Genomic DNA, 56,360 nt, shown 5'->3' on the forward strand with positions numbered 1-56,360 from the left:
CGCGGCGTCGGCCACCCGCTGCGGCTGCGCGACCTGACCCGGGGCACCCGGCACACGCTGCTGCTCTACGCCGACCGCACGGCCGACGCGGGGCAGTTGGCCGCGTTCACCGGCCTGTGCGCCGACGCGCGCCGGCTCGCCGGCGGGGAGGTCGAGGCGTACCTGCTGCTCGACCCGGACGCCGACGAACCGCGACTGCTCGACCCGCCCGTGGTGCGCGACGCCGAGCGCCGCTTCCGCGCCGCGTACGGGCTGGACGGCACCGGCCTGTACCTGATCCGCCCGGACGGGCACATCGGGTTCCGGGGCGCGCCGGTCGACCCCGACGCGCTGCGCAAGCACCTGCACCTGGTGTTCGGGAGCGCCCGGTGAGCCGGGTCCGGACCGTGCTGTCGATGCGGACCCGGGAGGGCTGCGAGGAGCGCTTCGAGGCGGAGTGGCTCACCGCCGCCGAACAGATCCGCACCCTGGACGGCTGCCTGCACCAGGACCTGGTCCGCGACGCCGACGACCCGCGCAGCTATCTGATCATCAGCGACTGGGCGGACCGCGAGCGGCTCGACGCGTTCGGGCGCAGCTCGCACCGGGACCGGCTGCTGAGCATCATCCGTGAGCTGCGGGAGTCCGCCGACCGGCACACCTACCAGGTGCTGCACAGCGTGACCGGCGAGCCGGGGGAGGGGCGATGACCGACGACGTGGTGCCGGCGAGCGAGCTCTACACCGACGCGTTCGCTGCCGACCCGTACCCCACCCTGGCCCGGCTGCGCGCCGAGCGGCCGGTCTGCCCGGTCGGCTCGCCGCGCTTCGACTCGTGGCTCATCACCCGCTTCGACGACGCCCGCACCGCGCTGACCGACCCGCGCCTGTCCAAGGACCTGTACGGACCGGAGCAGCACTACCTGAAGATCTTCGGCCCGAACTCCGAGGGTCTGAACCGCAACATGCTCAACTCCGACCCGCCGGAGCACACCCGGCTGCGCCGGGTGGTGTCGCAGGCGTTCGCGCCCCGGCGGATCGAGGCGCTGCGCCCCCGGGTGGCGTCGATCGTCGACCAGCTCATCGACAAGATGGCGCCGCACGGCGAGGCGGACCTGATGCACGACTTCGCCATCCCGCTGCCGATGACAGTCATCTGCGAACTGCTCGGCGTGCCGCCCGCCGACCACGGCCGGGTGCTCGACTGGACCCAGGTCATCCGCACCTCCGGCTCCACCAGCCGGCCCCCCGCCGAGGAGCGGGCGGCGGTGCAGGAGGCCCAGCTCCGGCTGCACCACTACCTGGCCGGGCTGGTCCGCGCCAAACGCGACGACCCGGCCGACGACATCATCGGCGCGCTGATCAAGGCGGTCGACCAGGACGGGACGCTGTCCGAGGCGGAACTGGTCACCACCACGTTCCTGCTGCTGTTCGCCGGGCACCAGACCACCGCCGACTTCCTCGGCAACGCCGTACTGGCCCTGCTGACCCACCCCGAGCAGATGGAACTGCTCCGCGCCACGCCGCGTCTGCTGCCCGCCGCGATCGAGGAGCTGTTGCGCTTCGACGGGCCGCTGCCCGTGGCCAGCCCGCGCATCGCCACCGAGGACGTCGACTACCAGGACGTACGCATCCCGCGCGGCGCGATCGTCGGGGTGGCGATCAACGCGGCCAACCACGACCCGGCGCACTTCGCCGACCCGGACCGGCTGGACCTGCGCCGGGTGCGGGGCCCGCACCTCGGGTTCGGTCACGGCGTCCACTACTGCCTGGGCGTCTCACTGGCCCGGATGGAGGCCGAACTCGCGCTCGGCGCGCTGCTGCGCCGGCTGCCCGGACTGCGTCTCGGCGTGCCGCTGGCCGAGGTGCGCCGGCTCCCCGCCGCCTCGCCGTTCCGCGGCCTGCTGGAACTGCCTGTCACCTTCACCGCGTGACGGCGCCGCCGTCCGAACCCACCCACCAAGGAGCAGTCATGGTCTTCCGCAACGTGATCGTCTGTCACATGGTCCCCGGCAGCGAGCAGATCGTCGGCGGCGTGTTCGGCCACTACGACCAGGCCACCCGGCCGCAGGACCTGGGCGTCATCGGCCGGTACCTGCTGTCGCACCACGACCTCTACATCCACGTGATCGAGCGGGAGCAGGACCCGCGGATCTCCGGGCAGACCCGCGGCCTGCCCGCCTTCCAGAAGATCGCCGAGGAGATCGGCCCGTACGTCACGCCCTACCCGCGCTACTGGAAGAACCCGTCGGACTCGGTGGCGAAGGAGTTCTACCACTGGGCGCCCGAGGGCGAGCCGCCAGCCGACACCACGCTCACCGTGATCGTCGGGCGGATCAAGCCGGGCGCCGAGCCGGACGTGGCACGGGTCTTCGCCGAGTCCGACGCCGGGTCGCTCCCGGCCGACCTCGGGGTCACCGGGCGCTGGCTCTACTCGATCGACGACGTCTACGTGCACCTGCTCGAACAGGAGTCGTCGGCGGCCGAGGCCACCCGGGACCAGCACGGCGACAAGCCCGCGTTCGGCAAGGTGATGCAGGACCTGGGCCCGTACATCGAGCCGTACCGGCCGGACCGGTGGCAGGGCCCGCAGGACTCGGTAGCCACCGTCTTCTACCGCTGGCAGGCCCAGGACTGAGCGCCCCGGACGCGACCACGAGCGGGGTTTACAACCCGGTGACCCTGTGCGCGCCTCGTGGGCGCGCTCCCACGATCGCCGGCGGTGGCACGTCTCCCGGGAGCCGGAGGGCGGTGCGCCGTGACGGCGGCGGTGGACGTCGAACTGGTGACGGCGGCACGCCAGGGTGACCGGGCCGCGCTCACCGCGCTTCTCGCCGCCCATCTGCCGCTGGTGTACAACGTGGTCGGACGCGCGCTGGCCGGGCACACCGACGTCGACGACGTGGTGCAGGAGGTCATGCTCCGCGTCGTCGAGCGGCTGCCCACGCTGCGCGAGCCGGACCGGTTCCGCGCCTGGCTGGTCACCATCACCATCCGCCAGGTCCGCGAACACGCCCGCCGCCGGGCCGGGCCCGCCAGGTGCCGCTGGATCCGTACGCGGAGGTGCCGGATCCGGACGCGGACACCGCGGGCGCGGCCCTGTCCGAGGTGGACCGGGACGCCCGGCGACGGGACGTGCTCTCCGCGGTCGCCTGGCTCGACGCCGACGACCGTGAGGTGCTCGCGCTGTGGTGGCGGGAGCTGGACGGGGAGCTGACCCGCGGCGACGTGGGCGAGGCACTCGGGGTCGGCGCCTCCCACGCGGCGGTCCGGATCCAGCGGATGCGCTCCCGGCTCGCGCAGGCGTACACCGTCCTGGCCGCGTGGCGGGCCCGGCCGCGCTGCCCCGGCCTGGCCGTCGCCGCCCGGGCGTGGGACGGCACGCTCGTGCCGCTGTGGCGCAAACGGCTGAGCCGGCATGTCCTGGCCTGCCCGGCCTGCCTCGCCGCGGGCGGACGCCGCGGCACGCCGGAGCAGATCCTGCCCGGCCTGGCCGGGCTGGCGGTGCCGGCCGGCCTGGCCGCCGGACTGCGCGCGGCGCTCGAAGCGCAACCGGCGGTGGTGGCGGTCCCGCCCGTGGCGCCGGCCGCGGTGGGCGGCCTGCGGCGGGCGTTGTCGTCGAAGGCGGCGGTCGCCGCCGGCACGGTCGCGGTCCTGGCCGTCACCGCGCTCACCCTTGCCGTGCGCCACGAGCCGGACGGCCGGGACGGTGTGGTGGCCGCCGCGCCGACGCTCCCGGTCCGGGGCGGGCCGTCGGCCGCCGCAACGCCGTCCGCCGCCCCGTCCGCCGTCCCGTCGCCGCGTCCGTCGCGTGCGCTCACCGGCGTGACCGACGCCGACATCGTCGTCGCCCCGGACGGCAGCGACGACGGCGACGGCAGCCTCCGCCGTCCGTACGCCACGCTGAACCGGGCGGCCGAGGTGGTCCGGCCCGGCCAGACCATCGCCCTGCGCGGTGGCACGTACCGGATGACCGAGCCGGTGACCATCGGTACGGACGGCACGGCGGACCGGCGCATCGTGCTCAGCGCGTACCGGGGCGAGCGGCCGGTGCTCGACGCCGCCGCGGTGCCCGCGGACGCCTGGGCCGTCACCCAGCGGACCGCCTGGTGGACCGTGCAGGACATCGAGGTACGCGGCTCCCGCAGCCACGCCTGGGTCTGCCGGGCCTGCTCCCACACCGTGTTCCGTCGCCTGTCCGTGCACGACAACGCCCGTTCCGGCCTGACGCTGCGCGACCCGGGCACAGTGGGCAACCAGGTGCTCGACAGCGACTTCTTCCGCAGCTACGACCCGGCGGACCCGGGCGGCGCCGGCGTGGGGCTCGCGGTCAAGTTCGGCGACGGCGCGGGCAACGTGCTGCGCGGCAACCGGACCTTCCACAACGCCGACGACGGCATCGACCTCGGCGGCTTCGCCGACCCGGTCACCGTGGAGCGGAACTGGTCCTACGGCAACGGGCAGAACCGGTGGGGCGTGACCGGCTGGGACAGCAACGGGTACGGCTTCTCGCTCGGCGGCGGGGAACCGGTCCCGGCCGGTCACCGGGTGCGGGACAACGCCGCCTGGGGCAACCGGGGACACGGATTCGGTGTGGAGGCCAACGCCGGCCGGATCGACCTCACCGGCAACACCGCGTTCCGCAACGGTGGCGCTGGCTTCGACCTGACCGGCGCCGGCGGCACGGCCCGGTGGAACCTGGCCCTGGACAACCGGACGCCGGCCCGGGGCGGTGAGCGCGTCGCCGCCACCGGAAACTCGTGGGACGACGACGGCTGGAGCGCCGCCCGGCTGCGGTCCACCGATCCGCGGACGGCCGAGGGGCCCCGGCGCGCCGACGGGAGGTTGCCGTCCACCGGCTACCTGGGCACCGGCACCCGGGTCGGCGCCGACCTGACAGCCCGCTGAGGCGCCCGGCGGAAAACCGGCGCGAGAAAAAGCGTTGTCGCGGCCGGACCGCCCCGTCTGTGTGGTGACGGGTAGCCGGGCAGCATCCGTCACCGGGCACCGGCTGCCGCCGTGAGGGCCGCCGCCAGCGATGGCGGTGACGGCGGAGGCCGACACACCGCACACCCAGGATCCCCGGGGAGAACCGTGAGACATCTCGTCCGACGACGGGCGGCGGCCCTGTTCGCCGTCCTCGTCACCACCACCGCGACCGCCGCCGTCGGCGTCGCCACCGCCGGCCCGTCCCAGGCCGCCGCGGGCTGCCAGGTCGGCTACCGGGTCACCGCGCAGTGGGCCGGCGGCTTCACCGCCGCCGTCACCATCCGGAATCTCGGCGACAGCCTCACCGGCTGGCGTCTCGGCTGGACGTTCCCGGCCGGGCAGTCAGTCACCCAGGCGTGGGGCTTCACCACCAGCTCGACAGGCGCGTCAGTGGTCGCGGCCAACGTCGACTGGAACGCCACCATCGGCACCGGCGCGAGCGTCGAGGCCGGGTTCAACGGCACCTGGAACGGCGTCACGAACCCGAGCCCGGCCACGTTCACGCTCAACGGCGTCACCTGTACCGGCTCGTCCGGCTCGCCCACGCCCACCGCCGCGCCGACGTCACCGCCGCCGACCGGCACGGCGACCGTGGCGGCCGACGGCACCGGCACCTACCGCACCGTGCAGGAGGCCGTCGACGCGGTGCCGGCGAACAACACCACACGGCGGGTCGTCACCATCAAGCCGGGCACCTACCGCCAGGTGGTGCGGGTGCCGTCGAACAAACCCCACATCACGTTCCGGGGACTCGGCACGTCACCGGCGAACACCGTGATCGTCTTCAACAACTCGGCGAACAGCAGCGGCACCTCCGGCAGCGCCAGCATGTTCGTCGACGGGTCCGACTTCGTGGCGGAGAACCTGACCATCGCCAACGACTTCGACGAGGGCTCGGTGACCAGCGGCCAGCAGGCGGTCGCGCTGCACCTCAACGCCGATCGTGCGGTGCTGCGCAACGTACGCCTCCTCGGCGACCAGGACACCTTCCTGGTCAACGACCGCACCCGGGCGTACGTGGTCGACTCCTACGTCGAGGGCACCACCGACTTCATCTTCGGCGGTGGCACGATCGTCTTCCACGCCTGCACCATCCACGAGAAGCGTTCCAGCGGCGGCACCGTCACCGCCGCCAGCACGGATGCCGCCAAGACGTACGGCTTCCTGTTCTACCGGTCGACGATCACCGGCACCGGGAACAACAACACCACCCTCGGCCGGCCGTGGCGCCAGGGCGCGCAGGTGCTCTACCGGGAGTCCACGCTCAGCGGCACGGTCCGCAACGCCCAGCCGTGGACGAACATGGGCGACGCCACCTGGCAGAACGCCCGCTTCTCCGAATACCGCAACACCGGCCCCGGCGCGACGGTCAACGGCAACCGGCCGCAGCTCAGCGACGCCCAGGCCGCCACCTACACACCGCAGAGATACCTCGCCGGCACCGACGGGTGGAACCCGTTGTGATCACGATGTTGGAGAACGGCATGACTGTCACGAAGAAGGGCCGGCCCTGGCGTACCGCGCTGGTGCTCGGCACGACCGCGGCGCTGGCGGCGCTCGGCGCGGTCACCGCGGTCACCGCCCAGGCGGCGGCCGGCTGCCGGGTCGACTACCGGGTCAGCAGCGAGTGGAGCGGCGGCTTCAACGCCGACGTGACGATCACGAACCTGGGCGACGCGGTGAACGGCTGGCGGCTGGCCTGGACGTTCCCGGCCGGCCAGCAGGTCACCCAGTCGTGGAACGCCACCGTTACGGCCGGGACGTCGAGCGTCACCGCGACGAACGTCGACTGGAACGCCGCCCTGCCGGCCGGGGGGAGCGTCTCGTTCGGCTTCACCGGCTCGCGCGGCGCCACGAACCCGGCGCCCACGGTGTTCACGCTCAACGGCACCGCCTGCACCGGCGGGGTCACCCCGACGACCGGCGCGCCGTCCCCGACGCCGACCACGCCGCCGGCCGGTGTGCCGTACTCGAACGCGCCGGACGGGTTCGCCGGCGCGGCCGGCACCACCGGCGGGGCGGCCGGCGCCACGGTCACCGTGACCAGCCAGGCCGACCTGGAGCGGTACGCGGCGTCCAGCACGCCGTACGTCATCCGGGTCGGCGCGGCGATCACGGTCAGCCCGTACGGCCGGGAGATCCCGGTCGGCTCGAACAAGACGATCGTCGGAGTCGGGCGGAACGGGCAGATCGTCAACGGCGGATTCCACCTCGGCGCCGGCACCGCCAACGTCATCATCCGCAACCTGACCATCCGGGACACCCGGGTGGCCTCGGACGACCCGGACGACAAGGACTTCGACTACGACGGCATCCAGATGGACACCGCGAACCGGATCTGGATCGACCACAACACGATCACGCGGATGAACGACGGCCTGATCGACAGCCGGAAGGACACCACGAACCTGACCGTGTCCTGGAACGTCATCGCCGAGGGCAACAAGGCGTTCGGCATCGGCTGGACGGACAACGTCACCGCCCGGATCACCATGCACCACAACTGGATCCACGACACGAACGTGCGCAATCCCAGCACCGACAACGTCCAGTACGCCCACTTCTTCAACAACTACCTGCAGAACATCAGGGGGTACGGCAACTACTCCCGGGGCCGTACCAAGCTGGTGATCGAGAACAGCTACTACGAGAACGTGAAGGACCCCTACTACCGGGACGACACCGCGGAACTACGCCAGAGCGGCAGCGTGTGCGTCGGCTGCACCGGTCAGCGGGAGACCGGCGGCTCGGCGTTCACCCCGTCGAGTTTCTACTCCTACCGCCTCGACCCCGCCGCGCAGGTTCCCGCACTGCTGCGCACGTACGCCGGGCCGCAGGCCGCCATCGGGCAGTGACCGGGCCGGCCGGGACGGCGGCGCACCCGCCCCGCCGTCCCGGCCGGACGTCCCCCCACCGGCTGCCCGACCGGCAAACCCGCTCGCGGGCGTGGCCGACGGGTCAGGCTGGTGCGGGGGTGCCGGGTGCCGACGAAGGAGATCGTCCAGCACGTCGGGGCACTGCTCGACCTGGCCGGGGTGCTCGTCATCGCGGTCGGCGTCGCGGTCGCCACGGCGGTGTTCGCGGTGCGCTGCGCCCGGACCCGCCAGGTGGTCGCGCACTACCGGGCGTACCGGCAGGGGGTCGGCCGGGCCATCCTGCTCGGCCTGGAGTTCCTGGTCGGCGGCGACATCATCCGTACGGTAGCGGTGTCGCCCACTTTCACCAGCGTCGGCGTGCTGGCGCTGATCGTGCTGGTCCGCACGTTCCTGAGTTTCTCGCTGGAGGTGGAGCTGGACGGCCGCTGGCCCTGGCAGGGCCGTCCTCCGGCGGACCGGCCGAGCGTCGGCGCCCGCCCCCAGCGCTGACCACCGCGCCGACCGGACGCCAGCGGTTACCCCCAGGGGGTATGGTGGCGGGTGGAGGTGACGCCCGATGGAGCACGGAACCGGCCACCACGGAGGCCACGACACCGGCGGCCACGGCGGCGGTCAGGACGACCACGGCGGCGGGCACGGCGCGCACGCCGGGCACGACCCGGAGCAGTTCCGCCGCCGATTCTGGCTCAGCCTGGCGCTGACGGTACCGATCGTCGCCACCAGCCACATGGTGATGGACTGGTTCGGCTACTCGCTCGAGTTCCCGGGCGTGCGCTGGGTCGGCCCGGTGCTCGGCACCGTGGTGTTCGCGTACGGCGGCTGGCCGTTCCTCACCGGCGGGCTGCGTGAGCTGCGCGAACGTGCCCCCGGCATGATGCTGCTGATCTCGATGGCGATCGTCGTCGCGTACCTCGCCTCGGCCGCCACCAGCCTCGGCCTGTTCGACCTCGACTTCTGGTGGGAGCTGGCCGCGCTGGTCACCATCATGCTGCTCGGGCACTGGCAGGAGATGCGGGCGGTCGGGCAGGCGCGCGGCGCGCTCGGTGCCCTCGCGGCGCTGCTGCCCGACGACGCCGAGCGCCTGGACGACGCCGGGCGGCCGCATCCGGTGCCGGTCGGCGAGCTGCGGGTGGACGACCTGGTGCTGGTGCGCCCCGGCGGGCGGGTGCCGGCCGACGGCCGGATCGTCGAGGGCGCCGCCGAGCTGGACGAGTCGATGATCACCGGGGAGTCGCGGCCGGTGGCCCGCGCCGCCGGGGACCGGGTGGTCGCCGGCACCGTCGCCACCGACTCCACCCTCCGGGTACGCGTCGAGGCGGTCGGCGCGGACACCGCGCTGGCCGGCATCGGGCGGCTCGTCGCCGAGGCGCAGGCCTCCGGCGGGCGCGCGCAGGTGCTCGCCGACCGGTTCGCCGCGCTGCTGTTCTACCTGGCGGCGTTCGCCGGCCTCGCGACGTTCGCGGTCTGGGCGCTGCTCGGCGACCCCGACCAGGCGGTGGTACGCACCGTGACCGTGTTGGTGATCGCCTGCCCGCACGCGCTCGGCCTGGCCATCCCGCTGGTGGTGGCGCTGTCCACAGCGCTGTCGGCCCGCGCCGGCATCCTGGTCAAGGACCGGCTCGCGCTGGAGCGGATGCGCACCGTCGACACGGTCCTGTTCGACAAGACCGGCACGCTCACCACCGGCCGGCACACGGTGACCGGGGTGGCCACCACCGGCGGGACGGACGAGGCGGTCGCCCTGGCGCTGGCCGGCGCGGTGGAGGCCGACAGCGAGCACCCGCTGGCCCGGGCGCTGGTGGCCGCCGCCGACGCCCGCGGCGCCCGTCCCGCCGCGCGCGGCTTCCGGGCGCTGACCGGCCGGGGCGTGCGCGCCACTGTGGACGGCGTGGACTGGGCGGTCGGCGGTCCGGCGCTGCTGCGCGAACTCGACGCACGGGTGCCGGACGACCTGGCCCGGGCCGCGCGGGAGTGGTCGGGCCGGGGCGCCGCGGTGCTGCACCTGGTCCGCCTGCCCGAGGGCGGCCCGCCGGAGGTGACCGCCGCGTTCGGGCTGGAGGACCAGGTCCGCCCGGAGGCGCGGGCCGCCGTGGCCGAGCTGCGCGACCTCGGCGTACGCAAAATCGTGATGATCACCGGGGACGCGCGCCCGGTCGCCGAGGCGGTGGCCGCCGACCTCGGGTTCCGGCCCGGCGTCGACGAGGTCTTCGCCGAGGTGCTCCCGGCCGACAAGGACAAGGCGGTGGCCGAGCTGCGCGGCCGGGGACTGACGGTGGCGATGGTCGGCGACGGCGTGAACGACGCACCGGCGCTCGCCCGCGCCGACGTCGGGCTGGCCATCGGCGCGGGCACCGACGTGGCGATCGAGTCCGCCGGGGTGGTGCTCGCCGGCTCCGACCCGCGCGGCGTCGGTGGCGTGATCCGGCTGTCCCGCGCCTCGTACCGGAAGATGCGGCAGAACCTGGCCTGGGCGGCCGGCTACAACGTGGCGGCGATCCCGCTCGCCGCCGGTGTCCTCGCCTGGGCGGGGATCGCGCTCAGTCCGGCGCTGGGTGCGGTGCTGATGTCCGCCTCGACGATCGTGGTGGCGCTCAACGCCCAGCTGCTGCGGCGGGTCCGGATCACCCCGGCCGACTGAACCGCAGTTCCGGGCACCGAGGCGCATCGCGGCTCGCGGGTGCGAGCCACCTCGCCCCTTCCGGCTCGCACCTGCGGGCCGCTAGGGTGAGCGCGTGACGGTGTTCCGGATCGGCGAGGCAGCCGAACTGCTCGGGGTCAGCGCGGACACGGTCCGCCGCTGGATCGACGCAGGCAAGCTGCCGGCCACCCGCGACGAGCACGGCCACCGGGTGCTCGACGGCGCCGACGTGGCAGCGTTCGTCCGCGCGCCCGGCCACCCCGAGCTGTCCTCGGCCCGCAACCGGCTGCGCGGCATCGTCACCGCCGTCGTCAAGGACACCGTGATGGCCCAGGTGGACATCCAGGCCGGGCCGTTCCGTGTGGTGTCGCTGATGAGCCGCGAGGCCGTGGACGACCTCGACCTCCAGGTCGGCTCCGTCGCCGTCGCGGTGATCAAGTCGACCACCGTCGTGGTCGAGCGCGCCCCCGCCACCACCCCCAGGGGAAGGACAAGCCCGTGACCGTACGGTGGATCCGCGCCGCGCTCGCCGCCGCGCTGGTGGGGGCGCTGGGCCTGACCGCCTGCGGCGGCGCGGACGAACCGGCCGGTCCCGACGGTGCCGGTCCGGTGACCGTGTTCGCCGCCGCCTCGCTCACCGAGTCGTTCACCACGCTCGGCAAGGAGTACGAGGCCGCCCACCCGGGCAGCAGCGTCACGTTCAACTTCGGCGGCAGCTCGGGCCTCGCCACCCAGATCACCCAGGGCGCACCCGCCGACGTGTTCGCGGCCGCCTCCCCGGCCACCATGAAGACGGTCACCGACGCCGGTGACGCCGACGGCGAACCTGCTGTGCTGGTCCGCAACCAGCTCGTCGTCGCCGTACCCCGTGGTAACCCGGCCCGGGTCGGCGGCCTGGCCGACCTCGCCCGCCCCGGCGTCAAGGTGGCGCTCTGCGCCGAGCAGGTGCCCTGCGGCGCCGCCGCGCGTACCGCCCTGGACGCCGCGGGCGTGCGGCTCACCCCCGCCACGCTCGAACAGGACGTCAAGGGCGCGCTGGCCAAGCTGCGTCTCGGCGAGGTCGACGCGGCACTGGTCTACCGCACCGACGTCCGCGCCGCACCCGGACTCGACGCGGTCGAGTTCCCCGAGTCGGCGCGCGCGGTGAACGACTACCCGATCGTGGTGCTGCGCGCCGCCGGGAACCCGGCCGGCGCCCGCGCCTTCGTCGACTTCGTCCGCTCCGACGCCGGGATCGCCGTGCTCACCGCCGCCGGGTTCCAGGCGCCGCCCGGCGCATGAGCCGCACCGTACGCCGGCAGCGGGTGCCGATCGCCCTGCTCGTGCCCGCCGGGCTGGGACTGACCTTCCTCGTCCTGCCGCTCGCCGGCCTGCTGCTCCGGACGCCCTGGACCACGCTGCCCCAGCGGCTGGCCGAGCCGGGTGTGCTCACCGCGCTGCGGCTGTCGCTGGAGACCGCCACCGTCGCCACGCTGCTCTGCGTGGCGCTCGGCGTACCCCTGGCCTGGCTCTTGGCGCGGGTGGAGTTCCCCGGCCGGCGGCTGGTCCGGGCGCTGGTCACGGTGCCGCTGGTGCTGCCGCCGGTGGTCGGCGGCGTGGCGCTGCTGCTGGTCTTCGGCCGGCGCGGGCTGGTCGGGTCGTGGCTCGACGAGACGTTCGGGGTGACGCTGCCGTTCACCACCGCCGGGGTGGTGCTGGCCGAGGCGTTCGTGGCCATGCCGTTCCTGGTCATCGCCGTCGAGGGGGCGCTTCGCGGCGCCGACCTCCGGTACGAGGAGGCCGCCGCCACGCTCGGCGCCGGACGGTTCACCACCTTCACCCGGGTCACGCTGCCGCTCGTCGCCCCGGGCGTGGCGGCCGGGGCGGTGCTGTGCTGGGCTCGCGCGCTCGGGGAGTTCGGCGCCACCATCACGTTCGCCGGCAACTATCCCGGCCGCACCCAGACCATGCCGCTGGCGGTCTACCTGGCGCTGGAGACCGACCTGCAGGCCGCGATCGTGCTGAGCCTGATCCTGCTCACCGTCTCCGTGGTCATCCTCGCCGCCCTGCGCGACAAATGGGTCGGGACGACATGAGTGTGCTGGACGCGCATCTGGTCGCCGAGCGGGACGGGTTCACCCTCGACGTGCGGCTGCGCATCGCCGCCGGTGAGGTGGTGGCGCTGCTCGGCCCCAACGGCGCCGGCAAGACCACAGCGCTGCGGGTGCTCGCCGGGCTGCACCCCCTCACCGCCGGGCACCTCACGCTCGGCGGCGCCGACCTGGACCGGCCGGACCGCCGGGTGTGGACGCCGCCGGAGCGGCGGCCGGTCGGCGTGGTGTTCCAGGACTACCTGCTGTTCCCGCACCTCAGCGCGCTGGACAACGTGGCGTTCGGGCCGCGCCGCCGGGGCGCGGACAAGCGCGCCGCCCGCGCCCGTGCCCAGGAGTGGCTGGACCGGGTCGGCCTCGGTGACCAGGCCCGGCGCCGGCCCCGGCAGCTCTCCGGCGGGCAGGCGCAGCGGGTCGCGCTGGCCCGCGCGCTCGCCGTCGACCCGGCGCTGCTGCTGCTCGACGAGCCGCTCGCCGCGCTCGACGCCCGGACCCGGCTGGACACCCGCGCCGAACTCCAGCGCCACCTCGGCGCGCACCCCGGCGCGACGCTGCTCGTCACCCACGACCCCCTCGACGCCCTGGTGCTCGCCGACCGACTGGTCATCGTGGAGCACGGCCGGGTGGTGCAGGAGGGCGACGCCGCAACCGTCACGGCCCGGCCGCGCACCGACTACGTGGCCCGGCTGGTCGGCCTCAACCTGCACCGCGGCCGCGCCGACGGACACACCGTGACCGTCGGTGAGCTGACGCTCACCACCGCCGACACCGTCCACGGTGAGGTGTTCGTCGCGTACCCGCCGGCCGCCGTCGCGCTGCACCCGTCCCGGCCGGAGGGCAGCCCGCGCAACGTGTGGGCCGCCACCGTCACCGGCGTGCAACGCCACGGCGACAACCTGCGCGTGCAGCTGGCCGGGCCGGTCGAGGTCGCCGCCGACGTCACGCCCGCCGCCGCGGCCCATCTCGGACTGATCCCCGGCCGCGCGGTCTGGGCGGCGGTCAAGGCAGCCGAGACGCGCGCCTATCCGGCGTGACAAACACCGCTGGTCGCGACGTGTCCGCAGGTGAGAGGTTTGATCTGCGCTCAACCGGTCACTGGGACGGTAGCGACGACGCAAAGGGGGACACGGTGCCCGACACGATCCGCAACAGGTCCAGTCTGGACGCCGACCTGCCACGGGGAGTCACCGACCCGTTGCTCTGGCGGGCCGCGTACGACGTTGCAGTCGCCCACCGGCCCGACGAGGCCGGCCGGTGCGAGAGCCTGCTGTGTGACGGTCAGGTCGCGCCGTGTGACGCGCTGACCGCTGCCCACCGCGCGATGGAACTGGCCGGGGACCGCCACGCCGACCGGGCCGATCCGGAGACCTGGCGTACGGAGCAGCGCCGGCGCGCCGCCTGAGCATCGGGTCGCGGGCGGTTCGAACCGCGGACGCCCCGCTTCCGTGTTTATGATCGATAACTCGGTCGGAATGCGGGGAAGAGGAGAGTTCGTGACGGTCGACGCCCACGCGTTCTGGCTCCGCGCCCCCGGCGAGGGCGAGATCCGGCCGGTCCGGCTCGCCGCCCCCGGCCCCGGCGAGGTGCTGGTCCGGACCCGCTTCTCCGGGGTCAGCCGCGGCACCGAGACGCTGGTGTTCACCGGCCGCGTCCCGGCCGACCAGCACGACGCCATGCGCGCGCCGTTCCAGGAGGGCGACTTCCCGGCCCCGGTGAAATACGGCTACCTCAGCGTCGGCACCGTCGAGGCGGGCGACGAGCGGCTGCTCGGCCGTACCGTCTTCTGCCTCTACCCGCACCAGAGCGCGTACGTGGTCCCGGCCGACGCCGTGACCGTCGTGCCGGGCGGCGTACCGGCCGAGCGCGCCGTGCTGGCCGGCACCGTGGAGACCGCTGTGAACGCGCTCTGGGACGCCGCCCCGCTGGTCGGCGACCGGGTGACGGTGATCGGCGGCGGGATGGTCGGCTGCGCGGTGACCGCGCTGCTGGCCCGCTTCCCCGGCGTACGCGTCGAACTCGTCGACGCCGACCCGGCCCGCGCCGCGGTGGCCGCCGCGCTCGGCGCCGGCTTCGCCACGCCCGCCGACGCCACCGGCGAGCGCGACCTGGTGGTGCACGCCAGCGCCACCGCCGACGGGCTGCAACGCGGCCTGGAGCTGCTGCGCCCCGAGGGCACCGTGCTGGAACTGAGCTGGTACGGCGACCGGCCGGTCACGCTGGCGCTGGGCGGCGCGTTCCACTCCCGACGGCTGGGCATCCGCAGCAGCCAGGTCGGCACCGTGTCGCCCCGGCGGGCCGACCGCAGCTACGCCGACCGGCTCGCGCTCGCCCTCGACCTGCTGGCCGACCCGGCGTTCGACGCGCTGCTCACCGGCCGGTCCCGCTTCGACGACCTGCCCGACGTGCTGGACCGGCTCGCCTCGGGCGAGCTGCCGGCGCTGTGTCATCTCATCACCTACGGCGAGGAGTGATCGTGTTCAGCGTGACCGTCCGGGACCACATGATGGTCGCCCACAGCTTCCGCGGCGAGGTCTTCGGCCCGGCGCAGCGGCTGCACGGGGCGACGTTCGTCGTCGACGCCACGTTCCGCCGCGCCGAGCTGGACGACGACGGGATCGTGGTCGACATCGGGCTGGCCACCGAGCAGCTCAAGGCCGTGCTCGCCGAGCTGAACTACCGCAACCTCGACGACGAGCCCGCCTTCGCCGGGGTGAACACCACCACCGAGGTGCTCGCGCGGACGATCGCCGACCGGCTCGCCGACGCGGTGCACGCCGGCCGGCTGGGGGAGGGCGCGCGCGGTCTCGCCGGGATCACCGTCACCCTGCACGAGTCGCACATCGCGTGGGCGAGCTACGAGCGGTCGCTCTGACCGGATGACAGTCGTCCACGTGGTGCTGCCGGGCGACATCGACGACCCGGCGGACCCCAGCGGCGGCAACGCCTACGACCGGCACGCCTGCCGGGGCCTGGCCGCGCGCGGCTGGACGGTACGCGAACACCAGGTCCCCGGCGGCTGGCCACACCCGGGGCCACGGGAACGCGCCGACCTGGCCGGACTGCTCGGCGGGCTGCCCGACGGCGTGCCGGTGCTGCTCGACGGCCTGGTGGCCTCGACCGTGCCGGACGTGCTCGCCCCGCACGCCGCGCGGCTGCGCCTGGTGATCCTGGTGCACCTGCCGATCGAGGGCGAGACGGAGGCGCGGTCACTGGCGGCGGCCACCGCAGTGGTCGCCACCAGCGAGTGGACCCGCGACCGGCTGCTCGACCGCTACCGGCTGCGCCCCGAACGGGTGACCGTCGCGCCACCGGGCGTCGCCCCGGCGCCCGTCGCCGACGGCACGCCCGGCGGGGGACGGCTGCTCTGCGTCGCGGCGGTCACCCCGGTGAAGGGCCACGACGTGCTCGCCGCCGCGCTCACCGAGGTGGCCGACCTGGACTGGACCTGCGACTGGGTGGGTCCGACGGACCGGGACCGCGCGTTCGCCGACCGGCTGCGCGGACAGCTCACCGCTACCGGTCTCGCCGGCCGGGTCCGGCTCACCGGTCCGCGCACCGGACCCGACCTGGCCGCCACGTACGCGGCAGCCGATCTGCTGGTTCAGCCCTCCCGGCGGGAGACGTACGGGATGGTGGTCACCGAGGCGCTGGCCCGGGGCGTACCGGTGCTGGCGAGCGACACCGGCGGCCTGCCGGACACGCTCGGGCACGCCCCCGGCGGCGACCGGCCCGGCCTGCTGGTGCCGCCGGGCGACCCGGGCGCGACCGCCGCGGCGCTGCGCCGCTGGCTCACCGACCCGGGCCTGCGGGACCGGCTGCGCCGCGCCGCCCGGCAGCGGCGGCACACCCTCACCGGCTGGCCGGTCACCGTGGACCGGCTGGCGACGGTACTCAAGGAGGCGACCGCGGCATGACCACCTCACTCCCGCCCGGCTTCGCGGACTGGCTACGACTGCGCGAGCCCGCCGACGCGGCGGCCCGCAGCGCCGAGCTGGCCGACGCGGTCCGCGACCGGCTGCCCGCCGGCCGGCCGATCGTCGTGCACGACCTGGGCAGCGGCACCGGCTCGATGGCCCGCTGGCTCGCGCCCCGGCTGCCCGGCCCGCAGCGCTGGGTGCTGCACGAACGCGACGCGGACCTGCTGGCGCTGGCCCGGGCCGGACGGCTCACCGCCGCCGACGGCACCGAGGTCTCGGTGACCACGCGCGGCTCCGACGTCACCCGGCTGACCGCCGCCGACCTGGCCGACGCCCACCTGGTCACCGCGTCCGCGCTGCTGGACATGCTCACCGCCGAGGGGGTCGAGCGGATGGCGGCGGCCTGCGCCGGCCACCCGACGCTGTTCGCGCTCACCGTGACCGGACGGGCCGAGTTCACCCCGCCGGACCCGCTGGACGCCGAGCTGACCGCCGCGTTCAACGCCCACCAGCGTCGTACCGTCGACGGCCGGGTCCTGCTCGGGCCGGACGCCGTGGACGTCACGGTGGCCGCGTTCCGCCGTCACGGCGTCGAGACGCTCGTGCGGCCGACCCCGTGGCGGCTGGGCCCGGAGCAGGCGGAACTGGCCGCGGAGTGGCTCACCGGCTGGGTCGACGCGGCGGTCGAGGAACGACCGCATCTGTCCGGGCCCGCCGCGACGTATCAGAAGTGGCGGCTCACCGAGGCCGCCGCCGGCCGGCTCGAGGTGGTGCTGCACCACGCCGACCTGCTCGCCGGCTGAACCGTACCGGCTGCTGGCACGTGACAACCGGTGGGAACAAGGGAGGACCGTTTGTCACACGTCGCCGTCGCCGGACCCGTACCGGCCGTCGCATCCGTACCGATCCGGCCACGCCGGGCCCGGCTGAACGGAGCCTGGATACGCCCGCTGCTCGGGCTGGCGGTGCTCGCCGCGCTCGTCGCCTCGGTGGGCACGGGCCCGTTCCTGGCCGGGCTGCGGCTGATCGACGCGCCGGCGCTGGCCGCCGCGCTCGGCATCGGCGTGATCACCACCGTCTGCTGCGCCTGGCGCTGGTCGCTCGTCGCCGGTGGGCTGGGCGTACGGCTGCCGATGCGCGCCGCGGTGGCGCACTGCTACCGGGCGGTCTTCCTCAACTCCACGCTCCCCGGCGGCGTGCTCGGCGACGTGCACCGGGCGGTACGGCACGGCCGTGACGCCGGGGACGTGGCCCGCGGCGTCCGGGCGGTGGTGTGGGAGCGCACCGCCGGGCAGGTGGTGCAGGTGGTCATCGCGGTGGCGCTGCTCGCCGCGTTCCCGTCGCCGGTACGCCGGTACCTGCCGGCCCTCGCGGCCGTGCTCGCCGTGGTCGCGCTGGCGCTGGTGCTCGCCGCCCGCGCGGTGCCCCGCTCCGGGGCGTCCCGGCTCGCCCGGGCCGCCCGGACGGCTGTCGCCGACGTCCGCTCCGGAGTGCTCGGCCGCCGGACCTGGGCCGGCGTGGTGGTCGCCTCGACCGTGGTGTTCGCCGGTCACCTGGCCACGTTCGTGGTGGCGGCCCGCACGGCCGGCGCGGAGGCACCGCTGTCGCACCTGCTGCCGCTGACGCTGCTCGCCCTGCTGGCCATGGCGGTGCCGTTGAACGTCGGTGGTTTCGGGCCGCGCGAGGGAGTGGCCGCGTGGGCGTTCGCCTCGGCCGGGCTGACCGCCGCGCAGGGTGTGGCGACCGGCACGGTGTACGGCGCGCTGGTCCTCGTGGCCAGCCTTCCCGGCGCCACGGTGCTGCTGGCACGGCGGATGCCTCGGCGCGAGCCCGGCAACTGTCGGTGATCCCGCCTACGGTGGGGGAGCGAGGTGTGCGTCGCCGGGTCCGCCCGGCGACCGGAGGACAGGAGAACCATGGACGAAACGCTGCCCACCGCGACGGTCCGGACCCGCGTGACGGTTCCGCTCCGGTTCCCCGACGGCTACGTGACCACGGCCCGCGTGCACACCTTCCACGGTCTCGTCGACGGCCGCGAGCACCTGGCGTTCGGGCTCGGTGAGCACGTCGACGCCGACCCGCCGCTGGTCCGCCCGCACAGCGAGTGCCTCACCGGGGACGTGTTCGGCAGCCAGCGCTGCGACTGCGGCCCGCAGTTGCGCGAGGCGGTCGAGCGGATCGCCGAGGCCGGTGGCTACCTGCTCTACCTGCGGCAGGAGGGGCGTGGCATCGGCCTGTACGCCAAGCTCGACGCGTACGCCCTCCAGGACGGCGGCCTCGACACGTACGAGGCGAACCTGGCGCTCGGGCGCGGTGCGGACGAGCGCGACTACACGGTGGCCGCGCAGATGCTCGCCGCGCTGGGCGTGGACCGGGTGGCCCTGCTCAGCAACAACCCGGACAAGGCGGCGCAGCTCGAACGGCTGGGCGTGACGGTGGCCGACCGGGTGTCCACCGGTGTGCACCTGTCACCGGCGAACGCGGGCTATCTGGCGGCCAAGGTGACCCGCGCCGACCATGCCCTCGACCTGCCGTTCGTGCCGTGACGACCCGCCCGTACGTGCTGCTCAGCTGCGCGATGTCGATCGACGGCTACATCGACGACGCGACGACCGAGCGGCTGCTGCTGTCGAACGACGACGACCTGGACCGGGTCGACGCGACCCGGGCCGGGTGCGACGCGATCATGGTGGGCGCGGCCACCGTCCGCCGCGACGACCCTCGCCTGCTGGTGCGCAGCGAGCGCCGGCGCGCCGAGCGGGTGGCGCGCGGGTTGCCGCCGTCGCCGGTGAAGGTGACTGTCACCGGCAGCGGCGACCTCGATCCGCGGGCCCGGTTCTTCACCGCCGGTGACGGGCTCAAGCTGGTGTACTGCCCGAGCGGCGTGGTGGACAAGGCCCGCGAGCAGGTGGGCGCGGTGTCCACGGTGGTGGACGCCGGTGATCCGGCCACTCCGGAGGCGGTGGTGGCCGACCTGGCCGGGCGCGGGGTGGCGCGCCTGATGGTGGAGGGCGGCGGCTCGGTGCACCGCCAGTTCCTGACCGCCGGCCTGGCCGACGAGTTGCACCTGGTGGTGGCGCCGTTCTTCGTGGGGGACGGGCGGGCGCCGCGCTTCGTCGGGGACGGCCACTTCCCGTGGCACCCGGGGCGCCGGGCCCGGGTGGTCGAGGTGCGCCAGATCGGCGACGTGGTCCTCACCCGCTACGCGTTGTCCGACCGCTGCCCGGCCTGACCGCCGTGTCGATCCGGTCCGCCCTTGTGCAAGCTCATCGACGTGATTAGTTTGTTGACCATCCATACGAACTAATCCACTGCGCTTCCCTTCCCGAAGGGGGACCGATGACCGCGCACCACCCCGACCCGGGCTCCTCCCGCCGCCGCTTCCTCGGCCTGGTCGGCCTCGGCGTGGCCGCCACCGCCACCGGCCCGCTGCTCGCCGGCTGCTCGGAGAAGCCGGCCGGCTCCGGCGCCGCCCAGGACCTCGACGCCGTCTCCGGCCTGCTGCCCACCCGCAAGGACCTGCCCGGCGCCGTCAAGCCCGACATCGTGGGCACCCGTCCGGTGCCCGACGGCTACACCCGCTATCCGGCGAACCTCGTCGACGCCATCACCGACAAGCCCGGCACCAGCGGCAAGCAGGTCACCGCGATGACCCCCGCCTGGGGGCCGGCGCCGCCCGGAGTCGCGCAGAGCGCCTACCTCCAGGCCGTGAACGCCGAGCTGGGCGTGCCCGTCAACTTCACCATCCAGGACGGCGCCACGTACGCCGACAAGCTCAACGCGATGCTCGGCGCGCGGGACGTACCGGACCTGCTGTGCGTGCCGGGGTGGGAGGTGGAGAAGATCCCGCGCTTCGCCGAGGCGATCAAGGTGCTCTTCGAGGACCTGACCGACCACCTCAAGGGCGACGCCGCCGGCGCGTACCCGATGCTGGCGAGCTTCCCCACCGGGGCCTGGCGGCGCGCGGTCTGGAACGAGCGGATCATGTCCGTGCCGAACCCCACGGACGGGCCGTTCCCCTGGGCGCTGTTCACCCGCAAGGACCTGCTCGACGCGCGCGGCCTGGCCGTGCCGGCGAACCTCGACGACCTGCTCGCCGTGGCCAAGCAGGTCACCGACCCGGCGCGCAAGGTGTGGGCGTTCAACGACGTCTTCGCCATGATCCAGATGTTCCACGAGGTGCCGGGCCACAAGGGCGGGTGGCGGGTCAAGCCTGACGGCACCCCCGAGTTCAAGTACGAGACCCCGGAGTTCCGCCGCGCACTGGAGGTCATGGCCAAGATCTACGCGGACGGCCTGGTCCACCCGGACATCGTGGCCAGCAAGGGCGCGGACGCCAAGCAGCTGTTCGCCAAGAACGGCGCGATCGTGTTCCACCAGGACGGCGTCGGATTCTGGCAGGGCGCCCAGGCCGAGCACCAGAAGACCAACCCCAGGCTGAACATCCAGCCGGTGCCGATCTTCTCCGCCACCGGCGGTGACCCGCTGGTCTGGGGCGACGACGAGCCGATCTCCTACACCTTCGTCAAGAAGGGCCTCGGCAAGGACCGGGTCCAGGAACTGCTGCGGATCATCAACTGGTGCTCCGCGCCGCTGGGCAGCCAGGAGGCCCAGCTACGGGACTTCGGCGTGGCGGGCAAACACCACACCCCGTCGCCGAACGGTCCCGTCAAGACCGACCTGGCGTTCAAGGAGATCGCCAACCAGTACTTCTTCATCAGCGGCCGCAACCCCACCATCGGGCCGTTCCCGGACACCCCGCGCTTCGTGCCGGACGTGCTCGCGTACTCCAACGAGATGGTCAAGCACATGGAGCCCAACCCCTGGGCCGGGGTGAAGCTGGAGATGCCCGCGGCCTACAAGGCCAACCAGGTGCCCACCGAGGACAAGTTCACCGACGTGCTGCGCGGCCGCCGCCCGCTGAGCGACGTGGACGCCATCGTCGCGGAGTGGAAGGCGAACGGCGGCGAGGAGGCCCGCAAACTGCTCGCCGACTCGCTGCCCAAGGAGGGCCGGTGAACGAGCCGGCCGTCCTGGCCGGGCCCGAACGGGCCCGGCCGGACGCGCCGGCCCCACCGGGCCGTCCGCCCCGCCGTCGCCCGTCCCGCCGCCGGGTGCCGCTGCGCACCCGGCTGCGCCGGGACTGGCAACTGCTCGCCATGGTGGTGCCCGGCTTCCTCGTGCTGCTGATCTTCAGTTACCTGCCGATCGCCGGCAACGTGATCGCGTTCCAGGACTACAACCCCTACCTGGGCGACAACCCGTGGCAGGCGTTCCTGCACAGCGACTGGATCGGCTTCGGGCAGTTCCAGCTGCTGTTCGACGACCCGGCGTTCTGGGACGCGTTCCGCAACACGCTGGCGATCACCGCGTTCCAGCTCGTCTTCTTCTTCCCGCTGCCGATCCTGCTGGCCATCGCGCTGCACAACCTGATGTCCAGCCGGCTGCGCGGCCTGATCCAGACGATCGTCTACCTGCCGCACTTCTTCAGCTGGGTGCTGGTGGTGACGTTCTTCGTCGCGATGCTCGGCGGTGCCGGGCTGCTCGCCCAGAGCATGCGCGAGGCCGGGCTGCAACCGTGGAACGTGATGACCAACCCGGACACGTTCATCGTCCTGGTCACCGTCGAGGCGGTGTGGAAGGACGTCGGCTGGGGCACCATCGTCTTCCTCGCCGCGCTGTCCACCATCGACCAGAATCTCTACGAGGCCGCCGCCGCGGACGGCGCCGGCCGGTGGCGGCGGCTGTGGCACATCACGCTGCCCGGCCTGCGCCCGGTGATCGTGCTGCTGCTCATCCTGCGCCTGGGCGACGCGCTCTCGGTCGGCTTCGAGCAGTTCCTGCTGCAACGCGACGCCGTCGGCCGGCAGGCCGCCGAGGTGCTCGACACCTTCGTCTACCACTTCTCCATCGCCACCGGGAACTACGGCTACGGTGCGGCGGCCGGACTGTTCAAGGCTGTCATCGGGCTGGTGCTGATCCTGGCCGCGAACCGCGTGGCGCACATGCTCGGCGAACGAGGGATCTACTCGAAGTCATGACCACGCTCATCCGCCGGGCGTCCGGCACCCGATCCCGCCGGCCGGTGTGGCAGGAACCGCCCACCCCGGTCGGCCAGGGGCTCAAGGCCGTCGCGCTCACACTGCTGGTGGCGGGCGTGCTGTTCCCGCTCTGGGTGATCCTGGTGACCAGCCTCTCCTCCCGGGAGACCATCGCGCGGGCCGGCGGCCTGGTGGTCGTGCCCCGGGGGATCGACACGTCCGCGTACGAGACCATCTTCGCCGGTGGCGCGGTCACCCGGGCGCTGTGGATCAGCACGCTCGTCACCGTGATCGGCACCGCCATCGCGCTGACGGTCACCGTGCTCGCCGCGTACGGGCTGTCCCGGCCGGGCTCGCTGGGCCACCGCTGGCTGCTGGCGTACTTCCTGATCCCGTTCCTGGTCTATCCGCCGCTGGTGCCGCGCTACCTGGTGGTCACCGGGCTGGGCCTGAAGGACACCATCTGGGCGCTGGTCCTGCCGCCGGCGATCAGCGTGTTCAACCTGGTCGTGGTGCGCGGGTTCTTCCAGGGCATCCCGTCGGAGCTGCTGGACAGCGCCCGCATCGACGGCGCGAGCGACTTCCGTACGCTCGCGCGCATCGTGCTGCCGCTGTCCCGCGCGGTGATCGCCGTGGTCGGCCTGTTCTACGCGGTCAGCTACTGGAACGTCTGGTTCGACGCGCTGCTGTTCATCGACCGTAACGACATGTACCCGATCCAGCGGGTGCTCCAGAGCTACCTGCTGGCCGGGCAGGCCCCGCACACCTCCGGCGCGAGCAGCGGGGTGACCATGCCGCCGACCGAGGCGATCAAGATGGCGGTGGTGGTGCTGACGGTCGCCCCGATCGTCGCTGTCTACCCGTTCATCCAGCGGCACTTCGTCAAGGGCGTGCTGATCGGCGCGGTGAAGGGCTGAGGCGGCGCGGCGCTTCACCGCGTCGTGGCGCTTCACCGTGCTGGGGCGTGTCAGAGCACCTGGGACAGGAAGCGTCGCAGCCGCGGGTGCTCCGGCGCCTCGAACACCGCCTCCGGCGGCCCGGCCTCCAGCACCACGCCCGCGTCCATGAACGCCACCGTGTCGGCGACGCTGCGCGCGAACCCCATCTCGTGGGTGACCACGACCATCGTCATCCCGGCGGCGGCCAGGTCCGCCATCACCGCCAGTACGCCCTTGACCAGCTCCGGGTCCAGCGCGCTGGTCGCCTCGTCGAACAGCATCACCTGCGGGCGCAGCGCGAGCGCCCGTGCGATGGCGACGCGCTGCTGCTGGCCGCCGGAGAGCTGCGCCGGCCGCGCGTCCGCCTTGCCGGCCAGGCCGACCAGGTCGAGCTGGGCGCGGGCCAGCGCCACCGCCTCGTCCTCGCTCAGCTTCTTGAGCTTGCGCAGCGCCAGCGTGATGTTGCGCAGCACGCTCAGGTGCGGGAACAGGTTGAACTGCTGGAACACCATGCCGATGCGCTGACGCAGCGCGTCCGGGTCGTCGCGCAGCACGCTGCGCCCGTCCAGCAGCACGTCACCGCGGTCCGGCTCGATCAGCCGGTTGACGGTGCGCAGCAGCGTCGACTTGCCGGAGCCGGACGGGCCGATGACGCAGGCCGCGCGGCCCCGGGCCACGTCGAGGTCCGCGCCACGCAGCACCCGGTGCGCGCCGAAGGCCAGGTGCACGTCGCGGACGGCCAGGCTGACCGAGGTCGTGGTGGTCATCGCGGGTCCTTTCCGGACGGGGTGAGGTCGGCCGGCTCGGTGTCCGGCTCGGGCGGCGCGGCGGGGCGGCCCTGCCGCAGGCGCCGGTCCAGCCAGTTGACCGCGTGGGTCAGCGGCACGGTCAGCACCAGGTAGAACAACCCGGCCAGCAGCAGCGCGGACTGGTTGCCGGTGTTCGCCGCGTAGTCCTGCCCGATCCGGAACAGCTCTCGCTGGCTGGCCAGCAGGCCGAGGAAGTAGACCAGGCTGGAGTCCTTGATCAGCGCGATGAGCTGGTTGACCCAGGCGGGCAGCACCCGGCGTACGCCCTGCGGGATGATCACCAGGCGCATCGCCTCGCCCCACGAGAAGCCGAGCGCCCGGGCGCCCTCCAACTGGGCGGCCTCCACGCTCAGGATGCCGGCCCGGAAGATCTCACCGAGGTAGGCGGCGGCGATCAGGGACAGCGCCAGCACGCCCAGCGGATAGGGGTTCGGGCCCCACACCTGCATGCCGAGCGGCGCCAGGCCCACGCCGATGAGCAGGATGGTCGCCGCGGCCGGCAGGCCGCGGAACACGTCGGTGTAGACCCGCGCCGGCCACCGCAACCATCGGGTACGCGAGATGCCGGCGACGGCCAGCAGCATGCCCAGCACCGAGCCGAGCAGGGCGGCGGAGACCGCCAGGGTGAGCGTGTTGGGCAGCCCGACGGTGAGCATCTCGGGCAGCGCCTCGCGCATCGAGTCCCAGTCGAAGAACGTCTCCCACAGCGTGCTCAGTGGATCCATGTCCGCTCCGTCCGCCCCGCTCGTGCTCGGTTACCGGTTCAGGAGGCGGCCGACGGCGACGGCACCGCCACCGACCCGCTGCCCGGCTTGAAGCCGGCCGGGACCGGCCGCCCCGGGTAGTACTCGGCCTGCAGGCGGCTCCACGTGCCGTCGGCGATGACCTCGTCGAGGCCCTTGTTCAGCGCCTCGCGCAGCTTGTCGTCGCCCTTCGCCACCGCGTACGCGGTCGGGGTGGGGCTGAGCTGCTTCGCCGCGACCTTGATCTTGCCGTTGCTGTCGGCGGCGGACTTGTCGCCGATCTCGGCCGGGGCGATCCAGGCGTCGGCGGTACCGGCCTTGAGCTGGTTGATCGCGCTGTTGTAGTCGGGCACCCGCACCGGATCGAGGTTCTGCTTGGTGGCGTAGTCGTCCTGCACGGTGCCCTGGACCACCACCACGCGCTTGCCGGCGAGCTGGTCGAAGCCGGTGATCGAGGAGCCGGCCGGCACGTCCAGGCCGAAGTAGCCGAAGTCGTAGCCGTTGCCGAAGTCCACTGTCTTCTTCCGCGCCTCGGTGATCGTGATCGAGGAGCTGCCCACGTCGAACTTGCCGCTGTTGACCTGGGCGAGCAGGCCGGAGAAGTCGGTGCCGACGAACTCCACCTTCAGGTCGATCTTGGCGGCCACGGCACGCAGCAGCTCGTTGTCGAAGCCGGTGAACTTGCCGTCCTTCAGGAAGACGTTCGGCGGGGCGTCGGTGAGCGTGCCGGCGCGGATCACGCCGGGCTGAAGCAGGCCGTACGGGTTGTCGGCCGCGGTGGTGTCGTCGTTGCCGCAGGCGGTGAGCGCGGTGACGGCGAGCAGGGCGGCCGCGCCGACGGCGGCGGCACGGGTGAGGACGGTACGGAAACGCACGATGTCTCTCCAGAGTGGATGGACGCGCGAGGTGCGCGTCGGCGCCGGCCCGCCGGACGGACGGCCGGGCCGGAGAAGGGTGGATCGGGGAAAGGAGGGTGGCGTTCGCTCAGCGCGCGAGGCGACAGGCGTCGCTGCACACCCGCATCAGGTCGACGTGACGGCGCTTGACCAGCGCGAAGCGGGCCGGGTACGCGGCGACGTCGCCGGATGGGGTGGAGGGTGGTGCGGACATCGGTCTCCCTGGTCTGTTGCTGACCTGGGTGCCAGGCCACGCTTGCACCGGCGGCTGCCGGTGCCTGGTCTTCACCCGGGGCACCCCACCGCGGAGGAGGGTTGCCGGCCAGCGAGCCGGGGCTTCGCGCTGGCGCTCATGACCTGCCCAGAAGGCTAGCAGCACCGCCGCGGCGGTCGTCCAGCGGTTATGACCACCCTCACGCGCCGGGGCCTTCAGCCGGTTCCGTTCCGGCCGGACCGCGGAGCCGGTCCTCGATGTCCGGGATGACGAAGCAGATCTCCAACGTCTTCAACTCGGCCCAGAACCGCAGCACGACGCTCCGCCAGGCGGCGCCACCCGCGACGGCGAGCAGAGCCGGCCCGGCGAGGACCGCCGCGGTCCCGCCGAACCCGCGACCGGCTTCGACAACGGCCAGGACCGCGCCGAGAAGCAGCGGCACCGTGGCGTTCCGCATCATCAGCCCGATCGCCCGCATCCGTGTCGCCTCGGCGGCCACCTCCCGGTTGTGCAACTCGGCCGCTGCGAGCAGCACCCCCCAGGGCGCGGTGAGCATCCGCGAGCCGGCCGCGCCGAGGGCCTGCTCCGCGAACACCCGGCGGGCGTCGAATCGGCCCCAGTTCCAGAACGGCAGTGCCCGGTCGACGACACGACCGAGGCCGTACGTGGCGTTGCCCAGCACGTAGGCGAGCAGCAGGGCCAGGAGCAGGAGCAGCGGCGTGGGCTGCCGGCTCAGGTCGTCCAGCCGCACCCAGTCCTGCCGGACCGCGAGGTAGGCGGACAGCGTGAGGTAGAGCGACCCGGGGGTGAGGTAGGTGAAGAGGTCGAAGATGCCGATGCTGAAGGTCATCAGTCCTCGCAGGGCCCGGAGGTGGCGACGCGGAAGGGGGCCGGTCCCGGTCCACGCTAGGTGACCGGCACAACGCCGCCCGTCACGACCACCTCACGCCCGGGGCCTCACCGCCGGGCCGGGACGACCGGCGCGTCCCGGCCGGTGCCGTGCCGCGACGGGCTGCGCTGCTCGTGGTAGTCCTGCTCGACGTTGACGGTCCAGACGTCGTGCTCCGCGCCGTGCGCGATGTTCTCCGCGGTCAGCATCGCCGTCAGCATGGAGTGGTCGGCGTTGTTGTACCGGTGCATGCCGTTGCGGCCGACCGGGTGCACGTTCGGCACGTTCGCTGCGAGCCAGTCCCGGATCACGTCGACGTTGCGCTGGTACCGCTCGTCGTAGACCGGGTACGCCTTCGGCATCCGGACCACGTAGCCCGCCTCCACGCACCCGGGCTTGACCAGGCCCAGCCGTTCCAGCTCGGCGGTGGCGAACGCGATCAGCTCGGCGTCCGGCGTCCGCCACATCTCGTCGCCCTCGAACACGAAGTACTCCAGCCCCAGGCAGGTCCGCCCGTCCTTCACCAGGTACGGCGACCAGGAGCCGAAGTTCTGGATCCGGCCCACCCGGGCCGCCGGGTCGTGCACGTAGATCCAGTTGTCCGGGAACGAGAACTCCTCCGGCACCACCAGCGCCACGGTCAGGAAGTCCCGATACCGCAGGTCGTCGGCGGCGGCCCGCACCTCGGGCGGCGCCTCCGGGCGCATCGCCCGCACCAGCGCGGAGATCGGCATCGAGGAGATCACGTGCGCAGCCGGCTCGGTGCGCTTCCCGCCCGCGTCGGCCACCGTCACGGCGGTGGCCCGCCGCGCGGCCGGATCCCGGTGCACCTCGGTCACCCAGACGCCGGTACGAACGGTGCCGCCGCGCTTGGCGACCTCCTCGGCGCAGCGCTCCCACATCATCCCGGGGCCGTGCTTCGGGTACTGGAACTCCTCGATCAGGCTGGTCACGTCGGTGCGGTTGCGCCGGGGCAGCAGCGCGTTGCGCATCGCCGTGGCCAGCGACAGGTTCTTGATCCGCTGGGCGGCCCAGTCGGCCTGCAACCGGTCCGCCGGCATCCCCCAGACCTTCTCCGTGTACGTCTTGAAGAAGATCGAGTAGAGCCGCCAGCCGAACCGCGCCGACACCCACCCCTCGAAGTGCGACTGGTCCTTCGGCGGGCGCAGCCGGGCCCGGCCGTACGAGCCCAGACAGCGCGCCGCCTCCAGCAGGCCGAGGTTGCGCAGCGCGTTGCCGGCGCTGAGCGGGTAGTCGAACAGCGCGCCCCGGTAGTAGATCCGGCTCATCCGTGGCCGGAGCAGGAAGTCCTCGTCGGGGAGGATCTCGTGCCAGAAGTCCTCGACCCGGGACACCTTGGTGAAGAAGCGGTGCCCGCCGATGTCGAAGCGCCAGCCGTCGCGCTCCACCGTCCGGCTGATCCCGCCCACCACGTCGTCGGCCTCGTAGACCCGGACCGGCTCGCCGTGCCGCAGCAGCTCGTACGCGGCGGTCAGCCCGGCCGGCCCCGCCCCGATGATCACGGTCCCGTCGCCGTCGCCCATGCCGTACGCGCCCCCCGCCTGCCGATGCGGCAGCGCGCATACCCACCCTGGCGGCGTCCTCACCTGCCGATCAGCGCCGATCCGCGACGGCTGCGCGGGGTGTGGACCGGTCCGGACGGGGAACGCGCACCGGGTTTTGCGGCCGGGCGAGTCGGCCCGAGGGCCGGACGGTGGGAGCGCGATGGCGGACGAACGGCGGGTCGACCCCGGCGGCGGGGCGCGCGCCGGGCGTACCCGGTGGTGGTCGCGGGGAGTCTCGGTCGCCCGCCGGCTGCCCGAGCCGTGGGGATTCGTGCTCGCCGTCTTCGCCGGTTCGAAGCTCGTGCTCAGCCTGATCGGCGTGCTGGTGCTCACCGCCTGGGACGGGGTGCCGGGCGCGCCGCCGGCCGACGAGACCGCGATGTGGGCCCAGCAGGACGCGATCTCGTCCCACCGTTGGTTCTCGCTCTGGTTCGCCTGGGACTCGTTCCTCTACGAGCACCTGGCCCGGCTGCCGCTGGACCGGCCCTGGCCCGACTTCGGCTTCCCGCTGCTGTACCCGTTCCTGGCCCGGCCGCTCGCGCCGCTGCTCGGCGGGCACACCGCATGGGCGCTGCTGCTCGTGAGCAACGTGGCGCTGGTGTTCCAGCTCTACTACGCGTACCGGCTGGGGGGCCGGCTGCTCGGCGGCGCGGGAGCGGCCGACGGCCGGCGAGCGGTCCGGTACCTGCTGCTCCTGCCGACGGCGTTCCTGTTCCAGGCGGCGCTGACCGAGTCGCTGTTCGTCTGCCTGGCGCTGGCCGCCTTCTGGTACGCCGAGCGGAGCCGCTGGCTGCTCGTCGGCGTCGTCGGCTACTTCCTGGCGATGAGCCGCTCGGTCGGCTTCCTCGTGGTGGTGCCGCTGGCGCTGGTACTGCTGCGTGAACACGGCTGGCGAGCCGGACCCCGGGCGTGGCCGCGGCTGCTGCGGCAGGGCTGGCCGCTGCTGCTGGTCCCGGCGGGCTGGCTGACGTTCATGGCCTTCTGCCGCTGGCAGAGCGGCGACTGGTTCGCCTACCAGCACGCCCAGGAGACCGGCTGGGGGATCCGGCTGCAGAACCCGATCGCGACGGCCGCATCCGCGCTGACCGGCGGCAACTCGGCCGACGCGCTGCGGGTCTGGATCGCGGTGGCGACGCTGGCGGTGGCGGTCGTCGGGCTGCGCCGCCGCGCCGACTGGCCGTACCTGGTCTACACGCTCGTCATGGTGCTGGTGCCGCTGTCGATGGGGCCGCCGGTGTACAAGAGCCTGCTGCGCTACCTGCTCGCCGCCTTCCCGGTCGCGTTCGTGCTGGCCCGCTGGTCGCGGCGGCCCGGCCTCGACGGCTGGCTCACCGCCGCGCTGGCGCTGCTCCAGGGCGCGTTGTTCGCGGTCTGGCTCACGTACTGGACCCACCTGATCATCTGACCGCCGTGGCGGTGGCCGTGGGCGCTGCCCGGCGGTTGACACCCGACGACGCCAGCCCGCGCGACGACGTGCCGGCTCAGGCGGCCAGGGCGGTGGTGAGCCGGCGGGCCTCGGCGACGAGCCGGCTGCCGCCGCCCCGGGCCACCACGTCGGCCAGCCCCGGTACCTCGATCCGCACGCCCGTCGCGGTCGCCGTGTCCGCCGCCAGCGCCAGCAGGTCCGGCGTGCCCCGGGGCGGCGTCGGCGCGCCGAGCAGCGGCGGCAACGCCGAGGCGAGCAGCCGCCACACGCTCAGCGGGGCGCCCGCCGCCACCGCGTCGCGCAGCGGCGTGACCGCCCGGGTCAGCGTCACCTGCCCGCCGGCCGCCAGCGCGCCGAGGTGCCCGCCGGTCGCCGGCGCGTCCAGGTCACCGGCGGCGGCCAGGATCAGCACCGCGTCGAGCGCGGCCACCCGGTCCGCCTCGTGGCGGGCGCACAACCCGTAGGCCAGCGCGAGATCGAGGGCCGGTCCGCCCGCGCCCGTGCACTCGGCCAGCACCGGCAGGGCCGCGGCGTGCCCGAGGGTGTCCTCCTGCGCCGCGCCGGCCACCTCGGGCAGCAGGTGAGCGGCGACCACGCCCCGGTGGCCGGGCAGGACGGCCGGCCAGACGTCACCCCAGCCGTCGGTCCACCGGCCGATCGGCGTGGGCGTCAGGGTGAGCAGGCCGAGCCGGTCCTCGACGCCGTCCGGCGGGGTGAGCGCGACGAGCGTCCGGCCCTCGGGCAACTGGTCGTAGCCCCAGTCGTACCCGGCCGACCGCGCCCGCCGGCCCACCGTCACCACCTGCTGCGCGGGGGCCGGCACGGCGTCGCCGCGCAGCCAGCGGGCCAGCTCGTCACCGGCCGGCGTGCGCAGCGCCGCGGCGCGTTCGGCAAGCGGCCCGTCGACGCCGGCCGGCAGGCGCAGCAGAGCCTGCGCGAGATCCCAGCGCCACACCGGACGGTCACCCAGCGCCGCCAGCCGTTCGTAGAGCGCCACCGGCTCGATCGCCCCGGTGACCGAGGTCGGCGCGGACAGCAGGCCCGGATCGTCGCGTCCGTCCAGCCGCTGCCCGATCTCGGCCAGCCGGGTGCAGGCGAGCTGGACGGGCGCGGGCCGGCGTGTGGCCGGAACCGGCGGACCACCCCGGAACGGGAGCGGCGCGCGCGGGCGGGACTCGGCCAGCAGCGTGCTCCACTGGTCGCGCCGGGTCGCCGCCTCGGCCGCGCCGCAGACGGCCAGCAGGAGCCCGTGCATCTGGACCGAGATGTTGAACACCGACCAGGGATGGTCGTACGCGCCGACCCGCTCGCGGCGCACCACAGGCGGGAGCGCCGCCGCGAGCCGTTCGCGGTCGGCGGTGCCGAGCCGGACCAGCCCGTCCATGACGCGTTCCGCCGTCAGCGCGGGCCAGCGTCGGCCGAGCGACGCCGCGACCTCCTCCACCAGTTCGTCCACGTCCTGGATCGGCGGCGGCGCGGCCGCTGCCGGCAGCGGCGGCGGCAGGTCGTCGCGGGCCTCGGCCACTGAGGCGACGGCCACCGGCCGGTGACCGTGGCGCTGCGCCAGCGTCAGCGCGCGCTCACGCAGGCCGGCGTCCGGATGGCCGGCCGCCACGGCGAGCACCGCACCGATCTCCGGGGCCCGGTCCGGGTGCTGCCGGGCCAGCCGGTCGAGCCAGGACACCTGCGCCCGGACCAGCGCCTTCTCCGGCCGGGCCAGCACCGTCCGGGCGGCCTCCCACAGCGCCTCGGGCTCGGCGACGTCACCGGCCTGCCGCAGCGTCCGCTGGGCGGCGCGGGCCACCGGCCCGGGGCCGTCGGCGAGCAGCCGCAGGTAGGCGCTCGACCGCACGGCCACCTCGTCCGGGGTCGGCGCCAGCAGGTCGTGCAGGACCAGGAACGGGCGCAGCGCGCCCGGCCGGTCGCCGCGCAGCAGCCTGCCCAGGACGCCGTTGAGCAGGACCGCCCGGTCGAGCCGGCCCTCCGCGGCCAGCGCCACCAGTGCCCGGGGCACCGCCTCCGTGCCCGTACCGTCGCCGCGGGCCAGCTCGGTGCCCACCCCGTCCACCTCGAACAGGCGCGGCAACAGCGCGTCGAGGAACGGGTCCGCGCGCAGCCGGTCCACGGTCGGCGGTCGCGTCCCGCGCGGGTCCGGCCAGCCCTGCGCCGCGGCCCAGCCTCGCACGAAGTCGTCCCCGGTCGGCGGCGGAGCCTTCTCGGCCGTCAGGAGGCCGGCGACGAACCGCCAGCCCGCGACCATCCGGTCCCGGGGGAGCCGGTCGGCCAGCTTGTACGCCACGTCGGCCAGCCAGGTCACCCCGCGTTCCCGGGCGACGTCGACCACCGGCGCCGCGTCGACGCCGTTCAGCCAGACCGAGCGGCGGCCGAGCAGCGCGGCCACCTTCGTCGGGGTGCTCAGCGTCCCCACCGCTGCGACCGCCAGCGTCGCCGCCTCGCCCTGCCACCACCAGGCGTCCCGCCTGCGGCGCACGTCGGCGACCAGCTCGTCGCCGAGTGCCCGCCGGGCCGGCTCGTCCAACCCGGCCAGGGCCGACCGGACCTGCGACATCCTGCCGCGCACCACCGCCTCGGCGAAGCCGGTCACGACAGCGCCCCCACCGGCGCCGCGACCATCGACACGGCCAGCGCGTGCCGGCACGGCCCCCGCTGCCCGCGGTGCCGCGCCCACCAGCGGCAGGAACAGGAGTACGCGCCGTCCGGGTGCCGGCGTACCCGGTAGGTCTCGGCATCGGTGCGTACCGTCGCGTTCTCGCCGTCGCGCTCGACGGCGCCGCGCTCGACGAGCGCACGCGCGCCGACCAGCCGCGGGTTGTCCCGCTCCGCGCGGCCCGCGTCGTAGGGCATCACCCGGTGGAAGTACGCCCCGTCCGCCACGTCGTACCCGACCCGCCCGGCGGTGCCCAGCTGGGCGAGCGCGGCACGCACCCGCTCGTCGGGCAGCGCGGCGGCGTCGGCCAGCGCGGCGACGTCGATCGCCGGATCCCAGTTGAGCAGCGCGCCGACCAGCTCCGCGTCGTCGACCACGTCGTCACCGGCGAGCGCCGCCAGTGCGGCGCCCTCACCGGAGAACCCCCGGTACGGCTCGGGGGACAGCGTCAGCGACAGCCGCAACGCCCCGGTGTCCAGCTCCCACGTGCTCGGCACGGCGGGGGAACCGGTGCGCACCGCCGGGCCGTACACCCGCAGGGTGCGCGCGTGCCGCAGCACGCCGCGCAGCGCCGCGAGCCGGCCCGCGCCGGCCAGGCAGACAGCGCCCGGCACCGGGCGGGAGGTCAGCCGCAGCGTACGCCCGGCGGGCACCGCCCACAGCACACTCCGGTCACCGGCGGCGGGCAGCCGGCGCAGGAACGCCGCCGCCTCCGCCGCCGCGATCTCGGCGCGCGGCTCGAAGCCGGCGGTGAGCACGTGCACCTCGGCGAAGCCGCGCAGCCAGCGGCCGGGCAGCGGCACCTTCCGCTCGACCACCGAGCCGTCCATGGTGGAGACGGTCAGGTCGTCCGGGCCGACCGCCACGTGCAGCGGCTCGATGCCGCCCACCCGGGCCAGCGCCTCCCGCAGCGGCGGGTTCACGTCCACGTTCGTGGTGCCGTGGCCGCTGATCTCCCCGTCCAGCCCGGCCGGCAGCACGTCCATCCGCGCGTACACCCCGCAGCAGCCGGAGAACGACTCGAACCGCAGGCGGCCGCGGCTGCCGGTCACCACCGGGTCCAGACTGGCCGGGTTGACCGGCTGGTGGTAGCGGGTGCGGGCCACCTCGGCGACGGCGAGCAGCCCGGCCGCCGCCGCGGCGGGAGCGGTGAGGAAACCGGCGAAGAAGCGCGGGTTGGCCGCCGGGCCGCCGCAGGTCTGCAGGTCGAGACCGGCGGCGCGCAGCGCGGACGGCTGAAGATATCGGTACGTCTGGACGGCGTTCACGGCGCAGACCGTAGAGGGACCGACCGACAAAAGCGCGACGGTCCTGCTAGCTTCCCCTGATGTTCGCCCACGCCCTCACCGACGACGCCGAGCTGCGTCCACTGTCGCCCTGGCACGCCGACGAGTTCCTGGCCAACCTCGACCGCTGCCGCGACCACATCTCGCCCTGGGTCGGCGCGTCCTTCGTCGCCACCGACGCCGAGTCGGCCCGCAAGGTCCTCCAGGCGTACGCCGACCGGTGGGCCCGCGACGACGGCGGCATCTGGGGCATCTGGCAGCGCGGCACGCTCGTCGGCGGCGTGCTGTTCGTGTCGCTGAGCACCGAACGCGGGGTGTGCGAGGCCGGCTGCTGGCTGGAACCCGGCGCCGAGGGACAGGGCCTGGTCACCCGCGCCGCCCGCTTCGTCATCGACTGGGCGGTACGGGAGCGCGGCATCCACCGCGTCGAGTGGGTCACGAAGGCCGGCAACGAGCGCAGCATCGCCGTCGCGCGGCGGCTCGGCATGAGCCGCGACGGCGTCATGCGCGGCGCCGCACCGATGCCCGACGGCCGCGCCGACCTGGAGGTCTGGTCCGTGCTGGCGCCGGAGTGGACCGCCTGACCGGGAAATTGTCGTACCCGGACGTGAACATCTGTCCATGGCTGTCCCCGCACTGGCCGACCGGTCCCCCCAGCCGCGCGCCCTGCCGCTGCGCGAGGTCCGCACCCGGCTCACCCAGCTCGTCTCCCTGGCCGAGCTGACCGACACCGTCACAGTCGTCACCCGCGACGGCGACCCCCGGCCGGTCGCCGCGATCGTGCCCGCGTCCGCCGCCCGCACCGGCGCCCAGGCCCGCGCCGACGCCGAACGCGTCGCCGCGATCAGCGCCGGCTGGGCCCGCCGCCTGGAGGAGCTGCACCGGCAGTCCAGCCGGCGGCACGCCGCCGAGCTGCGGGCGCTGGCCGACGCGCTCGCCGAGGCGTGGGCCGAACTCGACCGCCGCGCGCCGGCCGGCGACGCGGGGCTGACCCGGCTGCGCGCCGCGCACGCCGACCTGCTGCGGCGCTGACCCGTGGCGTCCCGCCCGGTCTACGCGGGACGCCACGGGCGTGCGGTCAGCTCCGGCCGCGCTCGGCCCGGTAGCGGCGGATCAGCTCGGCGGTCGAGGTGTCCACGTCGGCCAGGTCCGGGTCCGGCCCGGTGAGCTTCGGCGCGAGCTGGTTGGCCATCACCTTGCCCAGCTCCACACCCCACTGGTCGAAGGCGTTGATGTCCCAGATCGCGGCCTCGGTGAACGTGATGTGCTCGTAGAGCGCGATCAGCTGGCCCAGCGTCGCCGGGGTGAGCTTCGGCGCCAGGATCGAGGTGGTCGGGTGGTTGCCCGCCATCACCCGGTGCGCCACCACCTCGGGCGCGGTGCCCTCGGCCTCCACCTGCTCCCGGGTCCGCCCGAACGCCAGCGCGGCGGTCTGGGCGAAGAAGTTCGACATGAACAGGTCGTGCATGTCGCCCAGGTCGTGGTTGGGCCGGCTGAACGCGATGAAGTCCGCCGGGATCAGCCGGGTGCCCTGGTGGATGAGCTGGTAGAACGCGTGCTGCCCGTTGGTGCCCGGCTCGCCCCAGAAGATCTCCCCGGTCGGGTACGTCACCGGCGAGCCGTCGACGCGTACCGACTTGCCGTTGCTCTCCATGGTGAGCTGCTGGAGGTAGGCGGGGAACCGGTGCAGGTACTGCGAGTAGGGCAGCACCGCGTGGGTCTCCGCGCCGAGGAAGTCGGTGTACCAGACGTTGAGCAGGCCGAGCAGCGCCGGCACGTTGCGCTCCACCGGGGCGGACCGGAAGTGCTCGTCGACCGCGTGGTAGCCGGCCAGCATCTCGCGGAACCGGTCCGGCCCGATCGCCAGCATGACCGACAGGCCGACCGCGGACGGCAGCGAGTAGCGTCCGCCCACCCAGTCCCAGAAGCCGAACATGTTCTCCGGGTCGATGCCGAAGTCGCGGACCCGCTGCTCGTTGGTGCTGACCGCGACGAAGTGCCGGGCGATCGCGTCGTCGTCGGCGTCCAGCCCGGCCAGCAGCCAGCGCCGCGCCTGGTCGGCGTTGGCGAGCGTCTCCTGGGTGGAGAACGTCTTGGACACCACGACGAACAGCGTGCTCGCCGGGTCCAGGTCGGCGGTCTTGTCGTGGATGTCGGTCGGGTCGATGTTCGACACGAACCGGCAGCTGATGCCCGCGTCGCGGTACGCCTTGAGCGCCTCGTACGCCATCACCGGCCCGAGGTCCGACCCGCCGATGCCGATGTTCACGACGGTGGTGATCCGCTCGCCGGTGTGGCCCCGCCACGAGCCGGAGCGCACCCGCTGCGCGAACGCCGACATGCGGTCCAGCACGGCGTGCACGTCGGCGACCACGTCCTGGCCGTCCACGGTGAGCGACGCGTCCGCCGGCAGGCGCAGCGCGGTGTGCAGCACCGCCCGGTCCTCGGTGACGTTGATGTGCCGGCCGGCGAACATGGCCGCGATCCGGTCGGTCAGGCCGACCCGCTCGGCGAGCGCGCCGAGCAGCGCGATGGTCTCGTCGGTGACCAGGTTCTTGCTGTAGTCCACGTGCAGGTCGGCGACCTCACCGGTGAGCCGCTCACCCCGCTGCCCGTCGGCGGCGAACAGGTCGCGCAGGTGCGTGGCGCGCATCGCCTCGGCGTGCTTGCGCAGCGCCTGCCATTCGTCGGTGGTGGTGACGTCCACAGCCATCGGGTCGATCTTCTCCTTCACGACGGGCGGTCGGCCGGCGCGCGCCGGCGAACCCCACAAGCCTGCCACCCGGACCGGTCGCGCGCGACGCGACCCGGCGGCGACCACCGTGCGGGCGGGTCTTTCCGGTCACCGCCGCGGGACACGCCGTTGGGACGCCTGTACGACACGCCGGTTACTGAATGACATATTTCGATAGCGGAACGTAGTATCCAGCGTTGCTGCCCGAACGCGTCGAGGGGGTGCCATGGCCGGGGTGATCCACCCTCGTCCACCGTCCGACCCGGAGGAGCCGGCGGGGGAGACGACCCTGCCCGAGCTGGTCGATCCGCACTGGATGCACCGGGCCACCGAGCTGGCCCACACCGGATTCTGGTCGGTGGCACGCCGGCTGCCCGCGTTGATCCGCGAGGCGATCACCCTCGCCTGGGCGACCAGCCGCCGGGACACCGCCGCGTCGCTGGGTCTCAACGTCGCCGCCGGTGTGCTCACCACGCTGGGCCTGCTCGCCACCACCGGAGTGCTCCACCAGCTGTTCGCCGCCGGCCCGACACCGGACCGCATCCGGGCGGCGCTGCCCGCCCTGACGCTGGCGGCGGCCGCCGTCGCCGGGCGCGGCGCACTGACCATCGCCGCCGGATGGGCGCAGGCCCGGCTCGTACCGCAGATCAACTTCACAGTGGAGCGGCGGCTGTTCGAGACGACCTCAGCGGTGGAACTGGCCGCCTTCGACGACGCCGGTTTCGCCGAGGAGATGGACCGCGCCCGCGACCGGGGACTGGTCGAGGCGGGCTCCCTGGTCAACGACACGGTCAACCTGGTCACCGGTGTGGTCGGCGTGATCGCCACGGCTACCGCGGTGACGATCATCCACCCGCTTCTGCTGCCCTGCCTGGTCGTCGCCGCCGCGCCGGAGGCGGTGACGGCGGTGCGGATGGCCCGCCGCCAGCACGTCGACTGGCTCGCCCGGATCACCCGGCGGCGACGCAAGTGGATGCTGGGCGACCTGATGGCCAACCGGCACACCGCGGCCGAGATCCGCGCCTACCAGATGCGCGACTTCCTGCTCTCGGAGTACCACCTCATGACGCGCCTGGAGACCCGCGCCGAGTTGCGCCTGGCCCGGGCGCAGACGATCACCCGGGCGATCGGCCTGTCCGTCACTGGGATCGCCACGTTCGGGCTCTACGCGGTTCTGGGGACGTTGCTCGTCGGGGGCGTGGTGGCGCTCGCGGCGGCGGCCACCGCGCTGCTGGCGCTCCAGTCCGCGCGTACGAGCCTGCGCACGGCGATCTTCGCCACCAACTCGCTCTACGAGGACGCCCTCTACTACCAGGACTACCGCGACTTCCTCGACCGGGCGACCCGGCGGATCCCGGCCGGCGGGCACCTGCCGGTCGACGGGTTCACGCGCATCGACGTCGAACGGGTCAGCCTGCGCTACCCGGACACCGACAGCGCGGCGGTCGACGAGGTCAGCCTCACGGTCCGGCGCGGTGAGGTGATCGCGCTGGTGGGGGAGAACGGCTCCGGCAAGACCACGCTCGCGAAGCTGATCGCCGGCCTCTACCGGCCCACCGGCGGCACGATCCGCTGGGACGGCGTGGACGCCGCCGAACTGGATCCACGCCAGACCGCCGCCCAGGTCGCGGTGATGAGCCAGGACTGGTGGAGGTTCCCGTTCACCGCCCGGCAGAACATCCGCGTCGGCCGCCACGACCGAGCCGGCGGGCCCGGGCCCAGCGTGGAGACCGCCGCCCGCGACGCCGCCGCCCACGACATGATCAGCGAGCTGCCGTTCGGGTACGACACGTTGCTGGACCGGCAGTTCAAGGACGGCCAGGACCTGTCCGGTGGGCAGTGGCAGCGGCTGGTGGCCGCACGCGGCCTCTACCGTGACGCCCGGCTGCTGATCTGCGACGAGCCGTCCGCGGCGCTTGACGCGCGTGCCGAACACGCCCTCTTCCAGCACCTGCGGCGGCACCCGGACCGGGCCGTCGTGCTGATCACCCACCGGCTCGCCAACGTCCGGCACGCCGACCGGATCTTCGTGATGGACCACGGCCGGCTCGTGCAGTCAGGCGACCACGACACGCTGATGGCCCAGGGCGGGCTCTACCGAGAGCTGTTCGAGTTGCAGGCGGCCGGCTACCTCGCCGGCAGCGCGGAACCCGCGGCCGAGAGTTGACCTCCAGCGCACTCGAACTCCTACCGTGACCGGACCGCGCGCCACCCGGCCGGCGCGGTGCAACCCAGGGAGTTCACATGCGCTATCGCGTCCTCGGCGGCACCGGCATCGAGGTCAGCGTCCACTGCCTCGGCACCATGATGTTCGGCGCGGTCGGCAACCCCGACCACGACGACTGTGCCCGGATCGTCCACAAGGCACTCGATCAGGGGATCAACTTCGTGGACACCGCCGACATGTACTCGGCCGGCGAATCGGAGGAGATCGTCGGCAAGGCTCTGCGCGGCCGCCGCGACGACGTGGTGCTCGCCACGAAGGTCCACTTCCCGATGGGTGAGGGGCCCAACCGGGGCGGCAACTCGCGACGCTGGATCGTCCGGGCGGTCGAGGACAGCCTGCGTCGGCTCGGCACCGACTGGATCGACCTCTACCAGGTGCACCGTCCCGACCACACCACTGACGTCGAGGAGACGCTCGGCGCGTTGACCGACCTGGTCCGGGCCGGGAAGATCCGCGCGTTCGGCTGCTCGGCCTTCCCGGCCGAGGAGATCGTGGAGGCGCACCACGTCGCCGAGCGGCGGGCGCTCGGCCGCTTCCGCACCGAGCAGCCGCCGTACTCGATCCTGGCGCGCGGCATCGAGACGTCGGTGCTGCCGGTCTGCCGCCGCTACCGGATGGGTGTGCTGGTGTGGAGCCCGCTGGCCTCCGGGTTCCTGTCCGGCCGGTACCGGCAGGGCCGGCCCGTCGACCTCGGCGCGGGCCGCCCGGCGCTCACCCCGGCCCGGTTCGACCCGGCGCTGCCGGGCAACACCGCCAAGTACGCCGCCGTGGAGGAACTGGTCGCGCTCGCCGACGAGGTGGGCTGCACGCTGCCGCAGCTCGCCGTGGCGTTCGCCGCCGCGCACCCGGCGGTCACCTCGACCATCATCGGACCGCGCACGATGGAGCAACTGGACGCGCTGCTCGCCGGGGCGGAGCTGACGCTCGACGACGCGGTGCTGGACCGGATCGACGAGATCGTCCCGCCCGGTACGAACCTCTACCAGCCCGACGGCGCCTGGTCCCCGCCCACGCTGACCGACCCGTCCCACCGCCGCCGCCCCCTCCCGGAGCGGGCCGCAGCCTGACCCTCGCCCCTTCCGCCCGTCCCGCCTCCGTCCCGACCCTCGGCTCCCCGGCTCGTCGATCATGGGCTTCCTGCCCCGGCAAAGAGTGCGAACCGGGCATCCGAGGGGCCGAAACCGCAAGATCGACGGGGCGAGGCGGGGCGAGGCGAAGCAGGGCAGGGAGGGGCGAGGGCGAGGGGAGGGCGGGCAGGGGAACTGCGTCGACAAGGGGACGGCTGCGGAATCAGACTGGGCGGGTGGAACATCGCGATCTCGTTCGGGTGAGCAAGCGGCTGTCGCTGGCATTGCGGCACCGGCCTGACACGTTCGGGCTTCTCCTCGACCGGGCGGGCTGGGTGCCGGTGGCCGACGTGCTCGCCGGGCTGAGGATCAGCCGCGCCCAGCTGGACGCCGTGGTCGTGGGCAACGACAAGCAGCGCTTCGCCGTGGAGGCCGGTCCGGACGGGGCCGACCGGATCCGCGCCAACCAGGGGCACTCGATTCCGGTCGACCTCGGCCTCACCCCGGCCGCGCCGCCGCCCCGGCTGTTCCACGGCACCGGTGAGGCCGTGCTGGACGCGATCCGGGCGCAGGGGCTGCGCCGGGGCGGGCGGCACCACGTACACCTGTCGCCTGACGTGGCGACGGCCCGGCGCGTCGGTGCGCGCCGGGGCGGCGCGGTGGTGGTGCTGACCGTGGACGCGGCGGCGATGGCCGAGGCCGGGTACCTGTTCTACCGCTCGGCCAACGGGGTGTGGCTCACCGACACCGTGCCGCCGCCCTACCTCAGCACCACCTGAGCGGCGGTCAGCAGGCGGTCACCGGGTGAGCCACGACGGCGTCGAACAGGTACGCGAGGTCGTTCGGCGCGGCCCGGTCGGGCTGGACGGCGCCCGTGCAGTCGGTGGCGCGGGCGCGCAGGACGTGCCGGCCCGCTGCCGGGGAGCACCACCTGACGGTCCAGCGCTGCCAGGCTCCGCCCCGGTCGGCGGCGACCAGGTCGGCGGGGCGCCATCCGTCGCCGGTGTCCACCTCGACGTGCGCGATCGGGCCGTTGCCGGACCAGGAACGGCCGGTCAGCAGCATCTCCTCGCCGGCCGGCACCCGGGCGTCCCAGGGCAGCTCGAACGCGCTGCGCACCGGCTGGGCGGTGAGCACTGTGCCGTCGGCCGGGTGGCCGGGGCCGAACATCCGGTAGAACTGCGTGTTCCACGGCGAGAACAGGGGAGTGGTGGAGACCTCGATCGCGCCGACCCACTTGATCGAGGAGATGCCGACCCAGCCGGGCACCACGACCCGCACCGGGAAGCCGTGGTCGGGGGGCAGCGGCTCGCCGTTCATCTCGTACGCCAGCAGCACGTCGTCGAGCGCCTTCGCGACCGGCATCGGGCGGCGTACCCGGCCGAGGTTGACCCCGCCGGAGACGTAGTCCGGGTCGAGGCCCTCGGGCATCACGTCGACCGCCTCGTCGCGCAGCCCGGCCAGGCGCAGCACCGTGCCGAGCCGCACGCCCCGCCACCGCGCCACGCCGACGCTGCCCAGCCCCCACGCCACGCCCGGGGTCGGCTCGTCCTGCTGCTCGGCGAAGTAGCGCCGCCCGTTGCCGGCGCACTCCAGCAGCGCCGCGTGCTCCTCGGCGGGCAGCCGGCGCAGCTCGTCGAGGTCGAACTCGACCGGGTTGTCCCGGGTCGGTGCGCCGCGCAGGCCGTCGCCGAACAGGCGCAGCCGCCAGGTGGCCGCGTCCAGGTGCGGCGTGACCGTGTGGTTGCGGACGAAGAAGCGGTCGATCGGGACCACGTACCCCTGGCCGGCCATCGACGGCCAGCGCATCTCGGCGTTGGTGTCCAGCGGGCGCAGCAGGTCCGCCGGCAGCGGCTTGACGATCGGCGCGCCGGGGTCGACGCCGACCGGCGCGGACGCCACCGCGACCGGCTCGCGTTCCGCGGCGGCGGCGGTCACCGCGGCCATGGCCGCGCCCACCTCCAGCAGTCGGTCGCGGTCGACGCCCGGCCCGTGCGCCTGCCCGGCGAGCCACTGCCGGCTGCGGTCGGCGTCGTGGACGGCTTCGGCGGGGGACGGGGACTGACTCACGGCTGACCTCCGGGGTAGGCGACGCTGCCTTTCCTATTCAATCAGTAGGACTTTTCATCGATCCGTCGCAGGTGGCGGCGACCTCACGCCGCGCCGATCAGCGTCACCACGCCGGCCGCCACGAGCACACCGGCCCACAGCCGGTCGACGTTGAACCAGGCCCGGCGGAGCACACCGACGCCGAGCACCTCGTACACCAGCAGGGCCACGACCAGCGCGACGGCGAGCATGGCGACTGTGTGCACGGCGGCGGCGAGCAGGCCGGTCAGCGCGCCGGCCGGCGCGGCGGCGAGGTGCCCGGCGTGCGGGCCGGCGCCGGCCGCCGGTTCGGCGAGCAGCACCGGCAGCAGCATCAGGCCCGCGCCGTGCGCCGCGGACATCAGGAACGACCAGGCGGTGAGCTGCGCCGCCGACAGCCGCATCCCGGCCCACCGGAAGTGCCGCTCGGACAGCAGCCGCCACAGCCCGAACCCGACAAGCAGCACCCCGCCGGTCACCGCGACCAGCGTGCTCGCCGTCACCGACCGGGTGGCGCTGACCAGCGCGGCGACCACCGCCACCGACGCCAGGTGACCGGTCGCGATCGGCGGCAGGGCCGCCAGCAGCGCGGCCCGGCGGCGCTCCTGCAGGCCCCGGGCCACCGCGAACAGCCACCCCATCGCCGGGTTCAGGCCGTGGAACGCGCCGAGGCCGGCCAGCGCCGCCCAGGTCGCGCCGGTCACGGGAAGCAGTACGAGTCGGACGAGGCGTCGCCGCCCTGCAACCGGGTCTGGTGTACGCGCAGGCCGCGGAACTCCTCGCCGCGCGGGAAGAACCGCGGGTCCGGCACGAGGCCGCCGTGCTCCGGGTCGACGTCGAGCTTCGCCACCCAGGCGCCCACCCCGTCGGGGTAGAACTGGTCGTCCCAGGCGCCGTAGAGCGAGTTGCTGACGTAGACGCGGCGGCCGTCGCGGCTGATCTCGACCATCTGCGGCCCGCCGGCCAGCGGCTCGTCCGGGAACGCCGGGTGCGGGGTGCGGTTGACGATGCCGCCGAGGCGTACCGAGCCGACGCGTACCGGGTGGAACGGGTCGCTGACGTCGTAGCGGATCAGTTCGCCGGTGCCCCAGCAGGAGACGTGCAGGAACCTGTCGTCAACGGACAGGTCGATGTCGGTGACCAGCGGCGGCACCGCCCCGAACGGCTTGAGCAGCTCCGGCAGGTCGGCCGGGTCGGCCGGCTCGGCGGGGATGTCGATCACCTTGGTGACCGCCCAGGCGTCGCCGTCGCGGTGCCACAGCCAGATCGACGCGGACAGGTCCTCGACGCTGATCACCACGCCGACGAAGCCGTACGACTTCGTCGGGTCGTGCGCGGGCCGCAGCTCCAGCGGCATCTGGTACTGGTCGCCGAGGTCGACGCGCTGCACGTGCCGGCGCCTCGCCAGGTCCCAGAAGTGGATCGCGTGCCCGTACCTGCGGCCCAGCAGCAGCTCACCGACGATGCCGTCCTCGATCATCGACGGCGTGCCCCACTCGCTGGTGACCAGCACGTCCTGCGTGTAGTGCCACCAGAAGTCGTACGCCAGGAACTGCGGCCCGCGGTCGGCCTCCCACGCGCCGCGTACCTCGAACGTGGTGTGGTCGAGCACGGCGATGCCGCCCGGCCCCTCCTGCCCGTCGGCGCCGCCGAGCGCGGAGACGTAGATGCCGTCCGGCCCGCAGTGCACCGTGTGCGGGCGGGAGTACCCGGCACGCCTGCCGAGTTCCTCCGCTCCGATCACCTTGACCAGCTCGGGGCGGCGCGGGTCGGGCTTGGTGTCGAGCACGTGGATCCGGGACGAGCGCAGGCCCGGCACGATCAGGTAGCGGCGCTCCACGTGCGGGTGCGGCGCGGTCGGGCAGAGTGCGCTGCTGCACGCGTTCCACCCGAAGTGGTGCAGCTCGTCGCCGGTGTCCGGCAGCTCGGTCCAGCCCACCACCCGGCCGTACGAGCCGGAGTCCGGGTCGGTGTCGAGCACCGCGATGGCGTCGGGGCGCTGCCCGGCGCGGTCGAACGCGGCGACGTACGCGAGTTTCTCGGCCGGCGCGGCGGCGGCGAGCGCGGGGGAGGGGTAGAAGGTCGGGTCGGGTGTCCAGCGGGTCATGGGTTCTCCCTCGCGGTCAGCCGGCGGGTACGCCGAGGCGGTCGAGCAGGTGGCGGCGCAGCGCGCCGAGGGCCGGGTCGTCGGGGCTCGGGGACGGCCCGAGGCGTACCGGCACCTCTTCGGCGATCACGCCGTCGTCGAGGAGCAGGACGCGGTCGGCCAGCAGCAGCGCCTCCTCCACGTCGTGGGTGACCAGCAGCGCGGCGAAGCCGTGCTGGGCGCGCAGCGGCCGCAGCAGCCCCTGCATGCGCAGCCGGGTCAGCGCGTCCAGCGCGCCGAACGGCTCGTCCAGCAGCAGCAGGTCCGGTTCGCGGACCAGCGCGCGGGCCACCGCGACCCGCTGCGCCTGCCCGCCGGACAGTTCGGCCGGCCAGGCCCGGCCCCGGTCGGCGAGACCCACCTCGGCCAGCGCGCGGCCGACCCGGTCGCCCACGTCCGGTCCGGTCAGCCCGAGCGCCACGTTGTCTGCCACCCGCTTCCACGGCAGCAGCCGGTGCTCCTGGAACACCACGGCGGAGGTGCCGTGCAGCACGTGCTCGCCGCCCGCGTCGCCGTCGAGCCCGGCGAGCACGCGCAGCAGCGTGCTCTTGCCGGATCCGCTGCCGCCGAGCAGCGCCACCGTCTCGCCGTCGCCGATGGTCAGGTCGACCCCGGCCAGCACCACCGCCGGGCCGAAGGACCGGGTCACCGCGCGTGCGGTGAGCACCGGCCCGGTCAGGTCGCGCGCAGTCCGCGTCGCCACGCCAGCGTCCTCCTCTCCGCGTACCGGATGAGCAGGTCGGAGGCCAGCCCCAGCAGTGCGTAGATGAGCAGGCCGAGCACGACGACGTCGGTCTGGCTGAACTCGCGCGCCTCCATCATCAGGAAGCCGACGCCGGTCTGCGCGTTGACCTGCTCGCCGACGACCAGGCTGAGCCAGGCCGCGCCGATGGCCAGCCGCAGCCCGAGGAACAGCGCCGGCAGCGCGCCGGGCAGCACCACGTGCCGCAGCCGGGCCGCCGCCCCGAGACCGCAGGTGCGCGCCGCCTCCACCAGCCGCTCGTCGATGTCGCGGATGCCGGCGTACGTGTTGAAGTAGATCGGGAAGAACGCGCCGAGCGCCACGAGCGTGACTTTCAACGACTCGCCGATGCCCACCCAGATGATCAGCAGCGGGACCAGGCCCAGGTGCGGCAGCATCCGGGCCATCTGCACCGGCGGGTCGACCAGGTCGTCGCCGAGGCGCAGCAGCCCCGCCGCCGCGCCGAGCACGAGCGCCAGGCCGCCGCCGATGAGCAGGCCGAGCGCGGCGCGGGTGAGCGAGTCGAGCAGGTGCACGCCGAGCGTCCCGTCGCTCGCCAGCCGCCACCCGGTCGCCAGCACCGCGCTGGGCGCGGGCAGCTTCTCCGGCGCGAGCAGCCCGGTCTGCGCGGCGGCCTCCCAGGCGAGAACCAGCACGACCGGGCTCACCGTGCGCCGCCACCGCCGCGGGGCGCGGGCCCGCGACCGCCGCGGCGTCACCCGATCGGGTACGACCGCAGGACTCGCCTCGGCCAGCGCCGGACCGCTCACTGGAACGCCTCGTTGAACCGGCCGTCCACCCGCCCGGCGATGTCGACCGGTCCGGGCACCAGCTTCAGCTCCACGAAGCTGTCCGCGATGGCCTGCAACTCGGCGCCGATCTCCGGCGTGACCGGGGCGAGCGGCTTGGCGCTGCGGGCCAGCGCCCGGGTGGTCACGTCGAGCGGGATCTTCAGCTCCGGGGCGAGGACGGCGGCCCGCTCGGCCGGATGGGCGATGCCCCAGTCGGTGGTCTGCCGGTACGTATCCAGGAACGCCCGTACGTCGTCGGTGCGGTTCTTCACCGCGTCCGGCGCGGCCAGCACGTACTCGCGGTTGCCGGCCAGGCCGGTCGCGTCGGCGAGCACCCGTACGCCGGGCTGCTCGGCCAGCGCGAAGTAGGGATCCCAGATGATCCACGCGTCGACCTGCCCGTTGTCGAACGCGGGCCGTCCCTCGGCGGGCTTGAGGTACTTCACCTTGATGTCGGCGAGCGTCATCCGGTTCGCCTCCAGCAGCTTCACCAGCAGCCAGTGCACGTTGGAGCCCTTGTTCAGCGCTACCGTCTTCCCGCGCAGGTCGGCGAATCCACGATACGGGCTGTCCGCCTTGACCAGAACCGCCTCGCCCTGCGGGATCGGCTGGGAGGTGCCGACCACGGAGAACGGGATCTTCCCGGCGGCGGCGAACACCGGCGGCGCCTCGCCCACCTGGCCGATGTCGATCGAACCGGCCTTGAGCGCCTCGGTCAGGGCCGGGCCGCTCTCGAACAGCGACCAGGTGACGTTCTTCGCGTCGCCGCGCGCCTTGACCAGGCTGAGCCCGCCGAAGCGCTGATAGCCGATCCGCAGCGGGCCGTCGCCGCCGCCACTGGCGTCGGCCGCCTCGCCGCCGCAGGCCGTCAGCGCCGTCGCGGCGAGCAGCGCGAGGGTGGTGAGCAGCGCGGCCACCGGCCGGCGGCGCGATCTGGGGGTACGCATGGCGACTCCTCGGGGAGGGATGGGCCCGGCCGTCGGCGGGCGACAGCAACCTACCAACCCGATAGGTTTTATGGGTAGTGTGTCGGCGTGGTCGTCCCACCACTCAGGAGGCGACCCGCCCGATCCCGCACCGGAGGTACACCATGTCGCTCACCTTCCACTGGTTCCTGCCGACCTACGGCGACAGCCGGGACATCGTGGGCGGCGGCCACGGCGTACCGGTCGGCACCGCCGGCGGCGCCCGGTCCGCGAGCGTCGCGTACCTGGGGCAGATCGCCCGCACCGCCGAGCAGCTCGGCTTCGCCGGGGCGCTCACCCCCACCGGCGCCTGGTGCGAGGACGCCTGGCTGACCACCGCCATGCTCACCGAGGTCACCGAGCGGCTGAAGTTCCTCGTCGCGTTCCGGCCCGGCCTGCTCTCACCCACCCTCGCCGCGCAGATGGCGTCCACGTTCCAGCGCCTGTCCGGCGGGCGGCTGCTGCTCAACGTGGTCACCGGCGGCGAGTCCGCCGAGCAGCGCGCGTACGGCGACTTCCTGGACAAGGACGCCCGCTACGCGCGTACCGACGAGTTCCTGCACGTGGTGCGGTCGCTGTGGCGCGGCGAGACGGTCGACCACGACGGCGCCCACGTGCGGGTCGAGGGAGCCCGGCTCGACCGGGTGCCCGACCCGGTGCCGCCGGTCTACTTCGGCGGTTCGTCCGGCGCGGCCGGGCCGGTGGCGGTACGGCACAGCGACGTGTACCTGACCTGGGGTGAGCCGCCCGCGCAGGTGGCCGGCAAGCTGGACTGGATCCGCGGGCTCGCCGCCGAGGCCGGCCGCGAGCTGCGGTACGGCATCCGGCTGCACGTGATCAGCCGGGACACCGCCGAGGAGGCGTGGGCCCAGGCGCGCAAGCTGCTCGACGGCATCCCCGAGGCCGACGTGCGCGCCGTGCAGGAAGGGCTGCGGCGCAGCGAGTCCGAGGGGCAGCGGCGGATGCTCGACCTGCACGGCGGCTCCCGCGACGGGCTGGAGGTCTCGCCGAACCTGTGGGCCGGATTCGGCCTGGTACGCGGCGGCGCGGGCACCGCGCTGGTCGGCAGCCACACCGAGGTCGCCGACCGGATCGCCGAGTACCACGCGCTCGGTCTGGACGAGTTCATCCTCTCCGGCCACCCGCACCTGGAGGAGGCGTACTGGTTCGGCGAGGGCGTGCTGCCGATCCTGCGGCGGCGCGGGCTGTGGCGGCACCCGGCCGGCGAGCCGGAGACCGAGGCGCCGGCCGCCGTGCCGTTCTCACCCCAGCCGGTCCCGGCCCGCGTCTGACCCCGCCGCGCCCGTTTCCGGGCTGGAGCGTGCCGGGCCGTCCGGCGCTGCCGGATTCGTCGCGGTCAGGGCCGGGCGCTGCCCGGGGTCGCCTCGGTCAGATCGGGCGGCCCCCGGGTTCCGGTCAGATCGGGCGGCCCCGGTTCCGGTCAGATCGGGCGTTGCTCGGCGAGGAAGTCGGCCAGCACCCGGGTGTGCGTGGAGAAGGCCAGCTCGACCGGATCGGTGAGCACCAGCCACTCGGTGGCATCCTCGGTCGGCGCCGACGGCGGCAGGTCACCGAGCGGCCGCTCGGGCAGCACGCCGAAGACCATCATGGTGCCGCCCGCCGGAGCGCCGTGCACCGCGAACAGTCGCGCCTCGCCGGCCTCGGCCCGCAGCCCGGTCTCCTCGCGCAGCTCACGCACGAGCGCCTCGGACCACTCCTCGCCGTACTCGATGAAGCCGCCCGGCAGCGCGAGCTGCCCCCGGGCCGGTTCGATGTCGCGGCGTACCACCACCACGCCGAGCCCCTCCGGCGTGCGGACCGGCAGCACCGCCACCGCCACCGGCAGCGGATTGCGCCACACCGTCTCGCCGCAGGAGGAACAGACACGCGGCCACCCGGAGTCCGCCGGGTAGGCCGCGCCGCAGAACGAGCAGTGCGAGTACGCGGTCACGCCGCAGCACGTTACCCGGACCCCCGGCCCGGGGTCAGGCGTCACCCCCTCGGCCGGCGAGCGTGGCGCGCGCCTCCATCAGGGCGAACCCGAGCAGGTTGTCGCCCCGCCAGGTAGCCGGGTCGGCAGCCCGTGGATCGTCGGCGGTCAGGCCGATGCCCCAGATCCGGTCGGTCGGGCTGGCCTCGACGAGCACCCGGTCGCCGGTGCCGAGCAGGAACCGCCGCAACGGCTCGTGCCGGCCGAACTTGGCGACGCTGCCGGCCACCACGATCTCGTAGCGGCGGGCCGTCCAGATCGCCTCGTCGAAGTCGCGGACCTGCCGGCCGAGCGCCTTGGCCCGGTGCGGATGCCCGGCGGCCAGCACCCGCTCGGCGATCGCGTGGTCCCCGAAGAGCGTGGCCTTGTGCCACATCATCCAGTGCTCGGCGGTGGCGAACTCCCGGCCGTCGACTGTGAACGCCGCCGGCCACCACTGGCTCAGGCAGCTCGCGCCGACGCTGCCGTCAGGCCGTGGCCGGTGCCCCCAGAAGCGCAGGTACTTGACCGTCTGACCCGCGTCGAGCGCAGTGGTCAGGTCGGTGACGGAGCGGATCGGCATGCCCCGCAGTCTGCCCCACCCCACCGACATCCCACCGCCGCATTTCACCCCGGGGACGGCACACCGACGTCACCGTCCACCACGGACATCTTCGTCCGGCCCCGCCCTCCCCGCCCGCTGCCTCGGCTCGTCCGCTCACGTCGACATTCCGACCACGCGCGCCTCGCGACGTCGAGCCGCATTCGCCTGCCCGAGCGGCCCGCGCATCTTGACTGCAGACGCATCACGAGATCCCGAGAGATCTTGGAGCGAACGGGCCCCCATGAGGGCCATTTCCTACCAAGATCTCCAAGACCTGAGCCGCCCTCATCGTCGATCTTGCGCTTTGGTGCCCTTCATAACGTGCGTATCGGACATTCTGCGGGCGCAAAGTGCAAGATCGACGGGGAGAGGGGGGCGGGGAGAGGGGGGCGGGGAGGGGAGGGGCGGGGTGGTCAGGGAGTGGGGGCGCCTGTGTAGAACGCGGTTACTCGGGTGCCTGCGGTTTGGGCCTGCTCGGTGGGAGTGCCGGCCTCGATGCTTGCCGTCGTCCAGCTTCTGCTGGACTCGGTGACGAAGCGCAGGCCCTCGGGTGAGGCCATCCAGTCGGCTGCGGCGGCCGGGTCGACGCCCGTGCCGTCGATGGCGAAGTGGGAGGCCAGACCGACCAGTGCCAGGTCCCAGCCGATGCCGACCGCGCCCGGACCGTACTCGGCCCACCGCTGGTCGTCGACGTGCGCGACGTGTTCCAGCTCGAAGCGGGTACGCCCCGGTCCCGCCTCGCGCAGCCGTACCTCGATCCAGCTCACCTCGCCGCCGAACTCCCAGGTGGCGGCGAAGCCGTGCGGCGGGTCGCAGCGTTCGACGGTGCCGCCCGCGTTGCCCTCCAGCTGGTACCGGCCGCCGAGGCTCAGGTCGCCGGAGACCGGCAGGAACCAGCGGGGTATCCGTTCCGGGTTCGTGCACGCGTCGAAGACGTCGGCCACCAGCGCGTCGTACGTCTGGGCGATGGTGAGCACCCGCGCGTGCCCGGCGGGGAGCGTACGGTCGCCGATGCGGCGCTCGACGGCGCTGATCTGTCCGGTCACGTCGATCATGGTTCGGTCCTCTCGTCGTCGGTGGTGTCCTCACGCAGCCGTCGTTCGCGGCGGCCCCGGGCCAGCTCGGTGGCGAGCGCCGCCAGTGGCGGCGTCCAGAAGCGGCGGAACCCGTCCAGCCACGCGTCTATCTCGCGCAGCGGGCCGGGATCCACGGCGTAGAGGCGGCGGGTGCCCTCGGCGCGCACAGTGGCGAAGCCGTGCTCGCGCAGCACCTTGAGGTGCTGGGAGACGGCGGGCTGGCTGATGCCGAACTCGCGCCGCACGGTCTCGCCGAGCGTGCCGGCGGGCTGCTCGCCGTCCGCGAGCAGTTCCAGGATCCGGCGGCGGACCGGGTCGCCGAGAACGTCGAAGGCGTGCACGACCCCTTTGTATCAGACCCAGCTTATATAAGCGAGCGCTGACGCAGCGAGCGCTGACACAGTGGGCGCGCGCAACGCGGGGCGCCCGTCGCACCCGGGCGCCCCGCGTACCCCCGTGGTCAGCCGCCGAGACGGGCGGCGACGGTACGGCGCAGCTCCGGCAGGCGGTCGTGCAGCAGCCCCGGGCACTGCGTGTTGTTGAAGTCCTTGTGCCCGTAGATCTCGGTGGGTGCGATGCCGTACTGCTGGCAGGTGAACGCGCAGAACGTGACGAGGCTGTTCCAGAGCGCCTGGGGCGGCTGCACGTCCAGGTAGATGCCGTCGTTCTCGATGCCGATGGCCTGGCTGTTCTGCCCGACGCAGTGCGCGCCCTGCACCATCGTCTGGCCGTGCAGCAGCGCGTAGAGGCTGCCGTGCCGGCCCTCGGTCAGGTAGCCGCCCCGGCTGTTGGTGAAGTGCTGTCCGGAGTCGAGCCAGCCGTTGCCGTCCATGTGCAGGTTCTGGATGTCGCGGGAGTTGCGGTACGCCTGGGCGAGGCTGTAGTCGGTGGTGTTCGGGAATGCCGTGTGATGGACGATGATCTTGTTGGGCCGGCTGGTCACCACGCTCACCGGCGACGAGGGCGGGCGGGCGCCCCAGGTCGCGCAGTTGGCGATGGTCGGCTGGTCGACCCGGGTGGCGGCGGCCCGCGCGCCGGGGCCGGAGCCGATCTGGGTCAGCGCGCCGACGCCGGCGGCGGCACCGAGCAGGACCGCGCCGCGCAGCACGGTCCGCCGGGGTACGGGAACGGACATCGCAACCTCCTCGCGGAAGGGGAGCGCCGGATCGGCCGGTACGCCGGGCGTGGCGGGACCGGCACCGCCCGCCACGCCCGGGCCGGGGTCAGCAGGGTCCGTTGCAGGCCAGTACGCGCAGCCGGTCGAGCGAGCCGTTCCAGACGTTCTGGTCACCGGGGAAGACGCCGGAGGACGACCACTGCCAGAACGAGTACGTGCCCCAGCCCGCAGGCAGCGTGCCGACGCTGCTTGCGTACCGGGCGATCCACAGTGGGTTGTTGGCGGCGAACTGCGAGGTGTTGCCGGTGCAGGTGCTCCACCAGTCGGTGGTGGTGTAGATGGTGGCCCACCGGCCGGTGCGGGCGTAGTACTGGTTGACGAACGAGGCGATCCAGCTGCGCATCGACGCCTGGCTCAGGCCGTAGCAGGTCGCGCCGTACGGGTTGTACTCGATGTCCAGCGCGCCGGGCAGCGTCCGCCCGTCCTTCGACCAGCCGCCGCCGTGGTCGACGAAGTAGTTGGCCTGGGTGGCGCCGCTCGTGGTGTCGGGGCGGGCGAAGTGGTACGAGCCGCGGATCATCCCGACGTTGTACGAGCCGTTGTACTGCTGGGCGAAGTACGGGTTGGTGTAGTACGTGCCCTCGGTCGCCTTGACGTACGCGAACCGGGCGCCGTTGGCCCACGCCCCGGACCAGTTCACGTTGCCCTGGTGGCTGGAGACGTCCATGCCGGGCAGTCCGGCCGGGGCGGCGGAGGCGGGTGCCGCCCCGGACAGCGCCGCGGCGGCGACGGTGACGGTGGCGAGCAGCGCGGCTCCGGCCGCGCGCAGCGCCGATCGGATCGAACTGTGCATCTGTCCTCCCTGGGGGTTGCCGCGCTCCGGCGGCGGGAGTATGACGAAAGGAACTGTCGTCATTAGGGCACAGGGCGGAGAAACTTTTCAATAGACTCCATCGAAGAATCTCACTGGACAGGGTGCTCAGCCGAGCTGGGCGAGCGCCTCGGCGGCGGCGCGCTCGCCCGCGGTCACCGCGCCCTCCAGGTATCCGCTCCACCGGGTCGCGGTCTCGGTGCCGGCCCAGTGCACCCGGCCCACGGGCGTGCGCAGTTCCGGGCCGTACGCGCACCACGCGCCGGGTGGCAGGACGCCGCAGAAGCAGCCGCGCGTCCACTCGTCGGCCGACCAGTCGTACTCGACGAGGTCGTCGGGGCGCGCGGCGGCCGGGCCGAAGATCGCGGTGAGCGCCTCGCACAGCGCCTCCCGGCGCGCGTCCTCCGGCAGCCGGCGCAGCGCCCGGGCCTGCGCGCCGTAGCTGAACGCGGTGAGCACCCCGCCCGGCGCGTCCGGCAGCGAGTTGTCCACCGTCTCGGTGAGCGGCCCGGTGTCGGTGCTGGACACGCCGGAGCGGCCGTCGGCCCGCCAGAACGGCTCCGGATAGAGCGCGTGCACCTTGAGCGCCACACCCATCGGCATCCGCTGGGTCAGCCCGTCGCGCAGCGGCGGCAGCGGCGGGTCGTACCGGATCCGCCCGGCCAGCGTCGGCGCCAGCGCGATCACCACCGCGTCGCCGCGGTACGTCTCGCCGCCGACGCGCACCCGCACGCCGTCGCCGTCCTGCGCGACGCCGTCCACCGGGGCGCGCAGGCACAGGCTCCCCGGCGGCAGCGCGGCGGCCATCAGCTCGGCCAGCGCGGCCGGACCGCCGACCAGCCGGTCCTGCTGGGCGCCACCGGCCATGCGCAGCAGCGACCCGGTGCCGCCGCCGCTGCGCAGGTAGAACAGCATGTGCAGCAGAGAGACCTCGTCCGGTGAGGCGGCCAGCAGCCCACCGGCGAGCATCCGGCCCGCGTACCCGGCGGTGACCGGGTCGGCAGCGCTCGCGTCGAGCCAGCCGCCGAACGTGATCCGGTCCCACCGGGCCGCGTCGTCCGCCCGCCACGGCGCGGCCGGGTCGAGCCCGCCCGCCATCTCGTTGAGCGTGTCCAGCAGCGCGGACAGCCCGGGCGGCTCGCCGGTGGCCGGGCGTCCGCCGAGCAGCAGCGCCGCCGCGCCGTGCGCGGGGGAGGAGAACGTGGTCATTCCGTACGCGGCGACGAGCGCGTACATCCGGTCCTGGGTCGGGCCGATCCACTGCGCGCCGAGATCGAGCCAGCCGCCGCCGGGCAGCGGGCGGCTCAGCGTCCGGCCGCCCACCCGGTCCCGGGCCTCCAGCACCCGCACCTCGGCGCCTGCCGCGTCCAGCGCGAGCGCGCAGGCCAGACCGGAGAACCCGGCGCCCACGACGACGACCCGGTGGCGGCGCACGGGACGGCGTACCCCGCTCCCGGCCGGATTCACCCGGCCCGGCGTGTCGAAACGGGCATCAGTCGTTCGTGTGGAGGGTGAGAGGGCGGCGCGGGGCCGTCCGGTGACGAGGAGAAGCCGATGAAGCAGTACCTGATCAGCATGTACCAGCCGGCCGGCGAGGGCCGCCCGGACCCGGAGTTCCTGGCCGGGGTGATGCGCGAGGTCGAGGCCATCGGCCGCGACCTGCGGGAGGCGGGGTGCTGGGTGTTCGGCAACGGCCTGCACGACCCGCAGACCGCCACCGTGCTGCGCCCGGCCGGTGACGAGGTGCTGGTCACCGACGGGCCGTTCGCCGAGGGCAAGGAGTACCTGGGCGGCGTCACCATCATCCGGGCGCCCGACCTGGACGCCGCGCTGGACTGGGGCCGCCGGTACGCCCTCGCCACCACGCTGCCGATCGAGGTCCGCCCGTTCCAGGGCGAGGGATGACCGACGTCGAACGCGTCTTCCGGGCCGAGTACGGCCGCGCGGTTGCCGTCCTGGTCCGTCTCCTCGGCGACATCGACCTCGCCGAGGAGGCGGTCCAGGAGGCGTTCACTGTCGCCGTGTCGCGGTGGGCCGCCGACGGGCCGCCGCCCAGCCCGGCCGGCTGGATCATCACCACCGCCCGGAACCGGGCGGTCGACAGGTTGCGGCGCGAGGCGACCCGGGCGGCCCGGCACGCCGAGGCCGCCCTGCTGCACGCCGCCGACCCGCCCGCCGAGGAGGGGCCCGTGCCCGACGACCGCCTGCGCCTGATCTTCACCTGCTGCCACCCGGCGCTCGCCGCTCCCGCCCGGGTGGCGTTGACGCTTCGCCTGCTCGGTGGCCTGAGCACCGCCGAGATCGCGCGGGCCTTCCTGGTGCCGGAGCCCACCATGTCGCAGCGCCTGGTCCGGGCCAAGGCGAAGATCCGCGACGCCGGTATCCCGTACCGGGTGCCGCGCGACGCGGACCTGCCGGACCGGCTGCGCGGGGTGCTGGCAGTGGTGTACCTGATCTTCAACGAGGGGCACACGGCGAGCGCGGGGGAGCGGCTGGGCCGCGCCGAGCTGGGCGCCGAGGCGATCCGGCTGGGCCGCCTGCTGGTGACGCTGATGCCGGACGAGCCGGAGGCGCTCGGCCTGCTCGCGCTGATGCTGCTCACCGAGGCGCGCCGCGCCGCCCGGACCGGCCCGGACGGGGTGCCGGTGTCGCTGTCCGAGCAGGACCGCGGCAGGTGGGACCGGGAGCTGATCGCGGAGGGACAGAACCTGGTCCGCCGGTGCCTGCGCCGGGACCGGCCCGGGCCGTACCAGATCCAGGCCGCGATCGGCGCTGTGCACGCGGACGCGCCCACCGCCGCCGTCACCGACTGGACCCAGATCCTCGCGCTCTACGACCAGCTCGCCGCCGTCGCGCCCGGGCCGGTGGTGGCGCTCAACCGGGCGGTCGCGCTGGCCGAGGTACGCGGACCGGCGGCGGGACTGGCCGAGGTGGAGCGTCTGGACCTGGCCGGTTACCACGTGTGGCACGCGATCCGGGCCGACCTGCTGCGCCGGCTGGACCGTCCGAAGCAGGCACGGGTCGCGTACGACGCGGCGATCGCCGGCACCGGCAACGCGGCGGAGCAGACGTTCCTGCGCCGCGCCCGCGACCGCATGCCGGGATGATCGCACCGACCGTGCACGTAGGAGGGCGGTAACCCCCGTAAGCGAGCGGTGATCGTCGGGGCATTGACGCGGCGGCAGAGAAAAGTACACTCCCGATGTAATTAGTTTTTCCGCGCTCCGTCGACCGGCACGAGGTGACGATGAGCCCACCGGCCACAGCCGCCGACGAACCGGGCCTGGCGCTGCACCACGTCGGCGTACGCTTCGGCGGCCTGGTCGCCCTCGACGACGTCTCGCTGCGGGTGCCGCCCGGCCGGATCGTCGGCGTGATCGGCCCCAACGGCGCCGGCAAGACCACGCTGTTCAACGTGGTCTGCGGCTTCGTCCGGCCGACCGAGGGTTCACTCACCCTCGACGGCCGGTCGTTCCGGCCCCGCCCGCACGCCCTCACCCGGCTCGGCATCGCCCGCACGCTTCAGGGCGTCGGCCTGTTCGCCGGGCTGAGCGTGCTGGAGAACGTGGTCGCAGGCGCCAGTCACACGGCCCGCGCCGGATTCGCCGCCGCGCTGTTCGGCCTGCCCCGCAGCGACCGGGACGAGCGACGGCTGCACGTCCGGGCCCTGGACCTGCTCACCGAGCTGGGCATCGAGAAGTACGCCGACGCGGCGCCCGCCACCCTGCCCTATCCGGTGCGCAAGCGGGTCGCGCTGGCCCGCGCGCTGATCGCCCGGCCCCGGCTGCTGCTGCTCGACGAACCGGCCGGCGGTCTCGGCGCCGACGACGTGGCCGAGCTGGCCGACCTGGTCCGCGCGCTGCCCGACCGGGAGGACGGCTGTGCCGTGCTGCTCGTCGAGCACCACATGGACCTGGTCATGTCCGTCTGCCAGGAACTGGTGGTGCTCGACTTCGGCAAGGTGATCGCGGCCGGGCCGCCGGACCGCATCCGCGACGAC

At 74.0% G+C, this 56,360-nt stretch carries 55 protein-coding genes, 2 pseudogenes and 1 riboswitch (1 of these 58 running past the window's edge); of the genes and pseudogenes, 35 read left to right on the forward strand and 22 right to left on the reverse strand.

Annotated features, from left to right (window positions below; translation table 11 throughout):
- The 25 genes and pseudogenes from FB455_RS12690 to FB455_RS12805 form a co-directional block, all read left to right on the forward strand.
- Window positions 1-372: pseudogene (locus tag FB455_RS12690) on the forward strand (monooxygenase); the annotation flags it as partial.
- Window positions 369-689: a putative quinol monooxygenase gene (locus FB455_RS12695; protein ID WP_013286778.1), complete on the forward strand. Its 321-nt coding sequence runs from the start codon at window positions 369-371 to the stop codon at window positions 687-689. The pseudogene FB455_RS12690 and the gene FB455_RS12695, both read left to right, overlap by 4 nt.
- Window positions 686-1,912, forward strand: a complete 1,227-nt coding sequence (locus FB455_RS12700; protein WP_030268518.1) for a cytochrome P450 family protein — start codon at window positions 686-688, stop codon at window positions 1,910-1,912. The genes FB455_RS12695 and FB455_RS12700 overlap by 4 nt, the downstream gene beginning before the upstream one ends.
- Window positions 1,913-1,950: 38 nt before the next feature.
- On the forward strand, window positions 1,951-2,616 hold the full coding sequence (locus tag FB455_RS12705) for a TcmI family type II polyketide cyclase (protein ID WP_013286776.1): 666 nt from the start codon (window positions 1,951-1,953) through the stop codon (window positions 2,614-2,616).
- Window positions 2,617-2,838: 222 nt separating this feature from the next.
- A pseudogene (locus FB455_RS34745) lies at window positions 2,839-2,946 on the forward strand (hypothetical protein); the annotation flags it as partial.
- Between the two features lie 71 nt (window positions 2,947-3,017).
- Window positions 3,018-4,886, forward strand: a complete 1,869-nt coding sequence (locus FB455_RS12710) for a right-handed parallel beta-helix repeat-containing protein (RefSeq protein ID WP_486481529.1) — start codon at window positions 3,018-3,020, stop codon at window positions 4,884-4,886.
- A 186-nt stretch (window positions 4,887-5,072) separates the two neighbouring features.
- The gene (locus FB455_RS12715) at window positions 5,073-6,431 is read left to right on the forward strand and encodes a pectinesterase family protein (protein ID WP_013286774.1); all 1,359 of its coding nucleotides are present in this window, start codon (window positions 5,073-5,075) and stop codon (window positions 6,429-6,431) included.
- Window positions 6,432-6,451: 20 nt separating this feature from the next.
- Complete coding sequence (locus tag FB455_RS12720) at window positions 6,452-7,822, forward strand: cellulose binding domain-containing protein (RefSeq protein ID WP_013286773.1); 1,371 nt, start codon at window positions 6,452-6,454, stop codon at window positions 7,820-7,822.
- A gap of 126 nt (window positions 7,823-7,948) precedes the next feature.
- Window positions 7,949-8,332 (forward strand): DUF1622 domain-containing protein, encoded by a 384-nt coding sequence (locus FB455_RS12725; RefSeq protein ID WP_013286772.1) that lies wholly within the window; start codon window positions 7,949-7,951, stop codon window positions 8,330-8,332.
- A 67-nt stretch (window positions 8,333-8,399) separates the two neighbouring features.
- Complete coding sequence (locus FB455_RS12730) at window positions 8,400-10,481, forward strand: heavy metal translocating P-type ATPase (protein WP_030268525.1); 2,082 nt, start codon at window positions 8,400-8,402, stop codon at window positions 10,479-10,481.
- Between the two features lie 94 nt (window positions 10,482-10,575).
- The gene (locus FB455_RS12735; protein ID WP_013286770.1) at window positions 10,576-10,983 is read left to right on the forward strand and encodes a TOBE domain-containing protein; all 408 of its coding nucleotides are present in this window, start codon (window positions 10,576-10,578) and stop codon (window positions 10,981-10,983) included.
- Window positions 10,980-11,762: a molybdate ABC transporter substrate-binding protein gene (gene modA / locus FB455_RS12740; RefSeq protein WP_013476477.1), complete on the forward strand. Its 783-nt coding sequence runs from the start codon at window positions 10,980-10,982 to the stop codon at window positions 11,760-11,762. The genes FB455_RS12735 and modA overlap by 4 nt, the downstream gene beginning before the upstream one ends.
- A complete protein-coding gene (locus tag FB455_RS12745) occupies window positions 11,759-12,556 on the forward strand; it encodes an ABC transporter permease (protein ID WP_030268528.1) in 798 nt (265 codons plus the stop codon). Before modA ends, FB455_RS12745 begins: the two co-directional genes overlap by 4 nt.
- Window positions 12,553-13,605: an ABC transporter ATP-binding protein gene (locus FB455_RS12750; RefSeq protein WP_145753483.1), complete on the forward strand. Its 1,053-nt coding sequence runs from the start codon at window positions 12,553-12,555 to the stop codon at window positions 13,603-13,605. The genes FB455_RS12745 and FB455_RS12750 overlap by 4 nt, the downstream gene beginning before the upstream one ends.
- A gap of 95 nt (window positions 13,606-13,700) precedes the next feature.
- Window positions 13,701-13,973 carry a hypothetical protein gene (locus FB455_RS12755; RefSeq protein WP_013286766.1) on the forward strand — a complete coding sequence of 91 codons (273 nt, stop codon included), beginning with the start codon at window positions 13,701-13,703 and terminating at the stop codon, window positions 13,971-13,973.
- Between the two features lie 49 nt (window positions 13,974-14,022).
- Window positions 14,023-15,042 carry a zinc-dependent alcohol dehydrogenase gene (locus FB455_RS12760; RefSeq protein WP_420063433.1) on the forward strand — a complete coding sequence of 340 codons (1,020 nt, stop codon included), beginning with the start codon at window positions 14,023-14,025 and terminating at the stop codon, window positions 15,040-15,042.
- A 2-nt stretch (window positions 15,043-15,044) separates the two neighbouring features.
- On the forward strand, window positions 15,045-15,443 hold the full coding sequence (locus FB455_RS12765; RefSeq protein ID WP_013286764.1) for a 6-pyruvoyl trahydropterin synthase family protein: 399 nt from the start codon (window positions 15,045-15,047) through the stop codon (window positions 15,441-15,443).
- Between the two features lie 4 nt (window positions 15,444-15,447).
- A complete protein-coding gene (locus FB455_RS12770) occupies window positions 15,448-16,485 on the forward strand; it encodes a glycosyltransferase family 4 protein (RefSeq protein ID WP_145753484.1) in 1,038 nt (345 codons plus the stop codon).
- Window positions 16,482-17,291 (forward strand): small ribosomal subunit Rsm22 family protein, encoded by an 810-nt coding sequence (locus tag FB455_RS12775; protein WP_030268536.1) that lies wholly within the window; start codon window positions 16,482-16,484, stop codon window positions 17,289-17,291. The genes FB455_RS12770 and FB455_RS12775 overlap by 4 nt, the downstream gene beginning before the upstream one ends.
- Before the next feature lie 102 nt (window positions 17,292-17,393).
- Window positions 17,394-18,335: a lysylphosphatidylglycerol synthase transmembrane domain-containing protein gene (locus FB455_RS12780; RefSeq protein WP_030268538.1), complete on the forward strand. Its 942-nt coding sequence runs from the start codon at window positions 17,394-17,396 to the stop codon at window positions 18,333-18,335.
- A 69-nt stretch (window positions 18,336-18,404) separates the two neighbouring features.
- Window positions 18,405-19,034, forward strand: a complete 630-nt coding sequence (locus FB455_RS12785; RefSeq protein WP_030268540.1) for a GTP cyclohydrolase II — start codon at window positions 18,405-18,407, stop codon at window positions 19,032-19,034.
- Complete coding sequence (locus tag FB455_RS12790) at window positions 19,031-19,720, forward strand: RibD family protein (RefSeq protein WP_030268542.1); 690 nt, start codon at window positions 19,031-19,033, stop codon at window positions 19,718-19,720. The genes FB455_RS12785 and FB455_RS12790 overlap by 4 nt, the downstream gene beginning before the upstream one ends.
- A 107-nt stretch (window positions 19,721-19,827) precedes the next feature.
- Window positions 19,828-21,507 carry an extracellular solute-binding protein gene (locus FB455_RS12795; protein WP_030268545.1) on the forward strand — a complete coding sequence of 560 codons (1,680 nt, stop codon included), beginning with the start codon at window positions 19,828-19,830 and terminating at the stop codon, window positions 21,505-21,507.
- Entirely contained in the window at window positions 21,504-22,529 is a 1,026-nt protein-coding gene (locus FB455_RS12800) for an ABC transporter permease (protein ID WP_030268547.1), read from the forward strand. Before FB455_RS12795 ends, FB455_RS12800 begins: the two co-directional genes overlap by 4 nt.
- Window positions 22,526-23,446, forward strand: a complete 921-nt coding sequence (locus FB455_RS12805; RefSeq protein WP_013286756.1) for a carbohydrate ABC transporter permease — start codon at window positions 22,526-22,528, stop codon at window positions 23,444-23,446. Before FB455_RS12800 ends, FB455_RS12805 begins: the two co-directional genes overlap by 4 nt.
- Before the next feature lie 50 nt (window positions 23,447-23,496).
- On the opposite strand, the gene FB455_RS12810 is transcribed toward FB455_RS12805, so the two are convergent.
- From FB455_RS12810 to FB455_RS12830, 6 genes are all read right to left on the reverse strand, one after another.
- Window positions 23,497-24,234, reverse strand: coding sequence for an amino acid ABC transporter ATP-binding protein (locus FB455_RS12810; RefSeq protein ID WP_013286755.1), 738 nt, complete (start codon window positions 24,232-24,234; stop codon window positions 23,497-23,499).
- Window positions 24,231-25,001 carry an amino acid ABC transporter permease gene (locus FB455_RS12815; protein WP_013286754.1) on the reverse strand — a complete coding sequence of 257 codons (771 nt, stop codon included), beginning with the start codon at window positions 24,999-25,001 and terminating at the stop codon, window positions 24,231-24,233. The genes FB455_RS12810 and FB455_RS12815 overlap by 4 nt, the downstream gene beginning before the upstream one ends.
- 38 nt (window positions 25,002-25,039) lie before the next feature.
- Window positions 25,040-25,894, reverse strand: a complete 855-nt coding sequence (locus FB455_RS12820) for an ABC transporter substrate-binding protein (protein WP_145753485.1) — start codon at window positions 25,892-25,894, stop codon at window positions 25,040-25,042.
- A 109-nt stretch (window positions 25,895-26,003) separates the two neighbouring features.
- Window positions 26,004-26,129 (reverse strand): hypothetical protein, encoded by a 126-nt coding sequence (locus FB455_RS34750; protein WP_013286752.1) that lies wholly within the window; start codon window positions 26,127-26,129, stop codon window positions 26,004-26,006.
- A 33-nt stretch (window positions 26,130-26,162) separates the two neighbouring features.
- A riboswitch (SAM riboswitch) is annotated at window positions 26,163-26,273 on the reverse strand.
- A gap of 55 nt (window positions 26,274-26,328) precedes the next feature.
- On the reverse strand, window positions 26,329-26,979 hold the full coding sequence (locus tag FB455_RS12825; protein ID WP_013286751.1) for a hypothetical protein: 651 nt from the start codon (window positions 26,977-26,979) through the stop codon (window positions 26,329-26,331).
- A 107-nt stretch (window positions 26,980-27,086) separates the two neighbouring features.
- On the reverse strand, window positions 27,087-28,562 hold the full coding sequence (locus FB455_RS12830) for an NAD(P)/FAD-dependent oxidoreductase (RefSeq protein ID WP_145753486.1): 1,476 nt from the start codon (window positions 28,560-28,562) through the stop codon (window positions 27,087-27,089).
- Window positions 28,563-28,743: 181 nt separating this feature from the next.
- Here FB455_RS12830 and FB455_RS12835 point away from each other — a divergent pair, with 181 nt between their 5' ends.
- Window positions 28,744-29,988 carry a hypothetical protein gene (locus tag FB455_RS12835; protein WP_145753487.1) on the forward strand — a complete coding sequence of 415 codons (1,245 nt, stop codon included), beginning with the start codon at window positions 28,744-28,746 and terminating at the stop codon, window positions 29,986-29,988.
- A 76-nt stretch (window positions 29,989-30,064) separates the two neighbouring features.
- Here FB455_RS12835 and FB455_RS12840 read toward each other — a convergent pair whose 3' ends face one another.
- Together FB455_RS12840 and FB455_RS12845 are read right to left on the reverse strand one after the other, a co-directional pair.
- A complete protein-coding gene (locus FB455_RS12840) occupies window positions 30,065-32,614 on the reverse strand; it encodes a hypothetical protein (RefSeq protein ID WP_145753488.1) in 2,550 nt (849 codons plus the stop codon).
- Window positions 32,611-33,945, reverse strand: coding sequence for an SWIM zinc finger family protein (locus FB455_RS12845; protein ID WP_071094644.1), 1,335 nt, complete (start codon window positions 33,943-33,945; stop codon window positions 32,611-32,613). Before FB455_RS12845 ends, FB455_RS12840 begins: the two co-directional genes overlap by 4 nt.
- A 59-nt stretch (window positions 33,946-34,004) precedes the next feature.
- On the opposite strand from FB455_RS12845, the gene FB455_RS12850 reads away from it, so the two are divergent.
- Together FB455_RS12850 and FB455_RS12855 are read left to right on the forward strand one after the other, a co-directional pair.
- Window positions 34,005-34,547: a GNAT family N-acetyltransferase gene (locus FB455_RS12850; protein WP_071094646.1), complete on the forward strand. Its 543-nt coding sequence runs from the start codon at window positions 34,005-34,007 to the stop codon at window positions 34,545-34,547.
- A gap of 37 nt (window positions 34,548-34,584) precedes the next feature.
- A complete protein-coding gene (locus FB455_RS12855; RefSeq protein WP_145753489.1) occupies window positions 34,585-34,995 on the forward strand; it encodes a type II toxin-antitoxin system Phd/YefM family antitoxin in 411 nt (136 codons plus the stop codon).
- Window positions 34,996-35,041: 46 nt separating this feature from the next.
- Here FB455_RS12855 and pgi read toward each other — a convergent pair whose 3' ends face one another.
- Window positions 35,042-36,676: a glucose-6-phosphate isomerase gene (pgi, locus tag FB455_RS12860; RefSeq protein WP_013476494.1), complete on the reverse strand. Its 1,635-nt coding sequence runs from the start codon at window positions 36,674-36,676 to the stop codon at window positions 35,042-35,044.
- A gap of 247 nt (window positions 36,677-36,923) precedes the next feature.
- Between pgi and FB455_RS12865 the strand changes: the two genes are divergently transcribed.
- The 3 genes from FB455_RS12865 (at window position 36,924) to FB455_RS12875 (ending at window position 40,770) form a co-directional block, all read left to right on the forward strand.
- Window positions 36,924-38,864 carry an ABC transporter ATP-binding protein gene (locus FB455_RS12865; RefSeq protein WP_123109366.1) on the forward strand — a complete coding sequence of 647 codons (1,941 nt, stop codon included), beginning with the start codon at window positions 36,924-36,926 and terminating at the stop codon, window positions 38,862-38,864.
- A 77-nt stretch (window positions 38,865-38,941) separates the two neighbouring features.
- Window positions 38,942-39,991 (forward strand): aldo/keto reductase, encoded by a 1,050-nt coding sequence (locus FB455_RS12870; RefSeq protein WP_145753490.1) that lies wholly within the window; start codon window positions 38,942-38,944, stop codon window positions 39,989-39,991.
- A gap of 236 nt (window positions 39,992-40,227) precedes the next feature.
- Window positions 40,228-40,770, forward strand: coding sequence for an RNA 2'-phosphotransferase (locus FB455_RS12875; protein WP_145753491.1), 543 nt, complete (start codon window positions 40,228-40,230; stop codon window positions 40,768-40,770).
- 7 nt (window positions 40,771-40,777) lie between these two features.
- Here the strand turns inward: FB455_RS12875 and FB455_RS12880 are convergent, their stop codons facing one another.
- The 6 genes from FB455_RS12880 to FB455_RS12905 all read right to left on the reverse strand — a co-directional run bounded on the left by FB455_RS12880 (window position 40,778) and on the right by FB455_RS12905 (window position 46,705).
- The gene (locus FB455_RS12880) at window positions 40,778-42,061 is read right to left on the reverse strand and encodes a sulfite oxidase (RefSeq protein WP_145753492.1); all 1,284 of its coding nucleotides are present in this window, start codon (window positions 42,059-42,061) and stop codon (window positions 40,778-40,780) included.
- Window positions 42,062-42,144: 83 nt separating this feature from the next.
- Window positions 42,145-42,783, reverse strand: a complete 639-nt coding sequence (locus tag FB455_RS12885) for a hypothetical protein (RefSeq protein WP_145753494.1) — start codon at window positions 42,781-42,783, stop codon at window positions 42,145-42,147.
- Window positions 42,780-44,186 (reverse strand): selenium-binding protein SBP56-related protein, encoded by a 1,407-nt coding sequence (locus FB455_RS12890; RefSeq protein ID WP_013286738.1) that lies wholly within the window; start codon window positions 44,184-44,186, stop codon window positions 42,780-42,782. The genes FB455_RS12885 and FB455_RS12890 overlap by 4 nt, the downstream gene beginning before the upstream one ends.
- A gap of 16 nt (window positions 44,187-44,202) precedes the next feature.
- Window positions 44,203-44,928: an ABC transporter ATP-binding protein gene (locus FB455_RS12895; RefSeq protein WP_145753496.1), complete on the reverse strand. Its 726-nt coding sequence runs from the start codon at window positions 44,926-44,928 to the stop codon at window positions 44,203-44,205.
- Window positions 44,901-45,623 carry an ABC transporter permease gene (locus FB455_RS12900; RefSeq protein WP_486481530.1) on the reverse strand — a complete coding sequence of 241 codons (723 nt, stop codon included), beginning with the start codon at window positions 45,621-45,623 and terminating at the stop codon, window positions 44,901-44,903. Before FB455_RS12900 ends, FB455_RS12895 begins: the two co-directional genes overlap by 28 nt.
- A 110-nt stretch (window positions 45,624-45,733) precedes the next feature.
- Window positions 45,734-46,705 (reverse strand): sulfonate ABC transporter substrate-binding protein, encoded by a 972-nt coding sequence (locus tag FB455_RS12905; protein WP_013286735.1) that lies wholly within the window; start codon window positions 46,703-46,705, stop codon window positions 45,734-45,736.
- A 143-nt stretch (window positions 46,706-46,848) separates the two neighbouring features.
- On the opposite strand from FB455_RS12905, the gene FB455_RS12910 reads away from it, so the two are divergent.
- Complete coding sequence (locus FB455_RS12910) at window positions 46,849-48,015, forward strand: LLM class flavin-dependent oxidoreductase (protein ID WP_145753500.1); 1,167 nt, start codon at window positions 46,849-46,851, stop codon at window positions 48,013-48,015.
- A 149-nt stretch (window positions 48,016-48,164) separates the two neighbouring features.
- Here FB455_RS12910 and FB455_RS12915 read toward each other — a convergent pair whose 3' ends face one another.
- From FB455_RS12915 to FB455_RS12945, 7 genes are all read right to left on the reverse strand, one after another.
- Window positions 48,165-48,674 (reverse strand): NUDIX domain-containing protein, encoded by a 510-nt coding sequence (locus FB455_RS12915; RefSeq protein WP_030268578.1) that lies wholly within the window; start codon window positions 48,672-48,674, stop codon window positions 48,165-48,167.
- 34 nt (window positions 48,675-48,708) lie between these two features.
- The gene (ybiA, locus tag FB455_RS12920; protein ID WP_030268580.1) at window positions 48,709-49,305 is read right to left on the reverse strand and encodes a riboflavin biosynthesis intermediates N-glycosidase; all 597 of its coding nucleotides are present in this window, start codon (window positions 49,303-49,305) and stop codon (window positions 48,709-48,711) included.
- Window positions 49,306-49,709: 404 nt separating this feature from the next.
- The gene (locus FB455_RS12925; RefSeq protein ID WP_030268582.1) at window positions 49,710-50,351 is read right to left on the reverse strand and encodes an SRPBCC family protein; all 642 of its coding nucleotides are present in this window, start codon (window positions 50,349-50,351) and stop codon (window positions 49,710-49,712) included.
- Window positions 50,348-50,713 (reverse strand): ArsR/SmtB family transcription factor, encoded by a 366-nt coding sequence (locus FB455_RS12930; RefSeq protein ID WP_013286730.1) that lies wholly within the window; start codon window positions 50,711-50,713, stop codon window positions 50,348-50,350. The genes FB455_RS12925 and FB455_RS12930 overlap by 4 nt, the downstream gene beginning before the upstream one ends.
- A 119-nt stretch (window positions 50,714-50,832) precedes the next feature.
- On the reverse strand, window positions 50,833-51,507 hold the full coding sequence (locus FB455_RS12935; RefSeq protein WP_145753503.1) for a peptidoglycan recognition protein family protein: 675 nt from the start codon (window positions 51,505-51,507) through the stop codon (window positions 50,833-50,835).
- Between the two features lie 88 nt (window positions 51,508-51,595).
- The gene (locus tag FB455_RS12940) at window positions 51,596-52,342 is read right to left on the reverse strand and encodes a lysozyme (RefSeq protein ID WP_145753506.1); all 747 of its coding nucleotides are present in this window, start codon (window positions 52,340-52,342) and stop codon (window positions 51,596-51,598) included.
- Between the two features lie 126 nt (window positions 52,343-52,468).
- Complete coding sequence (locus FB455_RS12945) at window positions 52,469-53,944, reverse strand: flavin monoamine oxidase family protein (RefSeq protein WP_486481533.1); 1,476 nt, start codon at window positions 53,942-53,944, stop codon at window positions 52,469-52,471.
- On the opposite strand from FB455_RS12945, the gene FB455_RS12950 reads away from it, so the two are divergent.
- The 3 genes from FB455_RS12950 to FB455_RS12960 form a co-directional block, all read left to right on the forward strand.
- Window positions 53,915-54,265, forward strand: a complete 351-nt coding sequence (locus FB455_RS12950; protein WP_013286726.1) for a YciI family protein — start codon at window positions 53,915-53,917, stop codon at window positions 54,263-54,265. The two genes, FB455_RS12945 and FB455_RS12950, sit on opposite strands and share 30 nt — an antisense overlap.
- On the forward strand, window positions 54,262-55,467 hold the full coding sequence (locus tag FB455_RS12955) for an RNA polymerase sigma factor (RefSeq protein ID WP_030268590.1): 1,206 nt from the start codon (window positions 54,262-54,264) through the stop codon (window positions 55,465-55,467). Before FB455_RS12950 ends, FB455_RS12955 begins: the two co-directional genes overlap by 4 nt.
- Window positions 55,468-55,607: 140 nt before the next feature.
- Window positions 55,608-56,360, forward strand: partial view of an ABC transporter ATP-binding protein gene (locus FB455_RS12960; RefSeq protein WP_030268592.1) — the 5' portion only. Its footprint extends 66 nt past the window's final position; the window shows 753 of its 819 coding nt (coding positions 1-753); the start codon lies at window positions 55,608-55,610; the stop codon falls past the right edge of the window.

The sequence above is a fragment of the Micromonospora sp. CNZ296 genome (genome assembly GCF_007827635.1).

Bases quoted from the DNA above. Each gene is read 5' to 3' on its own strand.
- FB455_RS12700 (WP_030268518.1), top strand. From the start codon at position 686: ATGACCGACGACGTGGTGCCGGCGAGCGAGCTCTACACCGACGCGTTC.
- FB455_RS12705 (WP_013286776.1), top strand. From the start codon at position 1,951: ATGGTCTTCCGCAACGTGATCGTCTGTCACATGGTCCCCGGCAGCGAG.
- FB455_RS12720 (WP_013286773.1), top strand. From the start codon at position 6,452: ATGACTGTCACGAAGAAGGGCCGGCCCTGGCGTACCGCGCTGGTGCTC.
- FB455_RS12730 (WP_030268525.1), top strand. From the start codon at position 8,400: ATGGAGCACGGAACCGGCCACCACGGAGGCCACGACACCGGCGGCCAC.
- FB455_RS12745 (WP_030268528.1), top strand. From the start codon at position 11,759: ATGAGCCGCACCGTACGCCGGCAGCGGGTGCCGATCGCCCTGCTCGTG.
- FB455_RS12750 (WP_145753483.1), top strand. From the start codon at position 12,553: ATGAGTGTGCTGGACGCGCATCTGGTCGCCGAGCGGGACGGGTTCACC.
- FB455_RS12760 (WP_420063433.1), top strand. From the start codon at position 14,023: ATGATCGATAACTCGGTCGGAATGCGGGGAAGAGGAGAGTTCGTGACG.
- FB455_RS12770 (WP_145753484.1), top strand. From the start codon at position 15,448: ATGACAGTCGTCCACGTGGTGCTGCCGGGCGACATCGACGACCCGGCG.
- FB455_RS12775 (WP_030268536.1), top strand. From the start codon at position 16,482: ATGACCACCTCACTCCCGCCCGGCTTCGCGGACTGGCTACGACTGCGC.
- FB455_RS12785 (WP_030268540.1), top strand. From the start codon at position 18,405: ATGGACGAAACGCTGCCCACCGCGACGGTCCGGACCCGCGTGACGGTT.
- FB455_RS12795 (WP_030268545.1), top strand. From the start codon at position 19,828: ATGACCGCGCACCACCCCGACCCGGGCTCCTCCCGCCGCCGCTTCCTC.
- FB455_RS12805 (WP_013286756.1), top strand. From the start codon at position 22,526: ATGACCACGCTCATCCGCCGGGCGTCCGGCACCCGATCCCGCCGGCCG.
- FB455_RS12810 (WP_013286755.1), bottom strand. From the start codon at position 24,234: ATGACCACCACGACCTCGGTCAGCCTGGCCGTCCGCGACGTGCACCTG.
- FB455_RS12815 (WP_013286754.1), bottom strand. From the start codon at position 25,001: ATGGATCCACTGAGCACGCTGTGGGAGACGTTCTTCGACTGGGACTCG.
- FB455_RS34750 (WP_013286752.1), bottom strand. From the start codon at position 26,129: ATGTCCGCACCACCCTCCACCCCATCCGGCGACGTCGCCGCGTACCCG.
- FB455_RS12825 (WP_013286751.1), bottom strand. From the start codon at position 26,979: ATGACCTTCAGCATCGGCATCTTCGACCTCTTCACCTACCTCACCCCC.
- FB455_RS12830 (WP_145753486.1), bottom strand. From the start codon at position 28,562: ATGGGCGACGGCGACGGGACCGTGATCATCGGGGCGGGGCCGGCCGGG.
- FB455_RS12835 (WP_145753487.1), top strand. From the start codon at position 28,744: ATGGCGGACGAACGGCGGGTCGACCCCGGCGGCGGGGCGCGCGCCGGG.
- FB455_RS12850 (WP_071094646.1), top strand. From the start codon at position 34,005: ATGTTCGCCCACGCCCTCACCGACGACGCCGAGCTGCGTCCACTGTCG.
- FB455_RS12855 (WP_145753489.1), top strand. From the start codon at position 34,585: ATGGCTGTCCCCGCACTGGCCGACCGGTCCCCCCAGCCGCGCGCCCTG.
- pgi (WP_013476494.1), bottom strand. From the start codon at position 36,676: ATGGCTGTGGACGTCACCACCACCGACGAATGGCAGGCGCTGCGCAAG.
- FB455_RS12865 (WP_123109366.1), top strand. From the start codon at position 36,924: ATGGCCGGGGTGATCCACCCTCGTCCACCGTCCGACCCGGAGGAGCCG.
- FB455_RS12870 (WP_145753490.1), top strand. From the start codon at position 38,942: ATGCGCTATCGCGTCCTCGGCGGCACCGGCATCGAGGTCAGCGTCCAC.
- FB455_RS12890 (WP_013286738.1), bottom strand. From the start codon at position 44,186: ATGACCCGCTGGACACCCGACCCGACCTTCTACCCCTCCCCCGCGCTC.
- FB455_RS12905 (WP_013286735.1), bottom strand. From the start codon at position 46,705: ATGCGTACCCCCAGATCGCGCCGCCGGCCGGTGGCCGCGCTGCTCACC.
- FB455_RS12910 (WP_145753500.1), top strand. From the start codon at position 46,849: ATGTCGCTCACCTTCCACTGGTTCCTGCCGACCTACGGCGACAGCCGG.
- ybiA (WP_030268580.1), bottom strand. From the start codon at position 49,305: ATGTCGGTGGGGTGGGGCAGACTGCGGGGCATGCCGATCCGCTCCGTC.
- FB455_RS12925 (WP_030268582.1), bottom strand. From the start codon at position 50,351: ATGATCGACGTGACCGGACAGATCAGCGCCGTCGAGCGCCGCATCGGC.
- FB455_RS12935 (WP_145753503.1), bottom strand. From the start codon at position 51,507: ATGTCCGTTCCCGTACCCCGGCGGACCGTGCTGCGCGGCGCGGTCCTG.
- FB455_RS12940 (WP_145753506.1), bottom strand. From the start codon at position 52,342: ATGCACAGTTCGATCCGATCGGCGCTGCGCGCGGCCGGAGCCGCGCTG.
- FB455_RS12950 (WP_013286726.1), top strand. From the start codon at position 53,915: ATGAAGCAGTACCTGATCAGCATGTACCAGCCGGCCGGCGAGGGCCGC.
- FB455_RS12955 (WP_030268590.1), top strand. From the start codon at position 54,262: ATGACCGACGTCGAACGCGTCTTCCGGGCCGAGTACGGCCGCGCGGTT.